Origin of the sequence: Streptomyces coffeae (assembly GCF_016741875.1) — a bacterium.
GTDB classification, from domain to species: domain Bacteria; phylum Actinomycetota; class Actinomycetes; order Streptomycetales; family Streptomycetaceae; genus Streptomyces; species Streptomyces coffeae.
In genome coordinates this window covers 1-57,671 of the sequence record NZ_JAERRF010000027.1, presented here as the reverse complement: position 1 = coordinate 57,671, position 57,671 = coordinate 1, and the positions used below count along the sequence as shown (strand labels likewise).

Annotated in this window: 48 protein-coding genes (1 of these 48 running past the window's edge); 31 read left to right on the top strand and 17 right to left on the bottom strand. The window is 71.2% G+C overall.

What is annotated here, in order from left to right:
• The 3 genes in view from JK363_RS32655 to hutI are tightly spaced (at most 47 nt apart) and all read left to right on the top strand, a layout consistent with a single transcriptional unit that may run on beyond the window.
• On the top strand, positions 1-248 hold the 3' end of the coding sequence (locus tag JK363_RS32655; RefSeq protein WP_201880947.1) for an allantoate amidohydrolase. 940 nt of this gene lie to the left of the window's left edge; 248 of the gene's 1,188 nt are visible here — the last part of the coding sequence; its start codon lies beyond the left edge, outside the window; the stop codon is at positions 246-248.
• Positions 245-1,624: a formimidoylglutamate deiminase gene (locus JK363_RS32650; protein ID WP_201880946.1), complete on the top strand. Its 1,380-nt coding sequence runs from the start codon at positions 245-247 to the stop codon at positions 1,622-1,624. Before JK363_RS32655 ends, JK363_RS32650 begins: the two co-directional genes overlap by 4 nt.
• A gap of 47 nt (positions 1,625-1,671) precedes the next feature.
• On the top strand, positions 1,672-2,868 hold the full coding sequence (gene hutI, locus JK363_RS32645; RefSeq protein ID WP_201880877.1) for an imidazolonepropionase: 1,197 nt from the start codon (positions 1,672-1,674) through the stop codon (positions 2,866-2,868).
• Between the two features lie 79 nt (positions 2,869-2,947).
• Here the strand turns inward: hutI and JK363_RS32640 are convergent, their stop codons facing one another.
• Positions 2,948-3,889, bottom strand: coding sequence for an RNA polymerase sigma factor SigF (locus JK363_RS32640; protein ID WP_201880875.1), 942 nt, complete (start codon positions 3,887-3,889; stop codon positions 2,948-2,950).
• Between the two features lie 252 nt (positions 3,890-4,141).
• Between JK363_RS32640 and JK363_RS32635 the strand changes: the two genes are divergently transcribed.
• The 6 genes from JK363_RS32635 (at position 4,142) to JK363_RS32610 (ending at position 9,941) form a co-directional block, all read left to right on the top strand.
• The gene (locus JK363_RS32635) at positions 4,142-4,510 is read left to right on the top strand and encodes an STAS domain-containing protein (RefSeq protein ID WP_201880873.1); all 369 of its coding nucleotides are present in this window, start codon (positions 4,142-4,144) and stop codon (positions 4,508-4,510) included.
• A 183-nt stretch (positions 4,511-4,693) separates the two neighbouring features.
• A complete protein-coding gene (locus JK363_RS32630; RefSeq protein WP_201880871.1) occupies positions 4,694-5,203 on the top strand; it encodes an ATP-binding protein in 510 nt (169 codons plus the stop codon).
• A gap of 277 nt (positions 5,204-5,480) precedes the next feature.
• Positions 5,481-6,236, top strand: coding sequence for an LPXTG cell wall anchor domain-containing protein (locus JK363_RS32625; RefSeq protein ID WP_307821955.1), 756 nt, complete (start codon positions 5,481-5,483; stop codon positions 6,234-6,236).
• A 203-nt stretch (positions 6,237-6,439) separates the two neighbouring features.
• Positions 6,440-7,456, top strand: a complete 1,017-nt coding sequence (locus JK363_RS32620; RefSeq protein WP_201880867.1) for a COG1470 family protein — start codon at positions 6,440-6,442, stop codon at positions 7,454-7,456.
• Entirely contained in the window at positions 7,453-8,511 is a 1,059-nt protein-coding gene (locus tag JK363_RS32615) for a hypothetical protein (RefSeq protein WP_201880865.1), read from the top strand. The genes JK363_RS32620 and JK363_RS32615 overlap by 4 nt, the downstream gene beginning before the upstream one ends.
• Positions 8,508-9,941, top strand: coding sequence for a hypothetical protein (locus tag JK363_RS32610; protein WP_372444897.1), 1,434 nt, complete (start codon positions 8,508-8,510; stop codon positions 9,939-9,941). The genes JK363_RS32615 and JK363_RS32610 overlap by 4 nt, the downstream gene beginning before the upstream one ends.
• Before the next feature lie 79 nt (positions 9,942-10,020).
• On the opposite strand, the gene JK363_RS32605 is transcribed toward JK363_RS32610, so the two are convergent.
• On the bottom strand, positions 10,021-11,550 hold the full coding sequence (locus JK363_RS32605) for a peptide MFS transporter (protein WP_201880862.1): 1,530 nt from the start codon (positions 11,548-11,550) through the stop codon (positions 10,021-10,023).
• A 265-nt stretch (positions 11,551-11,815) separates the two neighbouring features.
• Between JK363_RS32605 and JK363_RS32600 the strand changes: the two genes are divergently transcribed.
• Together JK363_RS32600 and JK363_RS32595 are read left to right on the top strand one after the other, a co-directional pair.
• Positions 11,816-12,496, top strand: coding sequence for a response regulator transcription factor (locus JK363_RS32600; protein WP_201880860.1), 681 nt, complete (start codon positions 11,816-11,818; stop codon positions 12,494-12,496).
• A gap of 22 nt (positions 12,497-12,518) precedes the next feature.
• Positions 12,519-13,769 carry a sensor histidine kinase gene (locus tag JK363_RS32595; protein WP_201880859.1) on the top strand — a complete coding sequence of 417 codons (1,251 nt, stop codon included), beginning with the start codon at positions 12,519-12,521 and terminating at the stop codon, positions 13,767-13,769.
• 54 nt (positions 13,770-13,823) lie between these two features.
• Here the strand turns inward: JK363_RS32595 and JK363_RS32590 are convergent, their stop codons facing one another.
• Positions 13,824-14,351: a GtrA family protein gene (locus JK363_RS32590; protein WP_201880858.1), complete on the bottom strand. Its 528-nt coding sequence runs from the start codon at positions 14,349-14,351 to the stop codon at positions 13,824-13,826.
• A gap of 240 nt (positions 14,352-14,591) precedes the next feature.
• Between JK363_RS32590 and JK363_RS32585 the strand changes: the two genes are divergently transcribed.
• The 3 genes from JK363_RS32585 (at position 14,592) to JK363_RS32575 (ending at position 17,534) form a co-directional block, all read left to right on the top strand.
• Entirely contained in the window at positions 14,592-15,710 is a 1,119-nt protein-coding gene (locus JK363_RS32585; protein ID WP_372444901.1) for a 5-(carboxyamino)imidazole ribonucleotide synthase, read from the top strand.
• Positions 15,707-16,231: a 5-(carboxyamino)imidazole ribonucleotide mutase gene (gene purE / locus JK363_RS32580; protein ID WP_201880856.1), complete on the top strand. Its 525-nt coding sequence runs from the start codon at positions 15,707-15,709 to the stop codon at positions 16,229-16,231. The genes JK363_RS32585 and purE overlap by 4 nt, the downstream gene beginning before the upstream one ends.
• A 112-nt stretch (positions 16,232-16,343) precedes the next feature.
• Positions 16,344-17,534 carry a dipeptidase gene (locus tag JK363_RS32575; RefSeq protein ID WP_201880855.1) on the top strand — a complete coding sequence of 397 codons (1,191 nt, stop codon included), beginning with the start codon at positions 16,344-16,346 and terminating at the stop codon, positions 17,532-17,534.
• A 103-nt stretch (positions 17,535-17,637) separates the two neighbouring features.
• Here the strand turns inward: JK363_RS32575 and JK363_RS32570 are convergent, their stop codons facing one another.
• A complete protein-coding gene (locus tag JK363_RS32570) occupies positions 17,638-18,978 on the bottom strand; it encodes a UDP-glucose dehydrogenase family protein (protein ID WP_201880854.1) in 1,341 nt (446 codons plus the stop codon).
• Positions 18,979-19,155: 177 nt separating this feature from the next.
• On the opposite strand from JK363_RS32570, the gene JK363_RS32565 reads away from it, so the two are divergent.
• Complete coding sequence (locus JK363_RS32565; RefSeq protein ID WP_372444900.1) at positions 19,156-20,304, top strand: acyl-CoA dehydrogenase family protein; 1,149 nt, start codon at positions 19,156-19,158, stop codon at positions 20,302-20,304.
• Positions 20,305-20,371: 67 nt separating this feature from the next.
• Here the strand turns inward: JK363_RS32565 and JK363_RS32560 are convergent, their stop codons facing one another.
• On the bottom strand, positions 20,372-21,670 hold the full coding sequence (locus JK363_RS32560; RefSeq protein WP_201880853.1) for an LCP family protein: 1,299 nt from the start codon (positions 21,668-21,670) through the stop codon (positions 20,372-20,374).
• A 96-nt stretch (positions 21,671-21,766) separates the two neighbouring features.
• Here JK363_RS32560 and JK363_RS32555 point away from each other — a divergent pair, with 96 nt between their 5' ends.
• A complete protein-coding gene (locus tag JK363_RS32555; protein WP_201880851.1) occupies positions 21,767-22,321 on the top strand; it encodes an acyl-CoA thioesterase in 555 nt (184 codons plus the stop codon).
• A 76-nt stretch (positions 22,322-22,397) separates the two neighbouring features.
• Positions 22,398-22,964 (top strand): hypothetical protein, encoded by a 567-nt coding sequence (locus JK363_RS32550; protein ID WP_201880850.1) that lies wholly within the window; start codon positions 22,398-22,400, stop codon positions 22,962-22,964.
• Here JK363_RS32550 and JK363_RS32545 read toward each other — a convergent pair.
• The gene (locus JK363_RS32545; RefSeq protein WP_201880849.1) at positions 22,936-24,372 is read right to left on the bottom strand and encodes an LCP family protein; all 1,437 of its coding nucleotides are present in this window, start codon (positions 24,370-24,372) and stop codon (positions 22,936-22,938) included. The genes JK363_RS32550 and JK363_RS32545 overlap by 29 nt on opposite strands.
• A gap of 200 nt (positions 24,373-24,572) precedes the next feature.
• Here JK363_RS32545 and JK363_RS32540 point away from each other — a divergent pair, with 200 nt between their 5' ends.
• Positions 24,573-25,592, top strand: a complete 1,020-nt coding sequence (locus JK363_RS32540) for a glycosyltransferase family 2 protein (RefSeq protein ID WP_201880848.1) — start codon at positions 24,573-24,575, stop codon at positions 25,590-25,592.
• Positions 25,593-25,734: 142 nt separating this feature from the next.
• Here JK363_RS32540 and JK363_RS32535 read toward each other — a convergent pair whose 3' ends face one another.
• From JK363_RS32535 to JK363_RS32520, 4 genes are all read right to left on the bottom strand, one after another.
• Positions 25,735-27,360, bottom strand: coding sequence for an LCP family protein (locus JK363_RS32535; protein ID WP_201880847.1), 1,626 nt, complete (start codon positions 27,358-27,360; stop codon positions 25,735-25,737).
• 72 nt (positions 27,361-27,432) lie between these two features.
• A complete protein-coding gene (locus tag JK363_RS32530; RefSeq protein ID WP_201880846.1) occupies positions 27,433-29,115 on the bottom strand; it encodes an LCP family protein in 1,683 nt (560 codons plus the stop codon).
• 228 nt (positions 29,116-29,343) lie between these two features.
• Positions 29,344-30,510: an LCP family protein gene (locus tag JK363_RS32525; RefSeq protein ID WP_201880845.1), complete on the bottom strand. Its 1,167-nt coding sequence runs from the start codon at positions 30,508-30,510 to the stop codon at positions 29,344-29,346.
• Between the two features lie 171 nt (positions 30,511-30,681).
• On the bottom strand, positions 30,682-31,431 hold the full coding sequence (locus tag JK363_RS32520; RefSeq protein WP_201880844.1) for a TIGR03089 family protein: 750 nt from the start codon (positions 31,429-31,431) through the stop codon (positions 30,682-30,684).
• 128 nt (positions 31,432-31,559) lie between these two features.
• Here JK363_RS32520 and JK363_RS32515 point away from each other — a divergent pair, with 128 nt between their 5' ends.
• Positions 31,560-32,894 (top strand): peptidoglycan recognition protein family protein, encoded by a 1,335-nt coding sequence (locus JK363_RS32515; protein ID WP_201880843.1) that lies wholly within the window; start codon positions 31,560-31,562, stop codon positions 32,892-32,894.
• A gap of 69 nt (positions 32,895-32,963) precedes the next feature.
• The gene (gene manB / locus JK363_RS32510) at positions 32,964-34,064 is read left to right on the top strand and encodes a mannose-1-phosphate guanylyltransferase (RefSeq protein WP_201880841.1); all 1,101 of its coding nucleotides are present in this window, start codon (positions 32,964-32,966) and stop codon (positions 34,062-34,064) included.
• A gap of 258 nt (positions 34,065-34,322) precedes the next feature.
• On the opposite strand, the gene JK363_RS32505 is transcribed toward manB, so the two are convergent.
• From JK363_RS32505 to JK363_RS32490, 4 genes are all read right to left on the bottom strand, one after another.
• Positions 34,323-35,228, bottom strand: a complete 906-nt coding sequence (locus JK363_RS32505) for a DNA-3-methyladenine glycosylase family protein (RefSeq protein ID WP_201880839.1) — start codon at positions 35,226-35,228, stop codon at positions 34,323-34,325.
• Between the two features lie 424 nt (positions 35,229-35,652).
• A complete protein-coding gene (locus JK363_RS32500; RefSeq protein WP_236076278.1) occupies positions 35,653-37,044 on the bottom strand; it encodes a coenzyme F420-0:L-glutamate ligase in 1,392 nt (463 codons plus the stop codon).
• Positions 37,041-38,000, bottom strand: a complete 960-nt coding sequence (gene cofD, locus JK363_RS32495) for a 2-phospho-L-lactate transferase (protein ID WP_201880837.1) — start codon at positions 37,998-38,000, stop codon at positions 37,041-37,043. Before cofD ends, JK363_RS32500 begins: the two co-directional genes overlap by 4 nt.
• Positions 38,001-38,073: 73 nt before the next feature.
• Entirely contained in the window at positions 38,074-38,604 is a 531-nt protein-coding gene (locus tag JK363_RS32490; RefSeq protein WP_201880835.1) for a cysteine dioxygenase, read from the bottom strand.
• Between the two features lie 574 nt (positions 38,605-39,178).
• Here JK363_RS32490 and JK363_RS32485 point away from each other — a divergent pair.
• From JK363_RS32485 to JK363_RS32475, 3 genes are all read left to right on the top strand, one after another.
• Positions 39,179-39,442 carry a WhiB family transcriptional regulator gene (locus JK363_RS32485; RefSeq protein ID WP_004952403.1) on the top strand — a complete coding sequence of 88 codons (264 nt, stop codon included), beginning with the start codon at positions 39,179-39,181 and terminating at the stop codon, positions 39,440-39,442.
• A 182-nt stretch (positions 39,443-39,624) separates the two neighbouring features.
• The gene (locus JK363_RS32480; RefSeq protein ID WP_201880834.1) at positions 39,625-43,548 is read left to right on the top strand and encodes a glycosyltransferase; all 3,924 of its coding nucleotides are present in this window, start codon (positions 39,625-39,627) and stop codon (positions 43,546-43,548) included.
• Positions 43,545-45,143: a DUF5719 family protein gene (locus JK363_RS32475; protein ID WP_201880833.1), complete on the top strand. Its 1,599-nt coding sequence runs from the start codon at positions 43,545-43,547 to the stop codon at positions 45,141-45,143. The genes JK363_RS32480 and JK363_RS32475 overlap by 4 nt, the downstream gene beginning before the upstream one ends.
• A 63-nt stretch (positions 45,144-45,206) precedes the next feature.
• Here the strand turns inward: JK363_RS32475 and JK363_RS32470 are convergent, their stop codons facing one another.
• A complete protein-coding gene (locus tag JK363_RS32470; protein ID WP_201880832.1) occupies positions 45,207-45,608 on the bottom strand; it encodes a metallopeptidase family protein in 402 nt (133 codons plus the stop codon).
• Positions 45,609-45,949: 341 nt separating this feature from the next.
• Here JK363_RS32470 and JK363_RS32465 point away from each other — a divergent pair, with 341 nt between their 5' ends.
• Positions 45,950-46,405 (top strand): DUF3499 domain-containing protein, encoded by a 456-nt coding sequence (locus tag JK363_RS32465; RefSeq protein WP_201880831.1) that lies wholly within the window; start codon positions 45,950-45,952, stop codon positions 46,403-46,405.
• 53 nt (positions 46,406-46,458) lie between these two features.
• Here JK363_RS32465 and JK363_RS43955 read toward each other — a convergent pair whose 3' ends face one another.
• Positions 46,459-46,590, bottom strand: a complete 132-nt coding sequence (locus tag JK363_RS43955; protein WP_268981118.1) for a hypothetical protein — start codon at positions 46,588-46,590, stop codon at positions 46,459-46,461.
• Between the two features lie 24 nt (positions 46,591-46,614).
• Here JK363_RS43955 and JK363_RS32460 point away from each other — a divergent pair, with 24 nt between their 5' ends.
• The 5 genes from JK363_RS32460 (at position 46,615) to JK363_RS32440 (ending at position 52,338) form a co-directional block, all read left to right on the top strand.
• Positions 46,615-47,973, top strand: a complete 1,359-nt coding sequence (locus tag JK363_RS32460; RefSeq protein ID WP_201880830.1) for a phosphomannomutase/phosphoglucomutase — start codon at positions 46,615-46,617, stop codon at positions 47,971-47,973.
• 410 nt (positions 47,974-48,383) lie between these two features.
• Positions 48,384-48,566: a Trm112 family protein gene (locus JK363_RS32455; protein WP_078641824.1), complete on the top strand. Its 183-nt coding sequence runs from the start codon at positions 48,384-48,386 to the stop codon at positions 48,564-48,566.
• 104 nt (positions 48,567-48,670) lie between these two features.
• Positions 48,671-50,002, top strand: coding sequence for an SIS domain-containing protein (locus JK363_RS32450; protein ID WP_201880829.1), 1,332 nt, complete (start codon positions 48,671-48,673; stop codon positions 50,000-50,002).
• 95 nt (positions 50,003-50,097) lie between these two features.
• A complete protein-coding gene (gene manA / locus JK363_RS32445; protein WP_201880828.1) occupies positions 50,098-51,327 on the top strand; it encodes a mannose-6-phosphate isomerase, class I in 1,230 nt (409 codons plus the stop codon).
• Positions 51,328-51,420: 93 nt separating this feature from the next.
• The gene (locus tag JK363_RS32440) at positions 51,421-52,338 is read left to right on the top strand and encodes a cation diffusion facilitator family transporter (RefSeq protein ID WP_201880826.1); all 918 of its coding nucleotides are present in this window, start codon (positions 51,421-51,423) and stop codon (positions 52,336-52,338) included.
• Between the two features lie 103 nt (positions 52,339-52,441).
• Here the strand turns inward: JK363_RS32440 and JK363_RS32435 are convergent, their stop codons facing one another.
• Positions 52,442-54,703 carry a fructose-specific PTS transporter subunit EIIC gene (locus JK363_RS32435; protein WP_201880824.1) on the bottom strand — a complete coding sequence of 754 codons (2,262 nt, stop codon included), beginning with the start codon at positions 54,701-54,703 and terminating at the stop codon, positions 52,442-52,444.
• A gap of 414 nt (positions 54,704-55,117) precedes the next feature.
• On the opposite strand from JK363_RS32435, the gene ahcY reads away from it, so the two are divergent.
• Entirely contained in the window at positions 55,118-56,575 is a 1,458-nt protein-coding gene (gene ahcY, locus JK363_RS32430) for an adenosylhomocysteinase (protein ID WP_201880822.1), read from the top strand.
• Between the two features lie 132 nt (positions 56,576-56,707).
• A complete protein-coding gene (locus tag JK363_RS32425; RefSeq protein ID WP_201880820.1) occupies positions 56,708-57,331 on the top strand; it encodes a hypothetical protein in 624 nt (207 codons plus the stop codon).
• Positions 57,332-57,671 lie beyond the last annotated feature (340 nt).

The following is a 57,671-nucleotide window of genomic DNA, read 5'->3' as shown; positions in this document are numbered from 1 at the left end:
CCCCGGTCGTGGAATTCGCCCATGATCTGCGGGACCGGCTGTCGGGCCTGCTCGGCGGGGTCCCGGTGCTGCCCACCGGCGCCGGGCACGACGCGGGCATTTTGTCCGCGTCGGTTCCGACCGCCATGCTGTTTGTAAGGAACCCCACCGGCGTCTCGCACTCACCCGCGGAGACGGCGGGCGAGGATGACTGCCTCGCCGGTGTGGCCGCGCTCGCGCAGGTACTGGAGGGGTTGGCGTGTCACTGACGGCGCAGACGTACTGGGCGGAGTACGCCTGGCTCGGCGGAAGCATACGGCCGGACGTGCTGATCGTGGCCGCGACGGACGGAAGGATCACCGCGGTGCGGCCCGGCTGCCCCGTGCCGCCCGCGGGCTCGGTCACCCTGCGCGGTCTGACCGTCCCCGGCCTGGCCAACGCGCACAGCCATGCCTTCCACCGGGCGCTGCGCGGCTTCGTCCAGGCCGGAAGCACGGCGCAGGCCCACGATCAGCGGCAGGGCGCCCCGGACTCCTTCTGGACCTGGCGCACGGTGATGTACGAGGTCGCCGACCGGCTCACCCCGGACAGCTACTTCGAACTCGCCCGCGCCGTCTACGCCGAGATGGCCATGGCGGGCATCACCTGCGTGGGGGAGTTCCACTACCTCCACCACGCACCCGGCGGCACCCGCTACGGCGACCCCAACGCGATGGGGGAGGCCCTGATCGCGGCCGCGGCCGAGGCCGGAATCCGTATCACCCTCCTCGACACCTGCTATCTGTCCTCCGGGTTCGGCGCCGAGCCCGACCAGCACCAACTGCGCTTCTCCGACGGCAGCGCCGACGCCTGGGCCGAGCGGGTCTCCGCGCTCAAGGGCAACGGCAACACCCGGATCGGCGCGGCCATCCACTCGGTGCGGGCCGTCCCCGTCGACCAGTTGGGCACCGTCTCCGGCTGGGCCGAGGAGCGGTCGGCGCCGCTCCACATCCACCTCTCCGAGCAGACCGCCGAGAACGACGCCTGCGTCGAGGCACATGGCTTCACCCCGACCCGGCTGCTCTCCGATCACGGGGTGCTGGGACCGCGCACCACCGCGGTGCACGCCACCCATCTCACCCCCGGCGACATCCGGCTGCTGGGCCACTCGGCCACCGGGGTGTGCATGTGCCCGACCACGGAACGGGACCTCGCCGACGGCATCGGCCCGGCCGCCGAACTCCAGCGCGCGGGCTCACCGCTGTCGCTGGGCAGCGACAGCCACGCCGTGATCGACATCCTGGAAGAGGCCCGCGCCATGGAGCTGGACGAGCGGCTGCACACCCGCGCCCGCGGCCACTGGACCGCGCCCCAACTGCTGCGCGCCGCAACGACGGACGGCCATACGGCGCTCGGCTGGGGCAAGGACGCGGGCCGGATCGAGGTGGGGGCGCTGGCCGACCTCACCACGATCGCGCTGGACTCGGTGCGCACCGCGGGGCCCCCGCCCCGGCTGGGCGCCGAGACGGCCGTATTCGCGGCGACCAGCGCCGATGTCCGGCACACCGTGGTCGGCGGCCGCCATGTCGTACGGGACGGCGCCCATCAGCTCGTCCCGCGCGTGCCCGAGGCGCTGGCCGAGTCCATCGCAGCCCTGCACGGCTGAGCGACAACGGGCCGCTCCGGCGGCTCACGAAGGAGAACATCCCCACGATGACCACCGCGACGGACGCGGCCGCCACGCCCGCGACGACCGCCATCACCCATATCGCCGGCCTCGTCACCAACGACCCCTCCCTCGGTGAAGGCCCCCTCGGTCTGATCCAGGACGCGGCCGTCGTCATCGACGGCGACCGGATCGCCTGGGTCGGTGAGACCAGCAAAGCACCCGCCACCGACAACCGGGTCGACGCGGCCGGACGGGCCGCCATCCCCGGCTTTGTGGACTCCCACTCCCATGTGGTCTTCGCGGGCGACCGCACCGAGGAGTTCAACGCCCGGATGTCCGGGCGGCCTTACAGCGCGGGCGGCATCCGCACCACCGTGGCCGCCACCCGGGCCGCCTCCAACAACGAGCTCAACGCCAATGTCGCCCGCTATGTGATGGAGACTCTGCGCCAGGGCACCACCACGCTGGAGATCAAGTCGGGCTACGGGCTGACCTCCGAGGACGAGGCCCGCGCCCTGTCCATCGCCGCCGCCCACACCGACGAGGTGACCTTCCTGGGCGCGCATGTCGTCGCTCCCGAGTTCGCCGACGACCCGGCCGCCTACGTGGACCTGGTCACGGGCCCGATGCTCGACATGTGCGCCCCGTACGCCCGTTGGGTGGACGTCTTCTGTGAGAAGGGCGCCTTCGACGGCGACCAGGCGCGGGCCGTGCTCACCGCCGGACAGCGGCACGGGCTGATCCCGCGGGTCCACGCCAACCAGCTCTCCCACGGCCCCGGGGTGCAGCTCGCCGTCGAGCTGGGCGCCGCCTCCGCCGACCACTGCACCTATCTGACGGACGAGGACATCGACGCGCTGGCGCACAGCGACACCGTGGCCACCCTGCTGCCGGGCTGCGAGTTCTCCACCCGCTCGCCGTACCCGGACGCGCGCCGGCTGCTGGACGCGGGCGTCACCGTGGCGCTCTCGCCGGACTGCAACCCGGGCTCGTCCTTCACCAGTTCGATGCCGTTCTGCATCGCGCTGGCCGTCCGCGACATGGGGATGACACCGGACGAGGCGGTCTGGGCGGCCACGGAGGGCGGGGCGCGCGCCCTGCGCCGTACCGATGTGGGCCGTATCGCGCCGGGCGCCCGCGCCGATCTGGCGCTGCTGGACGCCCCGTCCCATGTCCATCTCGCCTACCGCCCGGGGGTTCCGCTGGTGTCGGCCGTCTGGCGCGGCGGCACTCTGGTCTGACGCCCCCGGCGGACGCCGACGCGAATAAGGACCCGTCCCGGGCTGAGCGGGGGCGGGCCCTTATCCGTCTGCGGCAGCGTCACTCTTCGATCATCAGTCCCTTGCGGAGCCGACGGAGGGTGCGCGACAGCAGCCGGGAGACATGCATCTGGGAGATACCCAGCTCCTCACCGATCTCCGATTGCGTCATGTTCGCCACGAAGCGCAGCGACAGGATCTTCCGGTCGCGCGGCGGCAGTTCGGCGATCAGCGGCTTCAGGGACTCCATGTACTCGATGCCCTCGAGACCGTGGTCCTCGTAGCCGATCCGGTCCGCCAGGGTGCCCTCGGTGTCGTCCTCCTCGGGCTGGGCGTCCAGCGAGCTGGCGGTGTACGCGTTGCTCGCGGCCATGCCCTCGACGACCTCGGCGGTGGTGATGTCCAGCCGCTCGGCCAACTCCTCGACGGTGGGGGCGCGGTCGAGCCGCTGGGCCAGTTCGTCACCGGCCTTGGCCAGGTCGAGCCGCAGCTCCTGGAGCCGCCTGGGCACGCGCACCGACCAACTGGTGTCCCGGAAGAAGCGCTTGATCTCGCCGACGATGGTCGGCATCGCGAACGTGGGGAACTCGACGCCACGGCCGAGCTCGAAGCGGTCTATCGCCTTGATCAGTCCGATGGTGCCGACCTGGACGATGTCCTCCATCGGCTCGCTGCGGGAGCGGAAGCGCGAGGCGGCGAACTTGACCAGTGCCAGGTTCAGCTCGACGAGCGTGTTGCGGACGTACGCGTACTCGTGGGTGCCTTCGTCCAGCACCGCGAGGCGTTCGAAGAGGGTCTTCGAGAGAGCCCGTGCATCTACCGGGCCAACCGTTTCATACGGGGGTATCTCCGGCAGGTCGGACAAATCCGGCAGTTCATCCAAGGAGGTTCCGGCGATGGCCTGGACATCCGTGTCAGGGGTGAACTGCTGGGGCACGGTGGTCGACGAGGCGCCGGTACTCCAAGACGGGTCAGTACGCGATTCGTCGAGCTGGCGGGACATAGTCTCCTCCGTCGTTCTCGGCATATGGCTGCCGATGCCATAACGTGCTGCTCGGGTGAGCGGCGCCTCCAAAGCCGGTCGTGTTCGAGCGGGTCACTACTACGCCTACCTGTATTGGCCATCGCGTGGCAAGTCCACGTTGTCCATATTTGCCGAAGTATGCGAAATGTTCGGCTACCGGAGGGGCGGGTAGAAGGCGTAGGGTTCGATGCGCGCAATCGAAAGCAACGAGACGCCAGAAGAGGTGCGCACATGGACCGCGGGATGGTCGGCAGCGCCAGCAAGGGCCGACTCCAGGTCGAGGTTCGGCACCACGGGGCGAGTGCGGTCGTCACGCCAGCGGGTGAGTTGGATCACCACACCGCCGAAGTGCTGCGCGAGCCGCTGGAGCGGTGCGTGGAAGGGGGACGCGCGCGGCTGGTCGTGGACTGCTCCAAGCTGGAGTTCTGCGACTCGACGGGGCTGAATGTCCTCCTGGGCGCCCGCCTCAAGGCCGAGGCCGAGGGTGGTGGGGTCCACCTGGCCGGGATGCAGCCCATCGTTGCCCGCGTGTTCGAGATCACCGGAGCGGAAGCCGTCTTCACGCTGCATGACTCGCTTGATGCAGCGCTTGTTGAGTGATCTACGCCACTCCTGTTCCCGGTGAGTCCTGAGCGGGGCGTCGAAGCGTTGCCCGCGTCACATCACCGGTGTCGAAGAAGTGGGTGTTCTCACGCTTTGGCCGGGCAGGAGACAGGCTGAAACTGTTGAAGAGATCAGGTAACCCTTGTCCCTGAATCGGTGAATCGGTGAGGTGAAGCGCTGATGAGCACCACCCGGCCGTACCCGCCGGGCGACCGCAGCCCGGACCCGGACGGCCCCGCCGCTTCGGCCATCCCACCGGGCACTCCACCCGCCGGGCGGATCCGCCAGGTTCGCAGGCTCCATCTGATCGGAGCCAGCGGAGCCGTTCCGCGCGCCCGTGACTTCACGCGCGAGGCGCTGCGCGACTGGGGCTGGCTGCCGGCCGCGACCGCCGATCAGCGGGCGGCCGCGGAAGATGTGCTGCTCGTCGTCTCCGAACTGGTCACCAACGCCTGTCTGCACGCTGACGGCCCCGAGGAGCTGCGCGTCAGCTGCAACGCCAAGGTGCTCCGCCTCGAGGTGGTCGACCTCGGCACCGGTACGCCCGCGCCGCGCACCCCGCACCGTGCCGGGCGCCCCGGCGGCCATGGGATGTTCATCGTCCAACGGCTCTGCCTGGACTGGGGCGTTGTGCGGAACGTGGAAGGCACCGGCAAGACGGTCTGGGCCGAGCTCGCCGCCCCGGCCTGAAGAGCACGGCCCCGGCCCGACTTCCCCCGCGCGCTGAGCGCCCTCGGGGCCGGCTGATCCGCCGCGGCCCATGCCGCCGCCATCGCGGCCACCCCCGCCGCCCCTGCGGTCACCCCCGCCGCAATCGCGTCCACCCGATTCACCCGGTCTTCATCCTCTACGCGCCGAATCGGGCGTGCTCTTTGTCTTCCCTCTCCAAGGTCCCCGGCGTACTGTCGGCGCCCGATCTGATATGCCGTCAGTTCTTCCGCTGCGGCGCTCGACGAGAGGGGATCTCGTGTCCCACACACAACGCCGTACGGTCGGACGCGGCGGCGCCCTCGCCCTCGCCGCGGCCCTGGCCGGTTCCGCGGTCTTCCTCGGTGCCCCGTCCGCCCACGCCACCACCGTCGATGTCGACTACAAGTGCAAGACGCCGATCGGCGACAAGAGCGCGGTGTCGCCCATCGACATCAAGAGCGTGAAGAGCGGCAACGGCTACAAGCTCACCATGTCCTTCGAGAAGGGTGTCTCCTCCAGCCCGGTCGAACTCGGCAAGGGCGCCATGCACCCCAGCGCGCTCATCAAGCTGGGCGGTGCGGAGACCGGGACGGTGTCGGTCGCGGGGCCCGCCAACGACAAGGCGATCCCCGCCAACACCCCGATCAAGATCCGTGATCTGTCGGGCACCTACACGCCGAAGAAGAGCGGCAAGGTCACCTTCACCGCCTCCACCCTCACCATCAAGGCCCTGGGCACCACCACCACCTGCACCCCCGGCAACAACCCGAAGCCCTCGCTGACGCTGGACGTCAAGAGCTCGGGCGGCTCCGGCGGCGGAAGCGGATCCTCCGGCGGCAGCGACAACGGGGGGACCGGCGGCACAGGTGGCACGGGCGGTACGGGCGGCTCCGGCTCCGGCGGCGGCTCCCAGCTTCCGCAGACCGGACCGGCCGACTCCGCCATCGCGCTCGGCACCCTCGGCGGCACCGTGCTGCTCACCGGGGTGGCCGGGGCCCTCTGGCTGAGCCGGCGCCGCCACCAGACGCACTGAGCGGACTCGCTGAAGTCCGGTGCAGTTCGGGTGCGCCCCGAAGGGGCGCGGGGCTGTGTCGATGTGCGGCTCCGCCGCGTGGGCGCGACCAGCCACGAGGCAGCCGCAGACGCACGACGGCACTTCCCGGCACTTCCCGCGGAGCGTTGAGCTCTGCCCCGCCCGGCCGGGCCGTACGAGGACGAGTACCCAAGGAGCCGCCGATGCCGTCTGGTACCCACACCGTCGTCCGCGTCCGCACCCGCGCCGCCGCGCTACTGACCGCCCCTCTGCTGACCCTCGCGCTCTTCCCCACGGCAGCGGCCACCGCGGCCCCCGCCGAGCCCGGGGGACCCAGCTGGTCGGCGGCGCCCGCGCCCGGCGGTGGAAACGCGCCGGGCGCGGGCGACCGGACCTACTTCTATCTGGAGGGCGGCCCCGGCACCGTCCTCCACGACTCGCTCGCGGTCACCAACGAGAGCACCCGGCCCCGCACCGTCCGGCTGCGCGGCACCGGCGGCATCCGGGTCTCGCTCGCCGAGCACACCGTGAGGGTGCCGCCCCGCACCCGCGCCGATGTCCCGCTGACCGTCACCGTCCCCGCCGACGCGGCACCCGGCGAGCGCTCCGGCGCGGTCCGGGTCTCCGGCGGCGGACGCGAGATCGCGGTACGGACGCATCTGCGGGTCAACGGGCCCACCATGACGGCGCTCTCCGTCGAGGACGTCCGCGTCGAGCGGCACGGCGACGCGGCGGCCATCCACTACGCCCTGGTCAACCGCGGCACCACCGCGCTCACTCCACGGCTCGCGGTACGCGCCGACGGGCTCTTCGGCGCGGTGCTGCGCCGCGACGCCCGCACCCTGCCGGTCGACCTGGCCCCCGGCCGCCGGGTGCGGCTCACCGAGAAGTGGCCCGATCCGCCCGCCGTCGACCGGGTGGCGGTGAAACTCACGGTCACCGCGGGCGGGGGAGCGTACGACGCGGCGTCCACCACCTACACCGCCGTACCGCTGTGGCTGCTCGTCCCGGCGGCGGTCGGGGCACTGGGCGCGGGCACCGGCGCGGGCGCGTGGCTGTGGCGGCGACGACGGCGCGTACCGGAAGCGGCCGTACCGGAAGCGGCCGTACCGGAAGCGGCCGTACCGGAAGCGGCCGTACCGGAGTCGACGGCACCGGAGTCGACCGCACCGGAGCTGGAGCCGGAAGCCGCCGTCGCGGAGGCGGGAGCGGAGGAATGACATGGCATCGCGTACGACCGACGCTCGTGGTCCTCGCCCTGCTCCTCGGCACCCTCGCCGTACCGTTCACCAGCCGTGCCGCCGCGGCCTCCGACGGACCGACCGTCGCGGTCTCCCGGCGGGAGGCGGGCACCGGCGGCTCGATCACCGTGACCGGTCGCGGCTGGCGGCCGAAGGCGCTGCTCACCCTGCTCATCTGCGGACAGAACATGATCGGCGGCACCAACTCCTGTGCCAATTCCGACGGCAGAGCGGTCACCACCGGGAAGGATGGAACCTTCCGCCGAAAACTGCCGGTCGCCGATCCGCCCAAGCCCTGTCCCTGCGTCGTCCATGCCGCGACCGTCACCGGTGAAGCCGCCTCCGCCGACGTGAAGTTCCGCGTCGCCGGGCATCCGGTGAAGCCCCTGCCGAAGGAGCGCACCGGCGGTGAACGGCTCAGTGTGCTCTCGGCGCGGCTGGACGGTTCGAGCGGGGTGCTGACCTGGTTCGGCGCGCCCCCGAGCCGGAAGCTCGTGGTCACGGTCGCCAATCTCGGCTCGACTCCGGCCCGTGATCCGGTCTTCCGGGTGGGCGCCTCGCACGGTGTCTTCGCGCCCTCGTGGGAGGAACGGCAGTGGCGGGGGACCATCAAGCCGGGGAAGAAGGCCCGGGTCAAGCTGGAGGTCGAACTGTCGGCCGCGGCCCATGGCGACTATGTCGTCTCGCTGAAGTACGGCAGCAAGCTGCTGGTCGAGCAGCCGTGGACGGTCGCGCGGCCGTGGGGCGTCACGCTCTTCTGGATCTTGCTGTGCGTGGTGATCCCGGCCGCGGTCTTCCGGATCGGTATGGCCGTCGTGGACAAGGCGCGGCCGCGTCCGGCAACGGCGGGCGCCCATGCCCGTACCCGCCGCTCCCGTGCCCGCGGCACCCGCGTCGAGCCCGCCCGTACCGACCGCTCCGGCGACGATCCGTCCCTGCCCTGGTTCACCCCGGACACGCTGCCGGGGTCGCAGACGCAACACCCTTCCGCACCGTCCGAGAACAACCGACCGACCCCGAAAGGATCGACGTGAGTACGCAACGAAGAGTGGGCGCGGCCACCGCCGCGCTGGTGCTCGGCGGTGCGGGAGTGCTGTTCGGCGCAAGCACCGCACAGGGCGCCGAGGTCTCGTACAAGACCGAGTGTCTGCCGCCGCCGATCTCCGGTATGCCACCGGTGCAGGGCACCACGACAGTGGACGTACAGGCCCCGGCCACGGCCAAGGTCGGCGACGAGGTCGAGGTGGTGTGGAAGACGGTGCAGGCCGCTTCCAAGAACCCGCCCATCCTCGATCTGGAGAAGGACACCGTGAAGCCCACCGGCACCATCACGGTGGGCGGGGCGCAGACCGGCGATCTGGCGATGGAGGGGGCGCGGGAGAATCCGCCGATCCCCAAGGACAGTCCGATGAAGCTGTCCGACATGAAGGCCAAGCTGAAGCTGACGAAGGCCGGGGAGGTGACGCTGACGCCCGGCGCGTACAACATCAACGTCAGCAAGCCGATCTCCACGGACACCAAGTGCTCGGCCAAGGAGACGGTCAAGGCCGCCGCCACCATCAAGGTGACGGACGGCGGCGGCTCCACCACGGGCGGTACCACGACCGGTGGCACGACGACCGGCGGTACGACCACCGGCGGGACCACGGGCGGTACCACCACCGGCGGTACGACCACCGGCGGGACCACGACCGGTGGCACGACGACCGGCGGGACCACCACCGGCGGCTCCACGACCGGTGGTTCGACGACCGGCGGCGGTGGCGGCGGGGGCGACACCCAGACCGGTAAGCAGGTGGACGTCGACTACAAGTGCAAGACCCCCATCGGCGACAAGGAAGCCACCTCCCCGGTCCAGATCAACGCCACCAAGAAGGGCGGGAACTTCGACCTCACCGTGAAGTTCGGCAAGTCCGTGATGAACAGCCCTGCCGACATCCCCGCCAACTCCGTCAAGCCCTCGATGGCGGTGAAGGTCGGCGGTGCCGACAAGGGCACGGTCGCCGTGGAGGGCCCGACCAACAAGGGGCCCATCAAGTCCGGTGAACCGATCGAGATTCCGGACCTCACCGGCACCTACAAGCCGGGCGCCAGCGGCAAGGCGACGCTCACCCCGGGTGTGCTGACGGTCAAGGCACTCGGTACGACCACCACCTGCACCCCGGTCAAGGACCCCGGCGCCTCGCTGGAGCTGGACACCACGGCCCAGCCCGGCGGTACGTCCGGTGGCACCTCCGGCGGTTCGGGCGGCGCCTCGGGCGGCGCCTCGGGCGGCTCCTCGGGCGGTACGTCGGGTGGCACCGGCGGCAGTTCGTCCGGCGGCACCAGCGGCGGGCTGGCCGAGACCGGTGCGAGCGACCACGGCGGGCTGAAGGCGCTCGCCCTGATCGCCGGTACCTCCGTCCTGCTGGGCGGCGCGGTCTTCACCCTCACACCGTGGCGCAAGCTGCGCGGCACCCGCTGACCGGATCCCGGGAACGGCCGAGGGGCCCGGCGCGGTCGTTCCGCGCCGGGCCCCTCACACCATGGGCCGTGAAACGGCCTCAGTGCACGTCGGCCATGAGGGCCACGATCTTCTTGCGGTACATGAAGACCGCGAATCCGGCCAGCGCCGCGAGGCTCGCCTCCAGCGCGATCACACCTGTGCCGCTCATGTCGACACCCGCGATGGACAGCAGGCCCGTGATGCAGTCACCGGCGGTCACCGCGAGGAACCACACACCCATCATCTGACTCGCGTACTTCTCCGGAGCCATCTTCGTGGTCACCGACAGACCGACCGGCGAGAGGCACAGCTCACCCATCGTCTGGATCATGTAGATCGACACCAGCCACAGCGGGCTGACCGTGCTGCCGTCCGAGGCCATCGCCATCGGCACCACGAAGACGAAGAAGGACGCGCCGATCAGGACCAGGGCCATCGAGAACTTCACCGTGGTGTTGGGCTCCCTGTCGCGCCGGGCCAGCCACAGCCACAGCCAGGCGAAGACCGGGGCGAGCGCCATCACCCACAGCGGGTTCACCGACTGGAACCACGAGGACGGGAAGTGCAGCCCGAAGATGTTGTCGGTGGTCTTCTTCTCGGCGAAGGCGGACATCGTGGAGCCGCCCTGGTCAAAGATCATCCAGAACACGGCCGCGGCCACGAAGAACCAGATGTAGCCGCTGACCTTGGTCTGCTCGACCGCAGACAGCTCCCGGTCGCGCTTGATCCGGATCAGCACCCCGGTGGGGATGATCAGACCCAGGAGGGTGATCGGGACCAGGGCCCAGTTCAGCGTCCAGTTGCCGCTGAGGACCACCGCGCCGTAGCAGACCGTGGCCACGATCAGCCAGATCAGGCCCTTGCGCAGCCAGGTGCGGCGCTCCTCGGCCGCCAGCGGTGTCGGTACGACACTGCTCTGCGGGCTGAGGTGGCGGGTGCCGATCAGGAACTGCACCAGGCCCAGCGCCATGCCGAGCGCGGCGAGCGCGAAGCCCAGGTGCCAGTTGTAGCTCTGGCCGACGGTGCCGATCACCAGCGGAGCGGCGAAGGCACCCACGTTGATGCCGATGTAGAAGAGGGTGAAGCCGCCGTCCCGGCGCGGGTCCTGGGGGCCGTCGTAGAGATGGCCGACCATCGTGGAGATGTTGGCCTTCAGCAGCCCCGAACCCAGGGCGACCAGGGCGAGACCGGCGAAGAAGGGCCCCTCGCCGGGCACGGCGAGCGCCAGATGGCCCGTCATGATCACACCGGCGGCAATGGCCACCGTCCGCCGCGGGCCCCAGACCCGGTCGCCGAACCAGCCGCCGGGCATGGCCAGCAGATAGACCAGCGCCAGATAGACCGAGTAGATGGCAACCGCGTTGCCCTCGGTCATCGCGAGGCCGCCGCCCTGACTGCCCTTCTTGGCATCCGGGCCGCCGGAGATCAGATAGACGACGAGCAGGGCTCTCATGCCGTAGTAGCTGAAGCGTTCCCACATCTCGGTCATGAAGAGAGTGGCGAGGCCACGCGGGTGGCCGAAGAAGGTCTTGCCACCGCTGGCAGGGGTTCCCTGCGCGGTGGCGCCCTTCGTGAGGCTGGACGCCATGGGGGGTTCCTTGTGTGGTCAGGAGGCGCTCGGTGGTCAGTTCGGTCGCCCTGTCCGGCTCAGGACACGACAGAGACCTTCGGCGGCGTGTAGCGGCCAAAGGTCCCCGAAAGAGCTGCAAACGAGCGTTTACTTTACACACGCTCCCCTCGCCCCCCGGAGGGGATGAGACATACCTCACGCAAGGGGTGCACAACCTTCCGTGCCCCGGCCGTAGTCCCGTGCGCGCCCCCTGCTCCGACCTCGGCGGACTACCATCACCCCCATGACCCGAGTACTGCTCGCCGAGGATGACGCATCCATCTCGGAGCCGCTCGCACGCGCCCTGCGCCGTGAGGGGTACGAAGTCGAGGTGCGGGAGGACGGACCCACCGCGCTCGACGCCGGGCTGCAAGGGGGCATCGACCTGATTGTCCTCGACCTCGGCCTGCCGGGGATGGACGGTCTCGAAGTCTGCCGCCGTCTGCGCACCGAGGGCCATGGCTTCCCGGTTCTGGTGCTCACCGCCCGCGCGGACGAGGTGGACACGGTGGTCGGGCTGGACGCGGGCGCCGACGACTATGTGACCAAGCCCTTCCGCCTCGCCGAACTGCTCGCCCGGGTCCGGGCGCTGCTGCGGCGCGGCGCGGTCGAGACCCAGGCGCAGGCGCCGTCCACCCACGGGGTGCGGATCGATGTGGAGTCGCACCGTGCCTGGATGGGGGACGAGGAGCTCCAGCTCACGGCGAAGGAGTTCGACCTGCTGCGCGTCCTGGTCCGGGACGCCGGCCGGGTCGTCACCCGCGACCAACTGATGCGCGAGGTGTGGGACACCACCTGGTGGTCCTCGACCAAGACCCTCGACATGCACATCTCCTGGCTGCGCAAGAAGCTCGGGGACGACGCCGCCAACCCCCGCTATATCGCCACCGTCCGGGGTGTCGGCTTCCGTTTCGAGAAGAGCTGATGGTGGCTGAGACGGTAGGACCATGCGCCGTCGGCTGATCAACTCCACCCTCGCCGTGGTGCTTGTTGTCATCGCGGTCTTCGGTCTTTCCCTGGTCGTCGTGGAGACGCGGACCATCGAGAACAGCGCCCAGGAGAGCGTGAGCTCCGACGCGGTGCGGCTGGTCAGCATCGTCGACGGCAGACTGCTGGGCGGTGAGGGCGTCACCGCCAAGGTGCTGCGCGAGCAGATCGAGCCCGGCCGCTACGCCGTGATCAGGATCCCGGACCACCCCACGGTGGAGATCGGCAAGCGGCCCGGCGGCAGCGTCATCTCCTCCGAGGAGAAGGGCGAGCAGGGCGAAATGGTGCGGGTCGAGGAGTCCCGCTCCACGGTGAGCCGGGAGATCGGCCGCACCGTGCTGATCATCCTGGCGGTGGCGCTGCTCGCGGTGCTCGCCGCCGTGCTGCTCGCCGTACGGCAGGCCCGGCGGCTCTCCGCCCCGCTCACCGATCTCGCCGAGACCGCCGAGCGGCTGGGCTCGGGCGACCCCCGGCCGCGCCACCGCCGCTACGGGGTGCCGGAGCTGGACCGGGTCGCCGATGTGCTGGACTCCAGCGCCGAGCGCATCGCCCGGATGCTCACCGCCGAGCGGCGGCTGGCCGCCGACGCCTCGCACCAGCTGCGGACCCCGCTGACGGCGCTGTCCATGCGGCTGGAGGAGATCACGGTCAATGACGACCCGGAGACGGTCAAAGAGGAAGCCACCATCGCACTGAGCCAGGTCGAGCGGCTCACCGACGTGGTGCAGCGGCTGCTGACCAACTCCCGTGATCCGCGCAGCGGCTCCGCGGTCGCCTTCGATCTCGACGAGGTGGTCAAGCAGCAGATCGAGGAGTGGCGCCCGGCCTCCCGCAGCGAGGGCCGCGCCATCGTGCGCTCGGGCAAGAAGGGGCTGCGGGCGGTCGGCACCCCGGGCGCGGTCGCCCAGGTGCTGGCCACCCTGATCGAGAACTCACTGATGCACGGGGACGGCACGGTCGCACTGCGTACCCGGGTCACCGGCAATCAGGCCGTGGTCGAGGTCTCCGACGAGGGTCCTGGCGTCTCCCCCGACCTCGGCGCGCGGGTCTTCGAGCGGACGGTCAGCGGACGGAATTCCACCGGGCTCGGGCTCGCGGTCGCCCGCGATCTGGCCGAGGCCGACGGGGGACGGCTGGAGCTGCTGCAACAGCATCCACCGGTCTTCGCTCTCTTCCTCAGCCGCGAGGCCGAGGGCCAGGGCGATTCCTGACCGCCCGGTCAGGGCTGCTCGCGACGGTGTGCGGACTCCTGACGTCCGGGCTGACTACTTCCGGACCGGCTGCTTGCGGGTGGCCTGAGCGGGCGGTGCCTCGGAGAGAAAGGATTCCGCGCTCTCGACGGCCCCCTGGGCGGGCAGCGCCCGGAACACCCAGGTCCGGTAGGACCAGAAGCGGAAGAGGGTGGCCACTCCGATGCCGAGGAACTTGAACACATTGCTCTGGAGCGGGCTGTCCCAGCCGAAGCCATACGTGGCCGTGTAGAGCACACCGTTCTCGATGATCAGGCCGATCGCGCTGAACAGCAGGAAGAGGCTGAGCTCCTTGGTGCGCCCCTGCTTGTCCCGGTCCCGGTAGGTGAAGTAGCGGTACCCCAGGTAATTGAAGCCGGTCGCCACCACCGTGGCCACGATGCTGGCCCGCACCACGGGAAGATCGGTGAGGTGCCGGACCAGGTTGAACACCGCGAGATTGACGAAGACGCCGGCCCCGCCGACCACCCCGAACTTCGCGATCTCGCGGGCGAGTTGACCCACTTGGGCGCGTAGCCCGCCGAGTGTTCGCCGTTCGCTCATGGTGATCGTTCAGCCCCGTCCGTCGGCTTTGGCAACAGACCTCCCATGCTAACCAGCGGCCCGGCGGCCCGCCTCCGGGAGCCTCCGGACGGAATCTTTCTCACAGACTTCGTACGAGCCCGTTATCGGGCCGCGTCCGCTGCGGGCGAGCGCGGGGCCTTGGAGGATCGTCCAGGGGCACCCCGGGGTGGCCCCGGGCGGGGAAGCTACCCTGGGAGGGTGACATTCCCGGTAGTCGGCATGGTCGGCGGCGGTCAGCTCGCCCGTATGACCCATGAGGCGGGTATCCCCCTCGGTATCAGGTTCAAGCTGCTCAGCGACACTCCTCAGGACTCGGCGGCCCAGGTGGTCAGCGATGTGGTCATCGGTGACTACCGCGACCTCGAGACCCTTCGTGCGTTCGCACAAGGCTGCGATGTGGTCACCTTCGATCATGAGCATGTCCCGGCGGAGCATCTGCGGGCCCTCGAGGCGGACGGTGTGGTCATCCGCCCCGGGGTCGAGGCGCTGCTCCACGCCCAGGACAAGGGTGTGATGCGGGAGCGGCTGCGCGCGGCCGGGGTGCCCTGTCCGCGCCATCGCATCGTGACGGATCCCACGGACGTGGCGCGGTTCGCCGAGGAGGGCCACGGCTTCCCCGTGGTCCTCAAGACGGTGCGCGGTGGCTACGACGGCAAGGGCGTATGGGTGGTCCGCGACGCCGCGGACGCGGCCGATCCGTTCCGCGCCGGGGTGCCCGTCCTTGCCGAGGAGATGGTCGACTTCAGCCGTGAGCTGGCGGCCAATGTGGTGAGGTCTCCGCACGGTCAGGCGGTGGCCTACCCCGTGGTGGAGTCCATCCAGGTCGACGGGGTGTGCGACACGGTGATCGCCCCCGCCCCCGGACTGTCCGGCGAGCTGTCCGCCCAGGCCCAGGAGCTGGCCCTGCGGATCGCGTCCGAGCTGGGCGTCGTCGGGCATCTGGCGGTGGAGCTCTTCGAGACCCGGGACGGGCGGCTGCTGGTCAACGAGCTGGCGATGCGCCCGCACAACTCCGGCCACTGGTCCCAGGACGGCGCCGTCACCTCGCAGTTCGCCAACCATGTGCGTGCCGTGCTCGACCTTCCGCTCGGCGATCCGCGCCCGCGGGCGACATGGACCGTGATGACCAATGTCCTCGGTGGCGACTTCCCCGACATGTATGGGGCGTATCTCCATTGCATGGCACGCGATCCAGGGCTGAAGATCCATATGTATGGCAAGGACGTGAAGCCCGGACGCAAGGTCGGCCACGTCAACACCTATGGCGACGATCTGGCCGACGTGCGTGAGCGCGGCCGCCACGCCGCCGACTACCTCAGAGGGACCATCACCGAATGAGCGTTCCCGCGATCGGCATCGTCATGGGGTCGGACTCCGACTGGCCCGTCATGGAAGAGGCGGCCAAGGCTCTCGACGAGTTCGAGATCCCGTACGAGGTGGATGTGGTCTCCGCCCACCGGATGCCGCACGAGATGGTCTCGTACGGGGAGAACGCGGCACCCCGCGGCCTCAAGGCGATCATCGCGGGCGCGGGCGGCGCCGCCCATCTGCCGGGCATGCTGGCCTCGGTCACCCCGCTTCCGGTGATCGGCGTTCCGGTGCCGCTGAAGTACCTGGACGGTATGGACTCGCTGCTCTCGATCGTGCAGATGCCGGCCGGGGTGCCGGTGGCCACGGTCTCGGTCGGCGGCGCCCGTAACGCCGGACTGCTGGCCGCCCGGATCATGGCCGCCCATGACGCCGAGCTCCAGGCCCGGATGCGGGAGTTCCAGGAGGAGCTGAACCAGCAGGCCACGGAGAAGGGCAAGCGGCTGCGGGCCAAGGTGAACGGGGCGGGCTCCTTCGGCTTCGGCAAGTGATCGGCGGCTGATCAGCCGCTGATCGGGCGCTGTTCAGCGGCCCTTCAGGAGCCTTACGGCAATCGATCTGATGGGGCGTGACTTCGGTCATTGAACATTGCAAGATGTGACGATGACCGATCGTCTTGCGCAAGCCCGTGAACTGCTGACCACCCACCCCGTGGTCGACGGCCACAACGACCTTCCGTGGGCCCTGCGTGAGCAGGTCCGCTACGACCTCGACCGGCGCGATATCGCCGCCGATCTGAGCGCCCACACCCACACCGACCTCCCGCGGCTGCGCGCGGGAGGCGTCGGCGCCCAGTTCTGGTCGGTCTACGTCCGCTCGGACTTCAGCGGGGACACCGCCGTCAGCGCCACCCTGGAACAGATCGATGTGGTTCGCCGGTTCACCGCTGCCCACCCCGACCAGCTGCGTCCGGCGCTCACCGCCGACGACATGGAGACGGCGCGGGCCGAAGGCCGGATCGCCTCCCTCATGGGCGCCGAGGGCGGCCACAGCATCAACTGCTCCCTGGCCACTCTGCGCGCCCTGTACGACCTCGGGGTGCGCTATATGACGCTCACCCACAACGACAACGTCCCCTGGGCGGACTCGGCGACCGACGAGCCGCGCGCCCACGGCCTCACCCGCTTCGGCGAGGAGGTCGTCCGGGAGATGAACCGGCTCGGCATGCTCGTCGACCTCTCCCATGTCTCGGCCGACACCATGCGCGACGCGCTCCGGGTCACCGAGGCGCCCGTGGTCTTCTCGCACTCCTCCGCCCGCGCCGTATGCGACCATCCGCGCAACATCCCCGACGACGTACTGGAGTTGCTGCCCGCCAACGGCGGGGTGGCGATGGTCACCTTCGTGCCCAAGTTCGTCCTGCAAGAGGCGGTCGCCTGGACCCAGGCGGCGGACGAGAACATGCGCGCCCACGGACTGCATCCGCTGGAGATGTCGGAGGCCGGGATAGCGGTCCACCGCGCCTTCGAGGAGGCCAATCCGCGCCCGAGGGCCACCGCGGCGCATGTCGCCGACCATCTGGACCATATGCGCGAGGTGGCGGGTATCGACCACATCGGCATCGGCGGCGACTTCGACGGCACCGCCTTCACCCCCGACGACCTCGCCGATGTCGCCGGCTATCCGAACCTGATCGCCGAACTGCTGGACCGCCGCTGGTCACCCGCCGATCTCGCCAAGCTGACCTGGCAGAACGCGGTCCGTACGCTGCGCTCCGCGGAGGACGTGGCGGGTGGGCTGCGAGAGTCCCGGGGCCCGTCGGTGGCCACGATCGAGCAGCTGGACAGGACCTAGGACCTAGGCCCTGTCCGGACGGCGCCGCCGGGACCGAACCTGGCGGCGCCGCAAGGACGTTCAGCAGCGCGTACGCGGGTCCGGGCGCCCGGACCCGCGGCCTTCAGGCCAGGGGGCGGCCGAGCGCCCGGTAGTGCCAGCCCGCCTCGCGCCAGCGGTCCGGGTCCAGGGCGTTCCGCCCGTCCAGGACGCGGCGCTCGGCGACCGCCTCGCCGAGCCCGGCCGGGTCCAGCTCTCGGAATTCGCGCCACTCGGTGAGGTGCAGCACCGCATGGGCGCCCCGCGCCGCCTCCAGCGCGCTCGGCGCGTAGGCCAGGGTCGGGAAGAGGGCGCGGGCGTTGTCCATGCCCTTGGGGTCGAAGACGGTGACCTGGGCGCCCTGGAGCTGTATCTGCCCGGCCACGTTGAGCGCGGGGGAGTCCCGTACGTCGTCCGAGTCCGGCTTGAAGGTCGCGCCCAGCACCGCCACCCGCTTGCCGAGGAAACTGCCGCCCACGGCCTCGCGGGCCAGCTCGACCATATGGCCGCGGCGCCGCATGTTGATCGAGTCCACCTCGCGCAGGAAGGTGAGCGCCTGGTCGGCGCCCAGCTCACCGGCGCGCGCCATGAACGCCCGGATGTCCTTGGGCAGACAGCCGCCGCCGAAGCCGATCCCGGCGCGCAGGAACTTCTTCCCGATGCGCTCGTCATGGCCGATGGCCTCGGCCAGCTTCACCACATCGCCGCCCGCGGCCTCGCAGACCTCGGCCATGGCGTTGATGAAGGAGATCTTGGTGGCGAGGAAGGAGTTGGCCGAGGTCTTCACCAGCTCGGCGGTCGGGTAGTCGGTGACGACGAACGGCGAGCCCTCGGCGATGGGTGTGGTGTACACCTCGCGCAGCTGCTTCTCGGCCCGCTCGCTGGTGACGCCGACCACGATCCGGTCCGGGTGCAGGGTGTCCTGGACGGCGAAGCCCTCGCGCAGGAACTCCGGGTTCCAGGCCAGCTCCGCGTCGCCGCCCACCGGGGCCAGCTCCGCCAGCCGGGCGGCCAGCCGGTCCGCGCTGCCCACCGGCACCGTGGACTTGCCGACGACCAGCGCCGGGCGGTGCAGATGCGGGGCGAGCGACTCCACGGCGGAGTCGACGTAACTCATGTCACAGGCGTACTCGCCGTGCTTCTGCGGGGTGTTCACACAGATGAAGTGGACATCGCCGAACTCACCCGCCTCCTCGTAGGAGCTGGTGAAGCGCAGCCGCCCGGTCGCGCCCTCGATCCCCGCGACATGGCGCCGCAGCAGGTCCTCCAGGCCCGGTTCGTACATCGGCACTCTGCCCGCCGAGAGCATCGCGATCTTCTCGGGGACGACGTCCAGACCCAGTACCTCGAATCCCAGCTCGGCCATGGCCGCGGCGTGTGTGGCGCCGAGGTAGCCGGTGCCGATCACTGTGATTTTGAGGGGCATGGGGGGCTCCAGAGCTTCGGTCACAGATGCGCTGACTGAGCATAGTCGGGGCCGGGGACCGAGCCCCAGCCGAGTCTGTCGGCAAGCTCACGTATACCTGTTGGCGCGACGCCCCTAGAATTCAGTTACTTAACGGTAGTTAGCGCGTTCAGGGGAGTGGAGAACTTGGGGTCCTCGGTGAATGACTTCGACCTGTACCGGCCGTCCGAGGAGCACGACATGCTCCGCGACTCGGTCCGTTCCCTGGCCGAGGCGAAAATAGCTCCCTTCGCCACCGAGGTCGACGAGGAGGGCCGCTTCCCGCAGGAGGCGCTGGAGGCGCTCGTCGCCAATGACCTCCACGCGGTGCACGTCCCCGAGTCCTACGGCGGCGCGGGCGCGGACGCCCTGGCCACCGTGATCGTCATCGAGGAAGTCGCCCGGGTCTGCACCTCCTCCTCGCTGATCCCCGCGGTCAACAAGCTGGGCTCGCTGCCCGTCGTCCTCTCCGGCTCCGAGGAGCTCAAGAAGAAGTACCTGGGCCCGCTCGCCAAGGGCGACGCGATGTTCTCGTACTGCCTCTCCGAGCCGGACGCGGGCTCGGACGCGGCGGGCATGAAGACCAAGGCCGTACGCGACGGCGACTTCTACGTGCTCAACGGTGTGAAGCGCTGGATCACCAACGCCGGGGTCTCCGAGTACTACACGGTGATGGCCGTCACCGACCCCGAGAAGCGCTCCAAGGGCATCTCCGCCTTCGTCGTGGAGAAGTCCGACGAGGGCGTCTCCTTCGGCGCCCCGGAGAAGAAGCTCGGCATCAAGGGCTCCCCGACCCGCGAGGTCTACCTCGACAACGTCCGGATCCCCGCCGACCGCATGATCGGCGCCGAGGGCACCGGCTTCGCCACCGCGATGAAGACCCTGGATCACACCCGCATCACCATCGCCGCCCAGGCGCTGGGCATCGCCCAGGGCGCGCTGGACTACGCCAAGGGGTACGTCCAGGAGCGCAAGCAGTTCGGCAAGGCCATCGCCGACTTCCAGGGCATCCAGTTCATGCTGGCCGACATGGCGATGAAGGTGGAGGCCGCCCGCCAGCTCACCTACGCGGCGGCCGCCAAGTCCGAGCGCGGGGACAGCGACCTCACCTTCCAGGGCGCCGCCGCCAAGTGCTTCGCCTCGGACGTCGCCATGGAGGTCACGGTCGACGCCGTCCAGCTGCTCGGCGGCTACGGCTACACCCGTGACTACCCGGTCGAGCGGATGATGCGGGACGCCAAGATCACGCAGATCTACGAGGGCACCAACCAGGTCCAGCGCATCGTGATGGCGCGCAACCTGCCGTAAGGCGCCCGGCGGACACAACAAAGGCGGGGGCATCGCGTGTGCGATGCCCCCGCCTTCGTCATGTTCCTCAGTTGCCGGAGGAGACGGTGACCTTCTCGTCGTTCTTCAGCTGGCTCACCAGCTCCTTGACCTTGGGCATGTCCCACTGCACCGCGCTGCCCTTGGGAGTGGAGAGGCCGGGGTTGGAGATGGGCATGTTCATCTGCTTGCCGTCACCGCCGGAGACGCTCTTCATCGCGAAGAACATGTCCTTCACGTCCCACAGGCTCATGTCCTTGTCGACGACCAGGTTGTCCAGACCGGCGCCCATCGTCGGGTAGAGCGTGAAGGGGTTGAGCAGCGTGCTCGGCGAGGCCGCCTTGTTGGCGAGCGCCGACAGGAACTTCTGCTGGTTCTTGGTGCGGTCCAGGTCGCCGCCCGCCAGGCCGTAGCGCTGCCGGACGAAGGCGAGCGCCTGCTGGCCGTCCAGCGTCTGCTTGCCCTTCTTGAAGTCGGTCCCGGAGTTCTTCTCCTTCATGTCCTGCGGGATGTCGATCTCCACCCCGCCGACCCCGTCGACCAGCTTGGCGAAGCCGTCGAAGCCGATCTCCGCGTAGTGGTCGATCTTCAGACCGGTGTTGTACTCGACCGTCCGGACCAGCAGCGAGGGGCCCTCGGAGGAGTACGACGCGTTCAGCTTGTTCTGGCTCTGGGGGATCCGATTGCCGGTCTTCGAACCGGTGAAGGCCGGGATGGTGACATAGGAGTCACGCGGGAGGCTGATCATGGTGCTCCCGTTGTCACCGACGTGGAGCAGGATCATGGAGTCGGTACGGCGGCCCTCGGCGGAGCCGGTGTGCAGCTTCTTCTTCTGCTCGGCGGACAGCCCCTCACGGCTGTCGGAACCGACGATCAGGTAGTTGGTGCCCTTGCCGCCTTCGGGCCGGTCCTCGACCTTGCTCAGGTCGACCTCGCGGCGCAGCTTGGAGTCGGCCCAGAAGTAGGTGCCGATACCGACGGCCAGCAGCAGGACGAGAAAGGTCACCAGGCCGATGGTTATCCGGCGCTTCCAGTTCCTGGGCCGGGCCGGGCCGGGGGCGCCGTCTCCCGGTCCGCCCCTGCCGCCGCCGTAGACCTGCCCGGTGTTGTAACCGTCGTCGTACGCGTCGTAGTCGTCGTAGCCCGGGGACGGATGCTGCTGCGGCACCCTGCCGCGCGGCGACATGCTCGGCGGCAACGGCGGCTCCTGCGTCGGCGGGCCGCCCGCACCCGGCGCCGGACGCCTGACCTGCGGCATCGCGCGGGCCCCTTCCGCTTCGGAGCTGCCGCTGCCACGTCCGTACCGGTCGTTGCGGTCGCCGGTCCATCCCTGGGGCCAATCGCTCATGCAAGGCAGTGTGCCTGGTCGGGTGGGTGCCCATACAGGCCGGGTGCGGTATCGGAGCACCTCTGTTGCAGAGCTGATAAGAATCCCGCTCCGCATATGGTGGACGGCATGACCATTCAGGCCCAGGGTGCGGAAGCGGAGCTTCCGGGTAAGCCGACCTCCGCCTCCCGTACCACGCTGTCGCACATCATGACCAACAGTGACACCAATCTTCTCGGCACCGTGCACGGCGGCGTGATCATGAAATTGGTGGACGACGCGGCGGGGGCGGTCGCCGGACGCCACTCCGAGGGCCCCGCGGTCACCGCGTCGATGGACGAGATGGCCTTTCTGGAGCCGGTCCGGGTCGGCGACCTCGTCCATGTGAAGGCCCAGGTCAACTGGACCGGGCGGTCCTCCATGGAGGTCGGGGTGCGGGTGCTGGCCGAGCGGTGGAACGAATCCACCCCCGCCACTCAGGTCGGCAGCGCCTATCTGGTCTTCGCCGCGGTCGACGCCGACGGCAAGCCCCGGGCGGTGCCCCCGGTGATACCCGAGACCGAACGTGACAAGCGGCGCTGTCAGGAGGCCGAGATCCGGCGCACCCACCGCCTCGCCCGCCGCCGTGCGATCCGGGAACTGCGCGCCCGCCGCTCCGCCGACGAGCTGTAGCCGGGCGGACGTTGTGCCCCGACAGGCGTAACGGAGAGTTACTCGCCGCGCGCGTTCCGTTTCTAGAGTGGGGCCCATGTGGCGCCCTCCGCGACCCGGTACCCTCGCCGTCCTCCAGATCCAGGCCACCGTGCTGCTGACCGCCGTCGGGCTGCTGTTCGCCGGCACCCTGCTCTCCGCGGGCGGGCTGACCGTGCTGACGGTCAAACCGGTGCGGACGGTCACACCCAAGCCCGGTGTCACCGACACCGGAACCACCTCACCGTCCCCGCCCACCACTTCCCCGCCCACCTCGCCCCCGTCGCCGCCCACCAGCCCGCCGACCTCGCCGGTCACCTCCGGTCCTGGCGGGACCCCCGGCGAGAGCCCGACCGGGGCCCCCGGACCGCACCGGCCGGCCGGGCGGGAGCTCGCCGAGGAAGAGGTGACGGGAAACTCCCCGGCTCTGACAACCACCTGGCTCGGGCTGATCACCCAGCTCATCGGGCTGGCCACGGCACTGGTCGGGGTCTTCTCCTCGGGCCGCGGCCAGGGCCGGAGCGCCGAGCCGCAGGCCGCGGACCGCGGCGGACGGCAGGGGCGGCAGGCCCGGGTCGTGGGGGCCCACCAGCCGCCTAGGGGCAGGCGACCTCGTCGCCGGTGACGGCCTCGATGCCGTTCTTGGCCGGACGCGGCTCCTCGGTCCGCACCGTGCGGACGCCCCTGTAGTCCTTGCCCACCGTGACCTGCATCACCGCGCCGTGCTTGGCGACCGGCCGCAGCGTGGCGCCGGGCAGCGCGGCTGCCAGCGAGCGCACCGAACGGCTCCAGACCGGGTCGTAGGTGATCACCGTGCGCTTGACGCCCGAGGCCGCCGCATCGGCCGGGGAGCCGGTGGTCGCGAAGCCGGCGGCGTGCAGCGCGCGGTCCGCGCGCCGGGCAAGACCCGACTCGGTGGTGCCGTTGAGCACATGGACCTTGATCCGGGCGGGAGCCACATCGACCGGGACACCGCTCGGCTTCCTGGTGTGGCGCACGGTCAGCGGCCGGTCCTCGCGGATCGCCGTGAACAGCCGGTCGGCCTTCTCCTCGTCCCAGCGCAGGGTGGAGCCCATCCCCTTGACCGGGATGCCGGGCAGCTCCACCGGCACCGAGGCGAACTCCGACGACGCCGGGGTGAACCCGTGCATCGCCCGGCCCAGCTCCACCAGGTCCTCCGCCCCGAAACCGTGGTCGGCCCGGACCGAGCCCAGCAGAGTGGTGGCCACCTTGTTGAACTTCACCGGGTTGAAGAGGACGCCGCCGGCCGTGGTCTGGTGGATCACCGACGCCATGAACCGCTGCTGGCGCTGGATCCGGCCCAGGTCGGAGCTGCCGTCGATATGCCGGGAGCGGACGTATTGCAGCGCCTGGCCGCCGTTCAGCACATGGCTGCCGGCCGGCAGGTCAAGACCGGTGTGGTCGTCCGTCAGCCGCCGTGCCGTACACACCTTCACCCCGCCCACCACGTCCACCGTCTTCATGAAGCTGGTGAAGTCCACCTCGAGGTAGTGGTCGACATGGACGCCGGTCAGATGCTCGACGGTGCGCACCGTCAGACCGGGGCCACCCTCGGCGTAGGCGGCGTTGAGCTTCCGCGGATGCATGGGGTGCCGTCTGCCGGCGGGGTCGGTGTACGCGGGGATCTCGGCATAGGAGTCCCGGGGCAGACTGACCACGCTGGCGCGGCGGCGGTCGCCCGACAGATGCACGAGCATGATCGTGTCGGTGCAGTGGCAGGGCTCGCCGCCCAGCCGGTAGAGCGTCTTCTCCCGCCGGGTGATCCGGTCCCGGCCGTCCGTGCCCACCACCAGGAAGTTGACGCCCCCGCCACCGCCCTTGGGCCGGTTGTCCAGGTCGTCGAAGACATCGACCCGGTGGATCCCGGATTCCAGCTCCCGGACCAGCAGATGTCCGATACCGCTGACGGCCAGCACCAGACCGGAGGCCCCGGCGGCCATCCGCAGCCCCCAGCGGGGACGGTGGCCGGAGCGGGGGCGCGGCGGGCGGGGGATACGGGCCGGTGCTCTCACTGGCGCAAGACCTCCGTGACGGGCGGGCGGGGCGGAAACGCCTCACCGTAGGCCCATACGATGAGCGCCTTGGCGGCCCCACGCCGCCGGTGCCGCCCGCTGCCACCCGGGCGGCGCGCTCCGGTATCCCCCATACGCGGTAACGTGGGCCCGATACCCGCAGTCTTCCGGGGGTCGACCCCCAAAAACCCCGAGGTGCCATGCCCCCGCATCAGCTCCCGGCCGTCTCCGTGATCATGCCGGTGCTCAATGAGGAACGCCATCTGCGCAACTCCGTGCGGCACATCCTGGAGCAGGAGTACGCCGGTGAGATGGAGGTGGTGATCGCCCTCGGCCCGTCCACCGACCGCACCGACGAGATCGCCGCCGAGCTGGTCGCCGAGGACCCCCGGGTGCACACCGTGCCCAACCCCACGGGCCGTACCCCCGCTGCGCTGAACGCCGCGATCAAGGCGTCCCGCCATCCGGTGGTGGTCCGGGTCGACGGCCACGGCATGCTGTCCGCGGACTACATCGCGACGGCCGTGCGGCTCCTGGAGGAGACCGGCGCGCAGAACGTCGGCGGCATCATGCACGCCGAGGGCGAGAACGACTGGGAGCACGCCGTCGCCGCGGCCATGACCTCCAAGGTCGGGGTCGGCAACGCCGCGTTCCACACCGGCGGTGAAGCGGCCCCGGCCGAGACCGTCTATCTGGGTGTCTTCCGCCGTGCGGCGCTGGAGCAACAGGGCGGCTACAACGAGGAGTTCATCCGCGCCCAGGACTGGGAGCTGAACTTCCGGATCCGTGAGGCGGGCGGGCTGATCTGGTTCTCGCCCGAGCTGAAGGTCTCCTACCGGCCGCGACCCAGCGTGCGGGCGCTGGCCAAGCAGTACAAGGACTACGGGCGTTGGCGCCATGTGGTGGCCCGCTTCCACCAGGGCTCGATCAATCTGCGCTATCTGGCCCCGCCGACCGCCGTGATCGCCATCGCGGCGGGCCTGGTCGTGGGCGCGGCCGTCACCCCGTGGGGCCTGGTGATCCCCGGCGGCTATCTGGCGGCCATCACCGCGGGCTCGGTCCCGGCGGGCAAGGGGCTGCCGCTTGCGGCCCGGCTGCGGATCCCGGTCGCGCTGGCGACCATGCACATGTCGTGGGGCTGGGGTTTTCTGACCAGCCCGCGGTCGCTCGCCAAGAAGGTCATCGCCAGCCGCCGCCCGGCGGTCATGGCCGAGAGCTGAGCGCTCCGCGGGAAGCGCCGCGAGGTGCGGTCGTTCGTCCGCGGCTGCGTCCTGGCCGGCCGCGCCCACGCGGCGGAGCACCGGTACACCACGAGGGCCGGACCCGAGCACGGGGTCCGGCCCCCTCGTCGTTCGTGCGGGATCAGAAGGTGTACTGCGGGTTCACCTTCATACACGCCCCCTTGTCCTCGCCGTTGAGGGCGTCGGCGCTCTCGGGCGTCTTGCCGTCGTCCTCCTTCGCCGGCTTGGGGTAGACGGTGCCCTCGCGCCAGTCGTTGCCCACCACGAGCGTCACGTCCTGCACCGACTTCGACGACTTCACCGCGGACTTCGGCAGCTTCAGCGCCTTGGCCACGGCCAGCGCGTCGCCCTGCTGGGCCTCGGCGGGGTACCGCACGGTGGTGTCGGCCTGCGAGGTGAGAACGGTGCTCGCGGTGGCCTTGGCGTAGCCCAGCCGGGCCAGCTCGGAGGTGATGACACCGGCCCGGCCGGACACCGGCCCCAGGACCGTGCTGGACGTGCCGTTCTGCACCACCACCGGGAGCTCGCCCTTGGGGGCGGTGGGCGCCGGGGTGTGGTCGGGCTTCTTCTTGTCCTTGCCGTCCATCGCGATGTCATTGCGCAGCAGCGAGAAGGTCTGCTCGGCCTCGCCCGGCTTGGGCTTCACATACTCACCGCCGCCGCCGTACTCCCAGGGCATGGTGACCATGGTGGTCCGCTTGGTCGGCACCCGCTTGAGGTCATTGCCCAGGTCGTAGAGGTGCTTGACGGTGCCGAGGCCGCGGTCGACGGTCAGCGCGTTGGTCGCGGCCTCCGCCAGGTCCATCAGCTTGCCCGGATCGCTGAGCTTGGTGCCCGCCTTCAGCTGCCGGATCATCGAGGTCATATACATGTGCTGGGCCTTGGCGCGGCCGATGTCGGTGTTGTCCTCGAATCCGTAGCGGGTGCGCAGCCACTGGAGGGCCTGGACGCCCTTGACGCTGTGGGTGCCCTTCGTCAGCCGCAGACCGGAGCCATGGCCCTTGCTGTCGTGGGAGTAGACGTTGTCCCGGACACACACCGGGACGCCGCCGACGGCGTCCGCCATGGACACCACCCCGGAGAAGTCGATCATCATGAAGTGATCGATGTAGACCCCGGTCAGCTCCTTCCAGGCGGCGACCGTACAACCCGGACCGCCGTGCTGGAGCGACTGGTTGATGGCCGCCTCGGTCTTCGGGTAGACCTCATCGGTCTTGGGGTCGGTGCACTGGGGGATGGTCACCCGGGTGTCACGGGGGATGCTGACCACCGACATGTTGCTGCGGTCGGCCGAGACATGCACCAGCATCTGCACATCGGCCAGCGGTTTGCGGTCGGCGTCCTGCTTGGCGCCGCCCAGCTTGACGTTCTCCGCGCTGTTCCGGCTGTCGGAGCCTATGAGGAGGATGTTCAGAGGGGTCTGGCCCGCGGCGTTGGGCTCGGGCTTGCCGATCTTGCTGTCGCCGAGGTCCAGCTCCTCCTTCCGCAGATTGCCGTTGAGGTGCTGGTAGTAGAGATATCCGGCACCGGCCGCGCCGAGCACCAGCACGGCGAGAGTCAACGCGGTCCAGCGCAGTATGCGCACGCCCCGGCTGCGCTTGGGGCGGCGCTCGCCGCCCCGGCGGTGCCCCGCGCCGTCCGGCGCGGGGCCTTCCCCTTCCGGCGGGCTGTCATCCCCACCCGGATCGCGGGGTTCGGGCACAGCGGCGTGCCGCTGTCTCTCCCCCCGCACGTTGCTCTGCCGCATCGGGCCTCCCCGGTTCCTGCTTCAGTTGTGGGCCGGTCCGAGGGGCGAGCCTGCTCCGCCGGCCGGCGACGGTCACTTGGCGCAGATGTTCTTGTCGTCGGCCTCGACCCGCTGGATGTCCTTCGGCGCCTTCGCCGGGGCGGCGATCGGTGTACCCGCGCCCTTGAAGTCGCCCCCGAGCGTCAGCTTCATCTCGGCCATCGGCTCGGCGTCCTCGGTGCCCTCCTTCATCGCGGAGGCGGGCAGTCCCATGCTGTCGGCCAGGCGCCGGGCCTGGTCGGCCTGGTTGGGCGCGTACTCCAGGGTGGTCTTCTTCAGCTCCGACGGAGCGTTTCCGCCGTTGCTGGTGCGGAGCATCCCCTCGGTGTTCTGCATCCAGTCGACGGTCTCCTGCGCGGCGCCGAACTTCCCGCTGCCGTTGAGCACCTTGACCCGGACGTCGGCGGGCTCGGCCTTGGGGCCCTTGAGCCGGGCCGCCTGCTTGTCCTTGGCCGCCTTCTGCTTCTTCTTGACCTCGGTCAGCGAGACGTCCTGCCGCACCATCTGGAACAGCGGCTCGGCCTTGGTCTTGTCCAGCAGCACCGTGGCGCCGTCGGTGTTGTCGACCACGGGGACCGTCGCGAAGGTGATGTTCTTCAGATCGACCTTGCTCAGGTTCTTGCCCAACTCGGCCAGCTTGCTGACCGTTCCGATCCCGGTGTCCACCGTCAGTGCCTTGGTGGCCGACTGGGCCAGCTTCCAGGTCTTGCCCGGGTCGGTGAGCGAACCGCTCGACTTCATCTTGCGCATCAGTGAACTGAGGAACTGCTGTTGCAGCTTGATCCGGTCCAGATCGCCGCCGTAGCCCACCGCGTGCCGGGTCCGGACGAACGCCAGGGCCTCCTCGCCCTGGACCGTGTGCCGGCCCTTCTTCAGGTTCAGATGGGACTTGGGGTCGTTGACGTCCTTGCCGAGGCAGATATCCACCCCGCCGACCGCCGTGGACAACTCCTTGACCGCGTTGAAGTCGGCCATCATGAAGTGGTTGATGTTCAGGCCGGTGATCTTCTCCACCGTCTGCCAGGTACAGCCGGGGTCCCGTTCCTCCTGGCCCAGGCTGGTGTTGAAGCGCACTTCCTTCTCGCCCGGGATGTTCTTGAACGAGCCGTCGTCCTGCTTCGTCTTGCAGTCCGGGATATCGGTGATCATGTCCCGCGGGAAGCTCAGCACGGTCGCGTTCGACCGGTCCTCCGAGACGTGGAACAGCAGCGTGGTGTCGGCGTGGCCGACGCTGCCCGCGTCGCCGTAGCCCTTGTTCCCCTTGCCGTCACGCCGGTCGGTGCCGATGAGCAGGATATTCATCGGGCCGTCGGCGACCGCGGCGTTGTTCTCGCCGACATCGACCTTCTTGATGTTGCCGTTGAGGTGCTGATAGACGAAGTACGCCGCCGCCGCCCCGCCGACCAGCAGAAAGGCCAGCGTGCCGCTGGTCCACAAGAGGATCTTCTTCCCCTTGGACTTCTTCGGCTTCGGCTTGCGCCGGCTGGCCGGCCCCGACGGGGCCTCTTCCCGCTTGTCCGCCCGCCGGCGCCCCCGCTGCTCGGATTCGGGCGCACGGCGCCGACTCGCGGATCTGGGGGCCTGCGGTGTCCCGGCGGAATCAGCCGGTGCCCCGGCGTTGTTCAGCCGCAGCTCGTAGCTCCCGGTGTTCGGGTCGAACACCCACTGATCGGCGGGGTCGAATTCGTCCGCCCGCCCATCGCCTTGCGCGTCCACGGTCGCCTGTGTCCTCCGTTGGTGCCACGCGGCGCCTCCCCCTCAAGGCGCTCCCATCCGTCTTCCTTGCAGTGCGCGGCCACCTCGTAGAGCGCACCGGATCGCTCACACTATCCGCCCAGTTCAGCGCCAAGCGACGCCGGTGACAAATTCCACTTCCCTACAACTGGGCATTCTGCCCAATCCTTTCCCCGCCCTTCACGAGTCCGTGCCCCATGCTTTGTGCGGTTAGTCGCAGATGTCACGCGCCGCCGTCGTTCCCTGGTAGGGGCTGCGGTCCACAGCCTTCGGATCTTCCTCCGTCGTGGACGTGACGGAACGTGTCACGGAGACCGGCTGGTCGAGCCGCAACTGCCGGAACAAGCGATCGGCGTCGGGCTGGACGAGCTCATCACGGTTCTTGTTGTACGTATAGGGCTGGCGCGGAATCGTGAGGAAACGGATTTTCTCCCGGGGGATGTTCCGGACCCCCCGGACCAGGTCGTACAGGTCCTTGAGCGAATCCAGCCCCGGATCCGTGGTCAGTGACGAGGTGGCCGCGTTGAGCACGGGATACAGCTTTCGCGGGTTGAGCAGTACACCATTGCTCTGCACTTTCTTCACAAGCGAGCCCAGGAACTCCTGCTGGCGGGCGATACGCTCGGTGTCGCTTCCGTTACCGATGCTGTACCGGGCGCGTACATAACCGAGTGCCTGCTCACCGTGGAGAACCTGACGCCCCGCGGACAGCCGCAGATGCGCATCGGCGTCGTCGACGGACTCCTTCAGGCAGACCTCCACGCCCCCGACCGCGTTCACCAGCTTCTTGAAGCCGGTGAAGTCCACGATCACATGGTGGTCCACGCGGATCCCGGTGAGCTTCTCCACCGTGCGGATCGTGCAGGCCGCCCCGCCGTACTCGAATGCCCAGTTGAACTGGGCGAACCGGGGCGCCATCCGCTTTCCGCTCGCCCGGTCGCAGCCGGGGATGTCCACCATCAGATCGCGCGGGATCGAGACGGCCGTGGCGCTTCTGCCGTTCGCCTGGAGATGCAGCAGGATCGTGGTGTCCGAGCGCTGGGTGCCGGTGTCCCGGCCGTATTTGCGGTTGCCCTTGCCACCGCGGTTGTCCGAGCCGATCAGCAGGATGTTCTGCGCGTCCCGCACCATCGACACCGGCCGCTCCGCCTCGTACTTCCGCAGTTCGTCCGCGGTCCGGGTGTCGGTGCGGATATTGCCGTCGAGGCGTTCGTAGAACCACCAGCCCGTCCCCGCGATCGACAGCACCAGCACGGCCACGCCCAGCGCGAGCACACGCAGCCATCGCCGCCCGCCTCTGGGCACCGTGTCCGGGCTGTCTGTCGTCACGTCCGCGTCCTCCCACCCGTGGTCCACCCCCGCGGGGCGGACTGGCATCGCGTGCTGGGTTCCCGAATTATTGGGACAGACATGCGAACCCCGCACATGGTTGTACGTATCCGTCGATCATCGCGCGGGGTGGGCGGCGCGGCCCGTGGGCTCGGCCCGCAGTCCGCCGGACGGGTCAGGAGACGTCCGGGCGGTCCCCGAGGGCCGCCCGGAGCACAACTACACGCCCTCGGTGACGCGCTCGCTCTCCCGGCGCTCGGCCAGCGCCCGCTCGTCGAGCTGGTCCAGGTGGCGGCACAGCACCACCGAGCCGCCCGAGGCCAGCGGCGCGAACAGTCCGTACGACAGCCCCTCCCAGCCGTCGTACGCCAGCCCCGACAGCACCCGGGAACCGGGTCCGAGCCCCCGCCCGGCCGCGTCCGCGCGCGCCCGCTCCACCAGCTCGGCCGCCGTCAGCTCCAGCCCGCCGACGGTGAGCGCGGGCGCGTCCGGGTCCACCGGGGCGTACGGCGTGAAGCGATCGCCTTGGCTCGGCACCTCCACCGCGTAGTCCGCGAACCCCTGTGGCGGCTGCGGAAAGCGGCCGCCCATCGGGCGCAGTGCCAGCGCGATCCGCTCCCCGGAGCACGCCCGCGCCTCCTCCAGGGTGTCCGGACCGCTGACGACCACATCGGCCGTGGCCGGGTCGCCCCCGACCTCCGCGACCACACCCACCGACGAGCAGGCCAGCAGCCACACCGCGGTCTGCCAGTGGGCGGGCAGCAGCAGCGCCAGCCGGTCGCCCGGCGCGGCGGACAGATCGTCCTGGAGCAGATTGGCGGTCTTCGCCACCCAATTGGCGAAGGTGGCCACGGAGAGTTCGACGCGTTCACCCGTCGCGTCGTCGTAGAAGGTCACAAGCGGGCGGGCCGGGTCCGCGGCGAGCGCGGATCGCAGCAGGTCGGCAGGGGTGCGATCGGTGGCGTTCACCCGCGCAAGCGTACGCGGCCGCCCCTCGCCCCGAGCGGGGTGCGCGAGGGTTCGGCCACCACCCGGGCCGGGCGCCGGACCAGCTCCCGAATGGACAGTTCTGTCACGCTATGTCCACGATTTTTCACATGCGCGCATTTTTTGCATCCTCGGTCGGCCTCGTGTGCACCGCCGCCCTCGCCCTCCCGCTCACCCTCCACACCGCCTCCGCCCACCCCCGTGGCACCCAGCCGGGCAGCACCCAGTCGCTGCCCCTGCGCCCGCTCGGTGGCGGACTCGCGCGGAGCGCGGTCGCGCCCGGCGGCGCCCAGGAGGTGGCCGCGCAGGGCGTACGGCCGTTCTCCCTGGTCGGTGTCGTCTGGGACAACGCCGAGGCGGAACTCGGCGCCCAGGTGCAGATCCGTACGCGCGCGACCGGCACCGGTCTGTGGTCCGCCTGGCGGGACCTCGCACCGTACGGGGACGAAGCCCCCGACCCCACCTCGCCGGAGAGCGGCGGCACCCGCGCACACGGCGGCACGGCACCGCTGTGGGTCGGCGACGCCGACGGGGTGCAGGCCCGGGTCCGTCCCGGCCCGATGCGAACGGCGCGCACGGCACTGCCGGTGGGGATGCGGCTGCAACTGGTGAACTCGGGGGATGCGGGCACCGCGCCCACCGCGGCGCCCCGTGCCATGGCCGCGCCTCCGACGGGACCGGTTCCTTCGCCGAAGCGGAAGCCGGTGAAACCGGTGAAACCGGTGAAGCCCGTGAACCCCCTGAAGCCGACGAAGCCCCTCAAGCCCCTCAAGCCCGCGGCACCCGCGACACCGCCCGCGCCCTCGGCGTCCCCCTCGCTCCCCGCCACCACCGCACCGCACACCTCCCCCAGGCCCCGCATCATCACCCGCGCCGGATGGGGCGCCGACGAGACGCTCCGTGAGAAGGACCACGCCTACAGCAAGACCGTCAAAGTCGCCTTCCTCCACCACACCGTGACGGGCAACGCCTACAACTGCTCGGAAGTCCCCTCCCTTTTGCGCGGTATCTACCGCTACCACGTCAAGAGCATGGGATGGCGTGACTACGGCTACAACTTCACCGTCGACAAGTGCGGAAACATCTACGAGGGCCGATCCGGCGGGGTGGCCAAGGCCGTGATCGGCGCGCACACCCGCGGATTCAACGCCAAGAGCATGGGTGTCGCCGTTCTCGGAACCTTCGACGCCGAGCAGCCGTCCAAGAATGCGGTGAAGTCGATCGCCGAGCTCACCGCGTGGAAACTCGGCCTCTACAACAGGAATCCGAGGGCCGTGGTCCACCTGGTGTCCGCTGGCGGGAACAAGTACACAGAGGGCACCAGTGTGAGGCTCAACGTGATCTCCGGACACCGCGACGGCTTCGCCACGGACTGCCCCGGGCAGCTTCTCTACAACAAGCTCGGCTCGGTACGCCGCACAGCGGCCCGGCTCCAGGGGCGCTGACCAGGCGCGGTCCGCGGATCTGCCTACACTGGCCCGGCCCGGAGCCCCAGTAGGAAGCAGAGACGATACGTGACCACAGCGCCATCAACGCCAGAAGCGATCCTCCTGGTCGGCGGCAAGGGGACCCGGTTGCGACCCATGACGGTGCACACCCCCAAACCGATGGTCCCGGCGGCCGGTGTGCCGTTCCTCACCCATCAACTCGCCCGCGCCCGTGCCGCCGGGGTCGAGCACATCGTGCTCGCCACGTCCTACCTCGCCGAGGTCTTCGAGCCGTACTTCGGTGACGGGTCCTCACTCGGGCTGCATCTGGAGTACGTCACCGAGGAGGAGCCGCTCGGCACGGGTGGCGCCATCCGCAACGTCGCGTCCCGGCTGCACTCCGGCCCGGACGACCCGGTGCTCATCTTCAACGGCGACATCCTCACCGGGCTCGACATCCGCGCCCTCGTCGACACCCACCGCACCGCCGGCGCCGATGTCTCACTCCACCTCACCCGGGTCACCGACCCGCGTGCGTACGGGCTGGTGCCGACCGACGCCGACGGCCGGGTCACCGCCTTCCTGGAGAAGCCGCAGACCCCCGAGGAGATCGTCACCGACCAGATCAACGCGGGCGCGTACGTCTTCAACCGCTCGGTCATCGACGCCATCCCTGCCGACCGCCCGGTCTCCGTCGAACGCGAGACCTTCCCCGGGCTGCTGGAGGCGGGTGCCCACCTCCAGGGCATGGTCGACTCCACGTACTGGCTCGACCTCGGCACCCCGCAGGCGTTCGTCCGCGGCTCGGCCGACCTGGTCCTGGGCCGTGCCCCCTCCCCGGCCGTGCCGGGGCGCTGCGGCGACCGACTGGTCCTGGAGAGCGCGTCGGTGGCGGTCGACGCCAAGCTGTCCGGAGGCACGGTGATCGGCCCCCAGGCCCGGGTGGGTGCGGGCGCGCGGATCGAGGGCAGCGCGGTGCTGGAGGGCGCGATCGTCGAAGAGGGCGCGCAGGTGCGCGACTCCCTCGTCGGCGCGGGCGCCCGGATCGGGGCGCGCACGGTCTTGCAGGGCGCCGTGATCGGCGATGGCGCGCTGGTGGGCGCGGACAATGAACTGCGGGACGGCGTACGGGTGTGGTGCGGGGCGGACATCCCGGCGGGGGCGGTGCGGTTCTCTTCCGACCAGTAGGTCCGTTGTGGGTGCGGGGCGCTGGTTGCGCGCGGGTGCGGGTGCGGGTGCGGGTGCGGGTGCGTTGTGGGTGCGGGGGTGCTGGGTGGTCGGGTGCGGGTGCGGGGCCTCCGGGGCAGGGCCCTGGACCGTATATTTTTGGCGCCGGTGCCCTGAGAAGTTCGGTGAACCCAAGGTTGGCGCCACAAATACACGACAGCGTCCAGGACCCCACCCCTGCGACCCCGCCCCCTCCCGTCTCGTCGCCGACTTCCCCGACTACATGGCGCGGAAGTCCCTGACCGCGAAGCGCGGTGCGCGGCGCGGTGGAGTGCGCCCGGACAGCAGGATCAACCGGGCCGCCCGGTGGCGCTGGCCCGCGTAGGGGGCCAGCAGTTCGAGCATCCCCGCGTCGTCCGTACCGCGCTGACCGGTGAGCGCGTAGCCGACGATGCGCGGCAGATGGAGGTCCCCGACGGTGACCGCGTCCGGTGTGCCGTTGCTGCGCTGAAGGGTCTCGGCCGCGGTCCAGGGCCCGATGCCCGGTATCAGTTGGAGGCGGGCGGAAGCGGCGGCGAGATCCATGGCCGCGGCATCCTCCAGTCGCCTGGCGACCCGGACGGCCCGCAGGATCGTCGCTGAACGCTTGGAGTCGACGCCCGCCTTGTGCCACTCCCAGGACGGGATCAGCGACCAGGCGCGCGGATCGGGCATCACCCGCATCCGCTCGGCCGGACCCGGCGCGGGCTCGCCGTGGCGCTGAAGCAGCAACCGCCAGGCCCGGTACGCCTCGTCGCTGGTGACCTTCTGCTCGAGGATCGAGGGGATCAGCGATTCGAGGACCAACCCGGTGCGGATGAGTCGCAGCCCGGGGTTGCGGCGGTGGGCCTCGTGAACGAGGCGGTGGCACGGGGTGAAGTCGGACGGGTCGTCGTCCGCGCCGAGCAGTGAGGGAAGTCCGTCGAGCAGCCACTGTGCCCCCGGTCCCCAGGCGTGGGCCTCGATGTCGCCGCCGTGGCGTGCGATGCGGATGGTGCCGGGCCCCTCCGGCGTCCGGCTCGCCCGCCAGAACGCGCCGTCCCCGCCGACCCGGAACGCCGGATCCCCCGGCCCCCGCTGGAGTACGCACAGGTTGCGCGCGAGGTCGTAGGGCCCCGAGGGGGTCCAGGTGCGGCTGACAGACACGTGGCCACCCTACGACTCGCGTCGGACAGCCGAAGGCGGCCGGGCGTTGAGGGGCCACCCGTGCGCGGGATGGGCTCGGTCGTCCGTCGGGCGGGTGGTCGGCGACGAGACGGGAGGGGGCGGGGTCGCAGGGGTGGAGGCCTGGACACTCGGGGTCCCCCATGCCGAAGGTCAGGGGCGTATTTGTGGCGCCAATCTGGGGTTCACCCAACTTCTCCGGGCACCGGCGCCTAAATAGACGGTCCAGGCCCCACCCCGGAGGCCCCGCACCCGCACCCGCCACGCAGCGCCCCCGCACCCACGACGCACCCGCACCCGCAACCACCCGCACCCGCGCCCCCGCCCCGCACAACGCGCGCCCCCATCCGCGGCGCGCGCACCCCATCACCGCGCGCCCCGAGAGCCACACGCCCCGAAGTAACCCCTACCGCACGACCACGAACCCCGCCGCGTCCCGCTCCGGCCGCGCCTTCGGCGGGGCTGCCGCGTGGCCGACGGCGACCGCGCCCATCGGGTCCCAGTCCTCCGGCAGGCCCAGCACCTCCCGCACCACCGGGCGGCAGAACATCGTCGACGACACCCACGCCGACCCCAGCCGCTCGCCCGCCAGCGCGACCAGCAGGTTCTGCACCCCGGCCCCGGCAGCGACAACGAACATCTCGCGCTCGGCCGCGTTGCGCCGCGCGTCCGGGTACGTATGTGCGCCGTCCGCGACCAGGCACGGCACCACCAGGTACGGAGCCTTGCGCAGCACATCCCCGCGCCGTACCCGCTTGGCGATGCTCTCCTCGGAGAAGCCGTCGCCGCGCAGATCCGCGATCCACGCGTCCCGCATCGCGTCGAGCAGCCGGATCCGCGATTCCTCCGACTCCAGCAGCACAAACCGCCACGGCGTCGTGTGGTGCGGCGCGGGCGCCGTGACGGCGGCGGCGACGGCGCGGCGCACGGCCGCGCCGTCCACCGGCTCGTCGGTGAACTCGCGCACCGTACGCCGCAGGGTGACGGCCTCCCGTACGGCCTCGGAGGTGCCCAGCCGGAACATGTCGTCAGCGGCGCCGCGCACCAGCGCCCGCGCACCGGGGTCCGCCCGGTCCGCGACGACGTGCGGCAGCCCCCGCACCACAGCCACCGGCAGTCCGTCCGCCTTGCCCTTGACCAGCTCACCGGCGGCGGCCAGTTCGTCGGCGGTGGCGACGATGGTCGCGCTCAGCGCGTTGCCGTGGGCGTCGAAGCCGCCCCGCAGATCGTCCAGGACGCGCACCCCGGCGGCGCCGATGGCGACGTCGGTGACCCCGGTGCGCCAGGGCCGTCCGAAGGTGTCGGTGACGAGGACGCCGAGCTCGACGCCGAGCGCGTCCCGCAGTCCGTCGCGGAGGGCGCGCGCGGAGGCGTCGGGGTCCTCGGGGAGCAACAGCACGGTTCCGGCAGGGGTGTTGGAGGCATCGACCCCGGCGGCGGCCATGACCAGACCGTGCCGGGTCTCGACGATGCGGGTGGCGCCGCGCCGGGCGACGACCCGCACGGTCTCGGCGTCTATGGCCGCCTCGCGATCGGTGGCCTCGACCATCCGCCCCTCGGCCTTGCTGACGATCTTCGAGGTGACGACGAGGACGTCGCCGTCGGCGAGACCGGGCAGACCCCCTGCGGTCGCGGCCTCGGCGATGAGCTTGGCGAGGTCGTCGCCGTGCCGTACCTCGGGGAGTCCGGGGAGGGCCCACACCCGGTACGACGGCGCCCCGGACCAGGAATCGGACCAGGACCCGGACACGGACCCGGACAAGGGCAGGGCCCCGCCCGGCGGTTGCGATGCGCTCATGCCCGTACCTCCTCGGCCAGCGCCAGCGCCTCCGCGGCCATCCGGGCCGTGGCCTCGGCGTCGGTCATCATCAGCGGGACGGCCTTGCAGCGGATCCCCGCGGCCTCGACCTCGTCGACCGCGCCCGCGTCGACGAGGTCGACGAGCCAGCCATCGAGCAGCCCGGAGCCGTAGTGCTGGGCGACGGCGGCGGCGGTGGACTCGACGCCGACGGCGGCGAGCACCTTGTCGGCCATGCCGCGCACGGGCGCGTCGCCGACGATGGGGGAGAGGCCGACGACCGGCACCCCGGCGTCGGCGATGGCCTCGCGTACACCGGGCACGGCGAGGATGGTGCCGATGCTGACGACGGGGTTGGACGGCGGGAAGAGGACGACGTCGGCCTCGGCGATGGCCTCGAGGACACCGGGCGCGGGCTTGGCCTGGTCGGCACCGACGGGGACAACGGCGTGGGCGGGTACGGAGGCGCGCAGCCGCACCCAGTACTCCTGGAAGTGGACGGCCTTGCGGCCTTCGTCAGGGTCGTCGATGAGGACGTGGGTCTCGACGCGGTCGTCGGTCATCGGCAGCAGCCGCACCCCCGGCTGCCACCGCGCGCACAGCGCCTCCGTGACGGCGCTGAGCGGATAGCCCGCGCTCATCATCTGCGTACGGACGATGTGGGTCGCGAAGTCGCGGTCGCCGAGGCCGAACCACTCGGGTCCCACACCGTAGGCCGCCAGCTCCTCCTTGACCGCGAAGGACTCGTCGGCCCGGCCCCACCCCTGCTCCTCGTGGATGCCGCCGCCGAGCGTGTACATCACGGTGTCGAGGTCGGGGCAGACCTTGAGCCCGAAGAGGTGGATGTCGTCACCGGTGTTCCCGATGACGGTGATGTCGGCCTCGGGGACCGCGGACATCAGACCGCGGAGGAAACGGGCGCCGCCGATGCCACCTGCCAGAACCACAATGCGCATGAGGGACAGTCTGGCAGTCGCCCGGAACGCCGAGGAGGCTCGGGGCGGTTCGGGGAGGTGGGAGGGCGGTGGCTCAGCCGCCGAGGACGTCCAGCGCGTTGACGCCGTCGAGCGCGGGTGCGGCGGCGGAGCCGGCGTTCTGGGTGGGGTGCAGCGGCATCTCGGTCAGCCCGGGGAAGTAGATGTGGAGGCTGACGGCGGGTTCGAGGGAGTCGTTGACGACGTCGTGGACATACCCGGGCGCGAAGACTCGCTGGGCGCCGGCGGTGAGGGTGTGCCGGGTGCCGTGGTGGCCGACGCGTTCGGTCAGTTCGCCCTGGAGGACGGTGAGCACACCGGAGGAGCGGCCGTGGTCATGGGCGCCGCTGCCCTGGCCGGGCACCCAGCTGAGCAGCCAGACCTCATAGCCGGGGCCGGTGCGCAGCCGGTGGTACCAGCGGCTGGTGGCGTCGTACTGGACGAGGGGCGCCCAGCCGTCACGGTCGGCGGCGATGGTGCGGGCGAGCCCGGCGAAGGCGGAGACGGTGGAGGGGTGGGCGGCTACGGGCGGCAGCAGATGCGGGATGGCGAGCGGGTCACCGGCGATCTGGACGTCGCTGTTCATGTGCGGAGTTCCTCAGCGGGAAAGATGCGGGAAGGGCGCAGAGATAGCTGGAGCTCGGGGGCATCAACAGCTGGAACAGCGACAGCGAGCCTGCACAGCGCAGCGGAACCCGTGGGCACGGGTCGCGAGGGGCGCGTGGGTCACTGACATGAGGACAAGGACAGCGGGTTCTGTGCCGTCCTGTCAACTTGATCTCCTGTTCGGCCCAATCTTTCACCTCTTTCGGTAGCTCTGGTGGCAGAAAGGTTTGTGCGCGCGTTATGCGGAGAGGTGGCGCACACCATGCGGAGAGGTCGCGCACACCGACCAGCGGCACGCAACGGGATCAGCGTCCGGGACGTCCTCTCTGATGAGTCAGGAGAGAGGAACCCGGATGGCGAACGGGGAAGTGTCTCGTTTAGGCCGATTTGAACACTTTCTGCGCAACCTTGGTTCCGCAGAGTGAATAAGAGGCCCAATAGCAGATCTCGGCTTGACTGGCCTGGATCGGCGCACTTGTAATTTCACTCGTGTCGTTCTGCCGCTTCGCGGACGGCAACGGACACGGGGACGCAAAAACAGACGAGGGGCGCACATGACCGAGTTGTTCCAGCAACTGCTGGTCGAAGAGGCGGACGAGGAGCTCGGTTGGCAGGAGCGCGCACTGTGCGCCCAGACCGATCCCGAATCGTTCTTCCCGGAAAAGGGCGGATCCACGCGTGAGGCCAAGAAGGTCTGTCTCGCGTGCGAGGTCCGTTCCGAGTGCCTCGAGTACGCCCTCGCCAATGACGAGCGCTTCGGCATCTGGGGCGGCCTGTCCGAACGGGAGCGCCGCCGGCTGAAGAAGGCCGCTGTCTGACATATCCACACCGCTTGGACGAAGCGGCCGCACCACGAACGGTCCGCCTCCCGCGCCTTGGCGACGGGCGGCGGACCGCCTGCGTACACAGCCGTTAGTGTGGGGGCCCGTCCGAGACGCGCCAACGTCCCCACGGGGCGCGCGCGTCCACCGCAGTCCAGCGAACCGGGGCCCGTACCTCGATGTCCGTGCACAGCCATCCGGCGGCCCAATACCCGGCCGCCACCGCCGCGTCTGCTCCCGCCGAAGCACCGGCGTATCCGCGCCATGTCGTCACCGCCGTGCTGGTCGCCCACGACGGCGCCCGCTGGCTGCCCGACGCGCTGTCCGGTCTGCTAGGCCAGGAGCGCCCGGTGCAGAACGTCATCGCCGCCGACACCGGCAGCGCCGACGACTCCGCCCGGCTCCTCACCGAGGCCCTCGGCGAGGAGCGGGTGCTGCACCTCGCGCGCCGCAGCGGCTTCGGTACGGCCGTCACCGAGGCGGTCCGCACCGCCCCGGTGCTCGGCCCCGAGGAGCTGGCGTACCTCAAGCGCCCCAGCGGCTGGGACCCCGTCAACCGCACCTGGCGGGACGACGCGTACGACCTGCCGGAGCTGCCGCACGGCGAGCCCGTCCAGTGGCTGTGGCTGCTGCACGACGACTGCGCCCCGGCCCCCGACGCGCTGGCCGAGCTGCTGAAGGTCGCCGACGCCGAGCTCACCGCCAACCGGCAGCCCGCGATCATCGGCCCCAAGCTGCGCGGCTGGTACGACCGCAGACAGCTGCTCGAGGTCGGCGTCAGCATCGCCCGCAGCGGCCGCCGCTGGACCGGCCTGGAGCGCCGCGAACAGGACCAGGGCCAGCACGACCAGGTGCGGCCGGTGCTGTCGGTGTCGAGCGCGGGCATGCTGGTGCGCCGCGATGTGTGGGAGCGGCTGGGCGGCTTCGACCCCAAGCTGCCGCTGATGCGGGACGACGTCGACCTGTGCTGGCGCGCCCATGAGGCCGGGCATCAGGTGCTGGTGGCGCCGGACGCGGTGCTGCGCCACGCCGAGGCGTCCTCGCGCGAGCGGCGGCCCATCGACTGTGTGGGGCGCTCTGTCGCCAATCCGCACCGCGTCGACAAGGCCGGTGCCGTCTACACGCTGCTGGTCAACACCCGTGGCGCACTGTTGCCGTATGTGATGCTGCGGCTGCTGTTCGGCACTCTGCTGCGCACCCTGGCCTATCTGGTGGGCAAGGTGCCGGGGCAGGCGCTGGACGAGGTCGCCGGTCTCTTCGGCACCCTGCTGCGGCCGGAGCGGATCCTCGCCGCGCGCAAGCGCAGAGGCCGTTCCACGCTGGAGAAGAGCGAACTGCGGCCGCTGTTCCCGCCGCCCGGCGCCACCGTACGGGCCACCGTGGAACAGGTCGCCAGCAACATCGGCGGACGTTCGGAGCCCGAGCTGTCCTCCGGCGGGCGGCACGGCGCCGTCGAGTCCGGACCGGGCGACGAGGACGCCGACTTCCTGGAAGTCGAGCAGTTCGCCCGGCTCAAGCGGATCGGCCGCAAACCGGGGCCGATGCTCTTCGTGGTGCTGCTGCTGGTCTCGCTGGTCGCCTGCCGGGATCTGTTCGGCGGCGGCACCCTGTCGGGCGGCGGACTGCTCCCGGCGCCCGAGCGCGTCTCCGACCTGTGGGGCAGTTACGCGGACGGCTGGCATCCGGTCGGCACCGGCGGCACCCAGACCGCACCGCCCTATCTCGCCGCCCTGGCCGCGCTGGCCACGTTCTTCCTCGGCTCCACCGGCTTCACCCTGACCCTGCTGCTGGTGTGCTCGGTGCCGCTGGCCGGGTTCATCGCGTACTTCGCCTCCCGGCCGCTGGTCGAGTCCCGGCTGCTGCGGGCCTGGGGCAGCGTCGCGTACGCCTTCCTCCCGGCCGCCACCGGTGCGCTCGCCGGGGGCCGGCTGGGCACCGCCGTACTGGCCGTCCTGCTGCCGCTGATGGCGCGGGCCGCCGCGGCGGCGGCCGGGCTCCGGGCGGGCGGCACCGGCGGACGGCTGCCGGGCTGGCGGGCGGCGTGGGCCTATGCGCTGCTGCTCACCTTCACCATGGCGTTCACCCCGGTCGTCTGGCCGATCGCACTGGTCCTGGGCATCGGGGTGCTGGTGCTGCGCGCCCTGGAGAGCCCCGATCTGCTGCTGCCGTACGGACTGCGGTTCCTGGCCGCGGTGGCCACCCCGGTCGCGGTGCTCGCCCCCTGGTCGCTCGGTCTGTTCACCGACCCCGGCCGCTTCTTCCAGGAGGCCGGACTCGACGCGGCGGGCGGCTCCGCCTCCGCCCTGGATCTGCTCTCGCTCAGCCCCGGCGGCCCGGGCGGCGGCGGCAGCCTGCTGCTGATCGGCTTCGTGCTGGCCGCGCTGGCCGCCCTGATGCGCGGTGAGCGGCAGCTCGCGGTGGGTGCGGCTTGGGCCGTGGCGCTCACCGGCTTCCTCTTCGCGGCGCTCACCAACGGCTCGGCCTGGGCCGGACCCGCGACCCTCGTCTACGGCCTGGCGCTGCTGACCGCCGCCGTGGTCGGCGCCGAGGGCGCGCGGGAGCGCGTGGCGGCGCAGAGCTTCGGCTGGCGTCAGCCGGTGGCGCTGCTCATCGCCGTCGCCTCGGCCGCCGCCCCGCTGCTCGCCGCCGTCGTGTGGATGACGGGCGGCGCCGACGGCCCGGTCGGACGGCGCAACGCCTCGCAGGTCCCGGCCTTCGTGGCGGCCGAGAGCGCCACCGAGGACCAGGCCCGCACGCTGGTGCTCAGCGGCCGCGGTGGCATGGCCCGCGCCGACTACGTCCTGGTGCGCGGCTCCGGCGCCCGGCTCGGCGACGCCGAACTCGCCGCGAAGGGCGGTTCCGACACCCGGCTCGACGCTGTGGTGGCCCATCTGGTCGCGGGCTCCGGCGCCGACCAGACCCGTCAGCTCGGCGGCTACGCGGTCCGCTATGTGTACGTCCAGAAGGGCGCGCCGCCCGAGATGACCCGGGTGCTGAACGCGACCCCGGGGCTCACCCAGCTCAGCAAGGCGGGCGGCGGTGTGCTGTGGCGGGTCGACCAGCGGGTCTCGCGGGTCTCGATCGTCCCGGCCGAATCCTCCGAGGGGGCTGCGGCGCCCGGTTCGGCGTCCGCGCCGGTGCATGTCGCGTCCGGCCCCGTCGAGGCGCACACCACCGTCCCCGACGGCGCGGCGGGACGGATGCTGCGGATCGCCGACAAGGCCGCGCCGGACTGGCGGGCCACGCTGGACGGCAAGCCGCTGAAGGCGAAGACGGTCGACGGCTGGGCGCAGGGCTTCGAACTCCCCGCGAACGGCGGCCGGCTGGACCTCACCTACGACACACCGATGACCCACAGCGCCTGGGTCTGGGCACAGGCGCTGTTCGCGCTGGTGCTGCTGGTGCTCGCGCTGCCGGGGCGCCGCCGCCGGGTCGACGACGACCTGCCGGAGGCGGACGGCGCGGCGGCCACGACGGCCGTCACCGCCGAGGACCTGGCGGGCGACGGGCGCCGGGCGCGGCGGCTGCGGGCCGCCGCCGAGGCGCAGGCCGCGCAGACGGGCCCGGCGGACCTCGGCGGGCAGCCCGGACCGATGGACGAGGCCGCGGCGGCCGAGGACGCGAACATCCCCCACATCCCCGCGCAGCCGTCCGCGCCGCCGCCCGCCCCCGCCGGTGATCCCTACGACGGCGGGCAGCCCGCGGCGGGCGATCCCCACGCGGTCCCGCACCAGCAGGGCTATGGGCAGCAGTGGGACCCCCAGACGTACGCCCAGCCCGGATACGGCAGCTACCCGGACGGTCAGCAGTACCAGGGCGAGCCGTACCAGCAGGGCGGCGAGTACCCCGGCGGCTACCAGGGCGACCCGTACCAGGGCGGCTATCAGGGCAACACCGGCTACCCGGCCGGTTACCAGGAGGGCGCCCCCTACCCCGAGGGCCAGTACCCGGCGGACCCGTACGCGGGCGGCCAGTACGCCGATCCGTACGGCTACGACCAGCAGCAGCCCTACGCCGACGGCAGCTACCCCCAGCAGGGCGACACGACGTACGGCGGAGCCGAGTCCGAGGGCCGCCGCGACGGGAGCGATCAGCAGCGATGAACCGCACCACCCTGTCCCTGATCGGTGCCGCCACCGCGCTGGCCGCCGTCACCGGTGTCGCCACCCTCACCGGCGGCTCGTCGGACGGCACGGACGGCTCGGCGAAGGCGGCGAGCCGGATGCCCGTCGAGCGCTCCACCCTGCTGTGCCCCACCCCCACCTCGTCGGAGGTCGCCGGCACCACCTACACCGCCTACACCCCCCAGCGGAAGGGCACGGCCGCCGCGGCCGCCGAGGGCGGCGGCGAGGCCGCGCTGCTGCCCGCCCAGGGCCCGGCCGACGACGTGACGGACCCGGGCGCCGGCGACGGCGGGGAGGGCGGCAAGGACGGCAAGGGCAAGGCCGAGCGGCAGCAGGACGCGGCGCGGGCCGACGGCAAACCGGTTCTGCCGCTGAAGCAGCCCGGCAAGCCGGTCACCACCGACACCGACCGCTCGGACGCCCCCGCCCTGATCGGCACCGCCGACGGCCGCTTCGCCCCCGGCTGGACCGTCCAGCAGACCACCACGGTCGCCGCGGGCAGCGGCCGCGGCATCATGGGCACCGCCTGCACGGCACCCGACACCGACTTCTGGTTCCCCGGTGCCAGCACCGCCCGGAACCGCCAGGACTTCGTCCATCTGACCAACCCGGACGAGAGCGCGGCCGAGGTGGACCTCAAGCTGTACGGCGCGGGCGGTCGTCTCAAACCCTCGACCGATGAGTCGATCACCGTGCCCGGCCGCTCCACCGTCCCGGTGCTGCTGTCCACGCTCACCGATGAGCGGGCCGCCGATGTGTCCCTCCGTGTGACCTCCCGCACCGGCCGGGTCGGCGCGTCCGTGCAGTCGATCGACCAGAAGGCGGGCGGCGACTGGCTCCCGGCCTCCGCCGCGCCCGCGACGAGCGTGGCGCTCCCCGGTATCCCGGCCGATGCGACCTCGGTCCGCCTGGTCGTCTTCGCGCCCGGTTCCGACGACGCGGACCTGAAGGTGCGGCTGGCCGGGCGCACCGGTTCGATCACCCCGGCCGGACATGAGTCCCTGCACGTCAAGAGCGGGATGACGGCGGCGATCGACCTCGGCGACGTGACGAAGGGCGAGCCGGGTTCGCTGCTGCTCACCCCCGAGGGCGGCGAGGGCACGGCCACACCGGTGGTCGCCGCGCTGCGGGTCACCCGGGGCAAGGGCAGCGACCAGGAGACCGCGTTCATCCCCGCCACCGCGGGGATCGACCGGACCGCCACCGCGGCCGACAACCGCGCCAAGGGCTCGACGCTCTCCCTGGTGGCGCCGGGCGCCACCGCGCGGGTGCGGGTGACCGCCTCGGCGGCGAGCGGCGGCGGCAGCCCCGTGAGCAAGACCTACACGGTCAAGGGCGGCACCTCCACCTCCGTCACCCCGCCCCGCCCGGCCTCGGGCAAGGGCGGCTACGCGGTGACAGTCGAGCGGCTCTCGGGCGGCTCGGTGCACGCGTCCCGGATGCTCGCGCTGCCGGAGGACGGCGTGCCGATGTTCACGATCCAGGGGATGCCGGACGACCGCGGGACGGTGACGGTCCCCGAGGCCCGGCAGGACCTGTCGGTGCTGAACGACGACAGCGACGTGAACGGCTAGGCGCCGGACGAGGACGGACGGGGCCGGGGGAGGCGGGCCGCGGACGAGGGGGCCGGGGCGGGGCTATTCCTGCCCGTACCGCGGGTCCACCGACTCCGGTGCCAGCCCGAGCAGCTCGGCGACCTGCTCGACGACGACCTCGTGGACCAGCAGCGCCCGCTCGTCCCGGTTCTTCGCCCGGATCTCGACCGGACGGCGGTAGATCACGATCCGGTCCGGCGCGTCCCCGCGGGCCGCGATGAAGCGCCCGAGCGGTACGGACTCGCCGTCCCATCCGTCCTGGCCGCCGGGTCCGCTACCGCCGCCGTTGCCCGAGGTGGGCACCTCCAGCACGGTGAAGTCCACACCCGACAGCTGCGGCCAGCGTCTCTCCAGCCGGTCGGCCGAGTCCTGCACAAGATCGACGAAGGACTCGGCGCGGCTGACCGAAAGCGGCACCTGGGGCGGCGCGATCGGACCGCGCATACCCCGACCGTGCCGATCGCGGCGACGCGGACGCGGCTCGGACTGGTGGGGAGGTACGGACCTGGTCATCACTCCTGAGGGTAGCCGTCACCGGGCGGGCGGCATGCGCGTACCGGACAGGCATGGTCGATGTCGCCAAATGAACATTCCAGCCATGCTTGCGTTCATAAACGGACGTCTCTTGATTCGCTTCTTTGGCTCAGACTGATCCCTCTCCATGCGAGTGCTGACCGGAATCCTCGGCGGCGGCTCCCGCCGCTCGGTAAGGAGCCGCTGGTCAGCCGGTAAGTTCACGTATGGGGTGCACCGGGCGAACCGGGACGACACGGCGGAGTGAGCTGGTGGAGAGTCGTCGCGGCCCGCTCAAGAGTGCGGTACCGTCCAACGTCGTGAGCCCTGTACGTCGCTGTTCGCGCACCGCCTGCGGCCGCCCCGCCGTCGCGACGCTGACGTACGTCTACGCGGACTCGACCGCCGTGCTGGGGCCGCTGGCCACCTACGCCGAACCCCACTGCTACGACCTGTGCTCCGAGCACTCGGAGCGGCTCACCGCGCCGCGTGGCTGGGAGGTCGTCCGGCTCGCCGTCGACACCGGTCCGGCCCGGCCCAGCAGCGACGATCTCGAGGCCCTGGCCAACGCGGTGCGCGAAGCCGCCCGGCCGCATGAGCGCGCGGCGGGCGCGGGCGGTGGTTCCGGGTCGTCCGGAGGCGGCGGCGGACAGAGCGGCCGTGAGGGCGATCCGCGCGAGGTGCCGCGCCGGGGCCATCTGCGGGTGCTGCGCTCCCCCGACTCCTGACCCGCGGCGTGCCGTGCGGCCGCCACGCCGGGCCGTTCCCAGCTGCGAAGCTGTCACTGCGTCAGCTCACCGGAGCGGCGCCTCGGCGCCGTGCCGACCGCCGCCGTGTGCCGCGCCGCACGATCGGCCTCGTAGTGGGCGCCGGAGTCCTCCGGGTAGGTTTTGAGGTCCGTGGAGACCTCCAAGAAGACCTCGAGAAGGGGTTGGCTGTGCCCGACTTGTCGCAGATCGTGAAGGCGTATGACGTGCGCGGTGTGGTCCCGGACCAATGGGACGAGCCGCTCTCCGAACTCTTCGGCGCGGCCTTCGCCCGGGTGACCGGCGCGAGCGCGATCGTCGTCGGCCATGACATGCGCCCCTCCTCGCCCGGTCTGTCGCGGGCCTTCGCGCGCGGCGCCGCCGCCCTCGGCGTGGACGTCACCGAGATCGGGCTCTGCTCGACCGACCAGCTCTACTTCGCCAGCGGCCATCTCGGCCTGCCCGGCGCGATGTTCACCGCCAGCCACAACCCCGCGCAGTACAACGGCATCAAGATGTGCCGGGCGGGCGCCGCCCCCGTCGGCCAGGACTCCGGTCTCGCCGAGATCCGCTCCCTGACGGAGGACTGGTCCGCCACCGGCGCGCCGGAGCCCGCCGCCGAGCCCGGCACCATCACGCAGCGGGACGTGCTCGCCGACTACGCCGCCCATCTGCGCTCCCTGGTCGACCTCACCGCCATCCGGCCGCTGAAGGTGGTCGTGGACGCGGGCAACGGCATGGGCGGGCACACCGTCCCGAGCGTCTTCGACGGCCTCCCGCTCGACCTGGACGCCCTCTATTTCGAGCTGGACGGCACCTTCCCCCACCACGAGGCCAACCCCCTCGACCCCAAGAACATCGTCGACCTCCAGGCCCGGGTCCGGGAGACCGGCGCCGACATCGGCCTCGCCTTCGACGGCGACGCCGACCGCTGCTTCGTCGTCGACGAGCGCGGCGAGCCGGTGTCGCCCTCCGCCATCACCGCCCTGGTCGCCGCGCGGGAGCTGGCCAAGCACCCGGGCGGAACGATCATCCACAACTGCATCACCTCCTGGTCGGTCCCCGAGGTCGTCAAGGAGAAGGGCGGCACCCCCGTCCGCACCCGCGTGGGCCACTCCTTCATCAAGGCCGAGATGGCCCGCACCGGCGCGATCTTCGGCGGGGAGCACTCCGCGCACTACTACTTCCGCGACTTCTGGAACGCCGACACCGGCATGCTCGCCGCGCTGCATGTGCTGGCCGCGCTCGGCGGCCAGGACGGCCCGCTGTCCCGGCTGGTCGAGAGTTACGACCGCTACGCGGCCTCCGGGGAGATCAACAGCACCGTCGCCGACCAGACCGGCCGCGCCGAGGCGGTCAAGGCGGCGTACGAAAGCCGCGAGGGCGTCGAACTCGACGAGCTGGACGGGCTGACGGTCACCGCCGCCGACTGGTGGTTCAACCTCCGCCCCTCCAACACCGAGCCCCTGCTGCGGCTCAACGTCGAGGCCCGGGACCCCGAGACCGCCGACCGTGTCCGCGACGAGGTCCTCTCCATCGTCCGCGCCTGACGGCCCGGCAGCCCGTTCGGCCCCGCCGGGGCCGTGGCCCCGCCCCGCCCGGGGCGGGGCCACGGAGCCACCGGAGCCGACTCCCGTCCTCGGTCCTCGGGTGACGAGGGCCCGGCCCGTCGTTCCGCGCCCGCCGCGGTCCGGGCGGCGCCCCCGGCGGGAGCCGGTCCCGCCCCGTCGCGCCGCGACCGCCGCGACCCGGCCGGCGGCCCGGCGATGGCAGAAGTCCGCCTCGTACGCCGGGCATCCGGCCCTCGGACGGCGGGCGGCGAGGGCCCGGCACGTCCTCCGCGGGCCACGGACGGCGGACCGGCCGGCGCGGGACCGCCGTCCGCGCCGGGAGCCTGCCCGGCGGTACGCTGACCACGCCGGAGTCGTATCCGGCAGGACCCACACCGAAGGGACACCCCATGCCGCTCGAAGCCGGTCTTCTGGACATCCTCGCCTGCCCGGCGTGCCACGCCCCGCTGCGTGAGGAGCAGAGCCCGGAGACCCCCGAGCTGGTGTGCACGGGCGAGGGGTGCGGACTCGCGTACCCCGTCCGGGACGGGATCCCCGTGCTGCTCGTCGACGAGGCACGCCGCCCGGCCTGACGGCTGACCGGACGGCGTCCGGGTGCCCCGCAGCCCGCTCAGTCCCGCCGCGCCCGTACTCCCGCGCGTACCGCCCCGCCACGGCGATCGGAGGCCGAAGCACCATGCTCGACGAATCCCTCCTCGACGCCCCGGAGGCCCTCGCACGGGCCGACACCCGGGGGCTGCTGCGCGGAGCCGCCGAATCCGGGGCGCGGGTCCGCACCGCGGCCCGGCACGCCGCCGAGGCGGGTTTGGGGGATCTCAAACCGGACGGACGGCCGCGCGCGGTCCTGGTCGCCGGACCGGGGGCGGCCGGAAGCTGCACCGCCGACCTCCTCGGCGCGCTCGGCGGCGGCAACTGCCCGGTCAGTCTGATCGCCCCCACCGGGGTCGCGCCCGCGCCCGGCGCGCTGCACTGGACCCTGCCCGGCTGGGCGAGCCCGCTCGACCTGCTGGTGATCGCGACACCGGACGGTACGGAACCGGGGCTGCCGCTCCTCGTCGAGCAGGCGTACCGCCGGGGCTGTGCGCTGGTCGCCGTCGCACCGGGCCACTCACCACTGGCGGACGCGGTCGCGCAGGCGCGTGGTCTGATGGTGCCGCTGGCCGCGGGTGCCAACTCCTCGGCCCCGTACACCACCAGCCCCTACGCCACCGGCCCGTCCACCACCAGTCCGTACGCGCACGACGAGCACGGCGGCGCCGCGCAGCCGCCGCGGCCGGAGGGCGCTCCGCCCGAGGGCGCCATCGGTGAGCCGCCGCCCCACGATCACGCCGCCGCCCCGCAGCATCTGCACGCCGAACCACCGGGCACCGCGCCCGACGAGGTGACCGGCCCCGCCCTCCCCGGCACGCTCTGGGCCCTGCTCACCCCGCTGCTGGTGCTCGTGGACCGGATCGGCCTGGTCCCCGCGCCGCCCGCCGCCCTCCAGCAGGTGGCCGACCGGCTCGACAAGGTCGCCGAGCGCTGCGGCCCGGCCATCGCCACCTACACCAACCCCGCCAAGACGCTCGCGGCCGAGCTGGCCGGGGCGCTTCCCCTGCTGTGGACCGAGGGCCCGGTCGCGGCCGCGGCCGGACGGCGCTTCGCCGGGCTGCTCGCGGCGCTCGCCGGGCGGCCCGCGCTGGTGGCCGGGCTGCCCGGGGCGCTGGCCGCCCACGGCACGCTGCTGGCCGGGGCGTTCGCGGGCGGTGCCGACCCCGATGACTTCTTCCGTGACCGGGTCGAGGAGCCCGAGGCGCTGCGGGCCCGGATCGTGCTGCTCCACGAGGAGCCGGTGGGCCGGGTCTCGGCCGTGCCGAACGCCCGGGAGCTGGCGCTCGCCCACGACACGGCGTTCAGCGAGCTCGAACCGGCCGAGGGCAGCAGCCTGCTGGAGAGCGCCGCGGAACTTCTCGCCATCACGGATTTCGCCGCCGTTTACCTCGCGCTCGCTTCGGCGGACAGATCATGAGGTCGTAACCGCGCACGGGGCGCGGTCCGCCGCACACCGCCCGGCTCCGTCCCGTCCGCTCCGGATCCCTTCGCAGCAGTCAGGAACGACACCACATGGACCGCCTCGTCAACACCGTGCGCCCCTACGCCTGGGGCTCCACCACCGCCATCCCCGAGCTGCTCGGGGTCCGGCCGACCGGTGAGCCGCAGGCCGAGCTGTGGATGGGTGCGCACCCCGGGGCGCCGTCCCGGATCGACCGGGGCACGGGCGCGGTCGCGCTCTCCGAGGTGATCGCCGCCGATCCGGAGGGCGAACTGGGCGCCGCCGCCGTCGGCCGCTTCGGGCCGCGGCTGCCGTTCCTGCTGAAGGTGCTCGCCGCCGCCTCCCCGCTCTCCCTCCAGGTGCACCCGGATCTGGCGCAGGCGGAGGAAGGTTTCGCGGCCGAGGAGGAGCGCGGCGTTCCGGTCGACGCCCCGCACCGCAACTACAAGGACGCCAACCACAAGCCCGAGTTGATATGCGCACTGACGCCGTTCGACGGGCTGTGCGGCTTCCGGGACCCGGACGAGACGGCGGAGCTGCTGGCCGGCCTGGAGGTCGACTCGCTCAAGCCGTACGTCGACATCCTGCACGCCCACCCCGAGTCGCACGCGCTGCGCGAGGTGCTCACCGCCGTGCTGACGGCCGACCCGGCGGCCATGGCGGAGACCGTGCACCAGGCCGCCCTGGCCGCGGAACGACTCAGCGCGCTCGACGGCCCGCACGCCGAGGCGTACGCGGCGTACGCCTCCCTGGCCCGCCACTACCCGGGCGACCCCGGTGTGATCGCCTCCATGCTGCTCAACTTCGTCCGGCTCCAGCCCGGCGAGGCGCTCTACCTCGGCGCGGGGGTGCCGCATGCCTATCTCGACGGGCTGGGCGTCGAGATCATGGCCAACTCCGACAATGTGCTGCGCTGCGGTCTGACGCCCAAGCATGTCGACGTGCCCGAGCTGCTGCGGGTGGTCCGCTTCGAGAGCGACGCCGCCGGCGTCCTGCGCCCGGAGGCCGACTCGTCCGGCGAGGAGCTCTACGCGACGCCGATCGACGAGTTCCGGCTGTCGCGCTACGTCCTCGCCGAGGGCGCCGAACCGCGCGCGCTGTCCGCCGCCACCCCCCAGATCCTGCTGTGCGTCTCGGGCGCGATCACCCTGCGTGGCGGCGTGGACGGCGCCGGGGGCGCGGAGCGGAGCGGTGACGGCGAACTGCGCCTGGCGCGTGGGGAGTCGGCGTTTGTCCCGGCGGGCGAGAAGGCTGTGCTGACCGGCGAGGGGACTGTGTTCCGGGCCACATTGGTTGCCTGACGTACGGCTCGTTCGAGCGGCTGGAACAATGGCCCGCCGACGCAGTAAAGCACAGGCAAAACTGCCTTCGGGCGGAAGGGACATCCGGCACACATGAGTGCATCTGGCGGAACCAAGGCGATCGTCGCCGCGCTGGGCGCAAACCTGGCCATCGCCGCAGCCAAGTTCGTGGCGTTCGCCTTCAGCGGCTCGTCGTCGATGCTCGCCGAAGGCGTGCACTCGCTGGCCGACTCGGGCAACCAGGGGCTGCTGCTGCTCGGCGGCAAGAAGGCCAAGCGCGAGGCCACCCCCGAGCACCCCTTCGGCTACGGCCGAGAGCGCTACATCTACGGCTTCCTCGTCTCCATCGTGCTGTTCACCATCGGTGGTGTCTTCGCGCTGTACGAGGGCTACGAGAAGATCAAGCACCCGCATGATCTGGAGAACTGGTACTGGCCGGTCGGGGTGCTGGTGTTCGCGATCATCGCGGAGGGCTTCTCGTTCCGTACGGCCATCAAGGAGTCCAACGAGGTCCGTGGCAAGCTCACCTGGTCGCAGTTCGTCCGCCGGGCCAAGGCGCCCGAGCTGCCCGTCGTCCTCCTGGAGGACCTCGGCGCGCTGGTCGGTCTGATCCTCGCGCTCGGCGGTGTCGGGCTCTCGCTGCTCACCGGCGACGGCGTCTGGGACGGCATCGGCACCATCTGCATCGGCGCCCTGCTGGTCCTGATCGCGCTGGTGCTCGCGGCCGAGACGAAGTCGCTGCTGCTGGGCGAGGCGGCCGACGCCGACCAGGTGGCGAAGATCCGCGAGGCGCTGGTCGACGGCAAGACCGTCACCGGCCTGATCCACATGCGGACGCTCCACCTCGGCCCCGAGGAGCTGCTGGTCGCCGCCAAGGTCGCGGTGCAGCACGACGACACGGCGGCGGAGGTGGCCCGCGCGATCGACGCGGCCGAGGAGCGGATCCGCGAGGCGGTGCCCATCGCCCGGGTGATCTACCTGGAACCGGACATCTTCCGGACCTCCGCCTGACCCTCTCGTTCTGCTTCGGGAACAGCCATCAGCCTTCCGGACCCACGCGGTCCGGAAGGCCGATGGCTTCTTTTTCGGGGTGTTCGGGGTTTTCGGGGCGGAGCTACTGGATCTCGCCCAGGATCCGCAGGATCGCCGCCTGGTCCGGAGCGCTGAGCAGCCGCTCCCGGAACTCGGCGGACATCAGCTTCCGCGACAGCAGGGCCAGGATCCGCAGATGCTCATCGCCCGCGGCGGCTTCCGGCACCGAGATCATGAAGATCAGCCGGGCCTTGGTGCCGTCCGGCGCACCCCACTCGATGCCCTCCTCGGACCGCGCGAAGCCGACGAGGGGTGCGGTCACCGCGTCCGTCTTGGCATGCGGAATCGCGATCTCCTCACCGAGACCGGTGGTGCCCTCCTCCTCCCGGGCGAGCGCGGCACGCACCAGCTCGTCGGCGTCGGCGACCTTGCCCGTGGTGGCCAGCAGGGCGGCCATCGCGCGGATGGCGGAGTCCTTGCCATCGGCGGTCAGCCGCTCCGCGACGGTCTGCTCGGTGAGATAGCCGGACAGTACGGGGGCATTGCCGCCGTCCGCGTCCGGCGCGGATACGGGCTCGGGCTCCGCCTCGGCGTCGGGCGCCGCGTCGGCAGCGGCCTCGGGTGCGGCCTTCGGCGCGGGCGCGGCGTCGCCGTCACGTGCCGCCTCGGCCGCATCCGCATCCGCGTCCGTGGTGACGGCCGCGGCCGTACGCTCCGGGGCGGCCGCCTTCGTGGCACCCGTAGCGCCCGCCGCCGTGCCACCGCTCGCCACCCCGGCCGGGACCGGCTCGGGGGCGGCCGCGGGCGCGGGGACGAGGCCGGCCGCCTCGGTGGCCCCCGCCGTGCTCCCGCCGTCCGCGTCGCCCGTGGCCCGGCCCTGTCCGCGGCCCTGTCCCTGGCCCAGGGACATCAGCGCGACCGTCACCAGCCCGGTGACCGCCGTACCGACGATCACGGCGATGAAGAACATCGGCACCCCGTTGACCGCGCCCAGCACCGCCACGATCGGCCCGCCGTGCGGCACATTGCCCTCGACCGACGCCAGCCCGGCTATCGCACCGGCGACCGCGCCGCCGAGCATGTTCGCCGGAATGACCCGTGCCGGACGCGCCGCCGCGAACGGAATCGCGCCCTCGGTGATACCGAAGAAGCCCATGAACATCGCCGCGAGCCCGGTCTCCCGCTCCTGGTCGTCGAACATCCGCCGACGGAGGAGCGTGGCCAGCCCCTGGCCCAGCGGCGGAACCGGAATTGCCGCCGCGCACATGCCCATGACCTCGGGGTTCTTGGAGACCAGCCCAGCACCGAAGAGGAACGCCGTCTTGTTGACCGGACCGCCCATGTCGAACGCGATCATCAGCCCGAGGATGATGCCGAGCAGCGCCGCGCTGGTGCCGGTCAGCCCGCCCAGCCAGTCGGTGAGTTGCTCGAAGACCCAGGCGATCGGTTCGCCGAGCACATAGATGAAGAAGAGGCCGAGCGCCGAGGTCGCCACGATCGGGATCACGATGATCGGCATGATCGGCTGGACGAACTTGGGGACCTTGACCTTCTTGATCCACCGCACCAGATAGCCGGCCAGGAAGCCGGTGACGATCGCCCCGATGAACCCCGCGCCCGCCTCGCTGTCGTACAGCTCGCCATGGGCGGCGATCCAGCCGCCGACCATGCCGGGCACCAGCGCGGGCCGGTCGGCGATCGCGTAGGCGATATAGCCCGACAGGATCGGGATCATCAGCTGGAAGCCGATGACGCCGATGTCGTTGACCGTCTTCCAGAAGGAGTCGTCGGGGATGACGATGCCCTTGGACGTCGTGTCGCCGCCCAGCGCGAGCGAGACCGCGATCAGCAGTCCGCCGACCACGACGAACGGAATCATGTACGAGACGCCGTTCATGAGCGCCTTATAGGTGAGGCTGCGCCCCTTGCCGCCATCGGAGCCGCCGGACGCCTGCCCCGCGCCGGACGCGCCGCCGCCGTCCCCCTGGTGGACCGGTGCGCTGCGCACCCGCTCGATCAGCCGCTCAGGGTGGTGGATGCCCTCGGCGACTCCCACGACCAGCACCCTCTTGCCGGCGAACCGGGTGCGGTCGACGTCCTTGTCGGCGGCGATGATGATGCCGTCCGCGTCTCTGACATCGTTGTCAGACAGTACATTCTCGGCCCCGATGGACCCCTGGGTCTCCACCTTCATGCTGTGGCCGAGCGACTCGGCGGCCTGGGCCAGCTTCTCGGCGGCCATATAGGTGTGCGCGATGCCCGTCGGGCAGGCGGTCACCGCCAGCAGCTTGAGCCCTGGACCTCGGGCCCCGGCACCGCCCGGGGGTTCGGCTGGACTGGTCACGTCGTTCTCCTTACGGCGTTGCGGCGTTGCGGCGTTCGAGCGGGTGCGGGAGTGTGCAAGCGCCCCTGCGTTCGCGGCATCCTGCACTACATGTGGACGGGATCAAAGAGGCCGGTCACCCGGCCGGGTACATCGCCCGCTCCGGATTCGCGGCCGAAGAACGCCGGTACGGGCTGGGGATCACTGGGCCGACCGGTGTAGATTCGTGACCGAGCCAGACGTCGCTGCTGATGGCGGTCGGGCGGTCCGTTCCGCGGACCGGCCGAGGGAGAGAGGGCCTCCGACGGACTGCGCAGTGCGAATCCAGGGGACAGGTGTGTCCGCCGTGTCGCCGACACCCCCTGTCCGCCGACTCGCATGCCCAGCCGAACACTCTCGCTCGCAGCCGATCGATATCGATGAGGAGCAGCAACCATGACGACAGCCGTCTCCGGTCAGGACTTCAAGGTCGCCGACCTGTCCTTGGCCGCCTTCGGCCGCAAGGAGATCACCCTCGCCGAGCACGAGATGCCCGGCCTGATGGCGATCCGCAAGGAGTACGCCGCCTCCCAGCCGCTGGCGGGCGCGCGGATCACCGGCTCGCTGCACATGACGGTGCAGACCGCGGTCCTGATCGAGACGCTGGTCTCCCTCGGCGCCCAGGTCCGGTGGGCCTCCTGCAACATCTTCTCCACCCAGGACCACGCGGCCGCCGCGGTCGCCGTCGGCCCGAACGGCACCCCGGAGAACCCGCAGGGCATCCCGGTGTTCGCCTGGAAGGGCGAGACGCTGGAGGAGTACTGGTGGTGCACCGAGCAGGCGCTGACCTGGCCGGGCACCCCGACCGGCGGCCCCAACATGATCCTGGACGACGGCGGTGACGCCACCCTCCTGGTCCACAAGGGCGTCGAGTACGAGAAGGCCGGTGCCGCCCCGGACGTCTCCACGGCGGAGAACGACGAGCACCGTGTCATCCTCGAGCTGCTCAACCGCACCATCGCCGAGAACCCGCGCAAGTGGAGCCAGTTGGCGTCCGAGATCCGCGGTGTCACCGAGGAGACCACCACCGGAGTCCACCGCCTCTACGAGATGCAGCGCGACGGCTCGCTGCTCTTCCCGGCGATCAACGTCAACGACGCGGTGACCAAGTCGAAGTTCGACAACAAGTACGGCTGCCGCCACTCCCTGATCGACGGCATCAACCGCGCCACCGATGTACTGATCGGCGGCAAGGTCGCGGTCGTCTGCGGTTACGGCGACGTGGGCAAGGGCTGCGCCGAGTCGCTGCGCGGCCAGGGCGCGCGGGTGATCATCACCGAGATCGACCCGATCTGCGCGCTCCAGGCGGCGATGGACGGCTACCAGGTCGCCACCCTGGAGGACGTGGTGGAGACGGCCGACATCTTCATCACCACGACCGGCAACAAGGACATCATCCTGGCCTCCGACATGGCCAAGATGAAGCACCAGGCGATCGTCGGGAACATCGGCCACTTCGACAACGAGATCGACATGGCCGGTCTCGCCGCCATCCCGGGCATCGTCAAGGACGAGGTCAAGCCGCAGGTCCACACCTGGACCTTCGCCGAGGGCAAGACCATCATCGTGCTGTCCGAGGGTCGGCTGCTGAACCTGGGCAACGCCACGGGCCACCCGTCGTTCGTGATGTCCAACTCCTTCGCGAACCAGACGATCGCGCAGATCGAGCTGTTCACCAAGCCGGAGTCGTACCCGACGGATGTTTATGTGCTGCCCAAGCACCTGGACGAGAAGGTCGCCCGGCTGCACCTGGACGCCCTGGGCGCCAAGCTGACCACGCTCCGCCCGGAGCAGGCCTCCTACATCGGTGTCCCGGTGGAGGGCCCGTACAAGCCCGACCACTACCGCTACTGATCACCCGGGACTGATCAACCGCACCGGTTCGTACCCGGTCATCGGCCCCCGCCCTCGCGGCGGGGGCCCCAGGGCCCGCCCGGCGCCTCCGTGGCGACCGGGCGGCAGCCCTCGTTCGTCAAGGACCACACCATGCCCCGCGGCCGCTACTCCCTCCACGATCCGCACGACCACACGCCTCTCGGTGAAGAACACTTCCAGTGCGCACCGGGCCCCAGCGGATGGCGTTACGTCGCCCAGCGCACCTCGCCCTCGGGCGATCACACCGGATCCGTGGACCTGACCCTCGACGAGCTGGGCCGCCCGCTCCGCCTGGAGCTGCACTCCGCGAGCTGGCAGGTCCGGGGCGCCGCGCTGGACGGCGTGACCTGGGTCCGGATGGACCCCACCGGAGAACACGCCACCGAGGGCAATGTCGCCGCCCACGGCTTCACCGGCACCTCCCCGGCCTTTCTCATTGCGATCTCCCGGCTGCTGCGGCTCACCCCGGGGGGCCCGGCGACCCGCGTACGGCTGGTCGCTCTCACCGATCCGGTGCTCGCCCCCCGCACCCTGGATCAGTCCTGGGCCCTGGTGGACCGGACGGTACACACCACCGACACCGACACCGGCCCGCTGACCGTGGACGAGTACCAGGTAGCCGAGGTGGACACCGGTGAACGGCACACGGTCCACCTCGCGGGAGACGTGGTGCTGGCCGCCCCCGGTATCGAGCTGGAGGACCTGGAAAGCCCGCCGTCGAGCTTCGCGGCCTGACGGGGTGGGTCCGTGGCCCGCCGAGGGGCCGGCCTTCGTGGGCCTCCGGATGTGCATCGCGCCCGTCTGAGCTGCTACGGTGTTCATCTCCCCGACACCTGTTGACACGGGTGGCCTGGGGAGGTAGATTTTAACGGTTGCGACGAGCAGGGTATGCTCGCCAGCAGCCGTTGGCATCTAAATCGCTCGTCCGTGATATCCATGAATGGAATTCCGGCGAGCACCTTTGACCCCGTAGGTAACGCAGAGCCGATTAGGTCGGCCGACGCGAGTCTGCTAAAGTCAAAACCGCCGAAAGGCAAGGCCCCCAACGGCCACCAGAAATCGGAATTCGGTTCGA

Coding starts and splice junctions, on each gene's coding strand:
- JK363_RS32470 (WP_201880832.1), bottom strand. CDS start 45,608: ATGCGCGGTCCGATCGCGCCGCCCCAGGTGCCGCTTTCGGTCAGCCGC.
- JK363_RS32475 (WP_201880833.1), top strand. CDS start 43,545: ATGAACCGCACCACCCTGTCCCTGATCGGTGCCGCCACCGCGCTGGCC.
- JK363_RS32615 (WP_201880865.1), top strand. CDS start 7,453: ATGACATGGCATCGCGTACGACCGACGCTCGTGGTCCTCGCCCTGCTC.
- JK363_RS32570 (WP_201880854.1), bottom strand. CDS start 18,978: ATGCCCCTCAAAATCACAGTGATCGGCACCGGCTACCTCGGCGCCACA.
- cofD (WP_201880837.1), bottom strand. CDS start 38,000: ATGCGCATTGTGGTTCTGGCAGGTGGCATCGGCGGCGCCCGTTTCCTC.
- JK363_RS32555 (WP_201880851.1), top strand. CDS start 21,767: ATGGTGGACGGCATGACCATTCAGGCCCAGGGTGCGGAAGCGGAGCTT.
- ahcY (WP_201880822.1), top strand. CDS start 55,118: ATGACGACAGCCGTCTCCGGTCAGGACTTCAAGGTCGCCGACCTGTCC.
- JK363_RS32515 (WP_201880843.1), top strand. CDS start 31,560: ATGCGCGCATTTTTTGCATCCTCGGTCGGCCTCGTGTGCACCGCCGCC.
- JK363_RS32480 (WP_201880834.1), top strand. CDS start 39,625: ATGTCCGTGCACAGCCATCCGGCGGCCCAATACCCGGCCGCCACCGCC.
- hutI (WP_201880877.1), top strand. CDS start 1,672: ATGACCACCGCGACGGACGCGGCCGCCACGCCCGCGACGACCGCCATC.
- JK363_RS32550 (WP_201880850.1), top strand. CDS start 22,398: ATGTGGCGCCCTCCGCGACCCGGTACCCTCGCCGTCCTCCAGATCCAG.
- JK363_RS32640 (WP_201880875.1), bottom strand. CDS start 3,889: ATGTCCCGCCAGCTCGACGAATCGCGTACTGACCCGTCTTGGAGTACC.
- JK363_RS32585 (WP_372444901.1), top strand. CDS start 14,592: ATGGTCGGCGGCGGTCAGCTCGCCCGTATGACCCATGAGGCGGGTATC.
- JK363_RS32485 (WP_004952403.1), top strand. CDS start 39,179: ATGACCGAGTTGTTCCAGCAACTGCTGGTCGAAGAGGCGGACGAGGAG.
- JK363_RS32600 (WP_201880860.1), top strand. CDS start 11,816: ATGACCCGAGTACTGCTCGCCGAGGATGACGCATCCATCTCGGAGCCG.
- JK363_RS32595 (WP_201880859.1), top strand. CDS start 12,519: ATGCGCCGTCGGCTGATCAACTCCACCCTCGCCGTGGTGCTTGTTGTC.
- JK363_RS32575 (WP_201880855.1), top strand. CDS start 16,344: ATGACCGATCGTCTTGCGCAAGCCCGTGAACTGCTGACCACCCACCCC.
- JK363_RS32525 (WP_201880845.1), bottom strand. CDS start 30,510: ATGCCAGTCCGCCCCGCGGGGGTGGACCACGGGTGGGAGGACGCGGAC.
- JK363_RS32560 (WP_201880853.1), bottom strand. CDS start 21,670: ATGAGCGATTGGCCCCAGGGATGGACCGGCGACCGCAACGACCGGTAC.
- purE (WP_201880856.1), top strand. CDS start 15,707: ATGAGCGTTCCCGCGATCGGCATCGTCATGGGGTCGGACTCCGACTGG.
- JK363_RS32605 (WP_201880862.1), bottom strand. CDS start 11,550: ATGGCGTCCAGCCTCACGAAGGGCGCCACCGCGCAGGGAACCCCTGCC.
- JK363_RS32455 (WP_078641824.1), top strand. CDS start 48,384: ATGCCGCTCGAAGCCGGTCTTCTGGACATCCTCGCCTGCCCGGCGTGC.
- JK363_RS32590 (WP_201880858.1), bottom strand. CDS start 14,351: ATGAGCGAACGGCGAACACTCGGCGGGCTACGCGCCCAAGTGGGTCAA.
- JK363_RS32500 (WP_236076278.1), bottom strand. CDS start 37,044: ATGAGCGCATCGCAACCGCCGGGCGGGGCCCTGCCCTTGTCCGGGTCC.
- JK363_RS32490 (WP_201880835.1), bottom strand. CDS start 38,604: ATGAACAGCGACGTCCAGATCGCCGGTGACCCGCTCGCCATCCCGCAT.
- JK363_RS32450 (WP_201880829.1), top strand. CDS start 48,671: ATGCTCGACGAATCCCTCCTCGACGCCCCGGAGGCCCTCGCACGGGCC.
- manA (WP_201880828.1), top strand. CDS start 50,098: ATGGACCGCCTCGTCAACACCGTGCGCCCCTACGCCTGGGGCTCCACC.
- JK363_RS32440 (WP_201880826.1), top strand. CDS start 51,421: ATGAGTGCATCTGGCGGAACCAAGGCGATCGTCGCCGCGCTGGGCGCA.
- JK363_RS32535 (WP_201880847.1), bottom strand. CDS start 27,360: ATGCGGCAGAGCAACGTGCGGGGGGAGAGACAGCGGCACGCCGCTGTG.
- JK363_RS32635 (WP_201880873.1), top strand. CDS start 4,142: ATGGACCGCGGGATGGTCGGCAGCGCCAGCAAGGGCCGACTCCAGGTC.
- JK363_RS32620 (WP_201880867.1), top strand. CDS start 6,440: ATGCCGTCTGGTACCCACACCGTCGTCCGCGTCCGCACCCGCGCCGCC.
- JK363_RS32425 (WP_201880820.1), top strand. CDS start 56,708: ATGCCCCGCGGCCGCTACTCCCTCCACGATCCGCACGACCACACGCCT.
- JK363_RS32630 (WP_201880871.1), top strand. CDS start 4,694: ATGAGCACCACCCGGCCGTACCCGCCGGGCGACCGCAGCCCGGACCCG.
- JK363_RS32540 (WP_201880848.1), top strand. CDS start 24,573: ATGCCCCCGCATCAGCTCCCGGCCGTCTCCGTGATCATGCCGGTGCTC.